Origin of the sequence: Halorubrum tebenquichense DSM 14210 (assembly GCF_000337415.1) — an archaeon.
Taxonomy (GTDB): domain Archaea; phylum Halobacteriota; class Halobacteria; order Halobacteriales; family Haloferacaceae; genus Halorubrum; species Halorubrum tebenquichense.
In genome coordinates, this window is the sequence record NZ_AOJD01000024.1 from 56011 (window position 1) to 111711 (window position 55701).

The following is a 55701-nucleotide window of genomic DNA, read 5'->3' on the forward strand; positions in this document are numbered from 1 at the left end:
CCGAGGCTCGCGTACGCGGCACCCGGACAGATGCCGGAGAGCCCCCAGCCGACGCCGAAGACGGCACCCCCGACGAGGACATTCCGGTCGAACGGCTTCAGCCGCCGCTCGTAGGGGGTGCCGGTGAGCGGCGCGGCGTCCCGAATCCGGGGGAGCAGCGCGAACGCCACACCGGAGACGATTGCGGCACCGAACATCACGAACGGCAGGCCGAGGTCGTCGAACTGAAGGAAGTTCAACACGACCTCCGGGCGAGCCATGTGGCTGAACCCGAGCCCGAACCCGAATATCAGCCCGCCGACGAAGATCAGCGGCTTGAACAGCGGATGCCGGTCCGCCACTACGGGCTCACCCCCAGCGCGGCGACGACCTGTGCCGTCCCGATCGCCACCGTCAGGAACGTCAGCACGCCGACGATCGAGGTCTTCGACGCGGAGCCGACCCCGCAGACGCCGTGACCGGACGTACACCCCTTGCCGATCCGGGTGCCGATCCCGACGAGGATCCCGCCGGAGAACAGCCGCCACGGCTGGACGTCGGTGGTCCAGAGCGTGACGCCGGCGACCTCGTATAGCTGTCCGGTGGATCCGGGTTCGTATAGGGAGGTCGTCACCGCGCCGGACTGGACCGTGGCCGCGAACGCGAGCGCGCCCAGGACGATGCCGGCCGTGAACACGAGCCGCCAGTCCCGCGAGCCGACGTACCGCTGAAACCGGGACTGGCCGGAGACGTACGACAGCGTCGACTCGAGGAACGTGCTCGCCCCGGCGGGGATACCGGTCCCGACGTAGATGACGACGGTCCCGAGGCCGACGAGGAGCCCGCCGACGGCGTACCGGCTGACCCCGTTGGGGAACAGCTCGGCGACAGCCTGAAGCAGTACTGGGTCAGCGACCATTTGCGTCGTCAGTCACCCGCGAGCGACTCCTGGCTCGCCGCGCAGTTGTTGGGGCCGAGTTCGAGGGTGAACGCCTCCTCGTCGTCGACGGCGTTCTGTCCGAGGTTCGTCGCGATGATCTCCTCGTAGTTGGCCGGCCGCGGCGGCATGTCCGAGAGGATCAGGTCGACGAAGTCGTCCTCGGCCATCGTGAGCGCGTCCATCTCCTCGACCAGCGCTCCGATGGGCGCGGTGTAGGTGCCGTCGGCGGCGGGCTCCGCGGCGTCGCTGAAGTGCGCGCCGCCGATCAGGGTGTCGTCAGGCAGCGTGAGGATGCGCTCCCGTAGGGACTCGTAGAGCATGCGCGCGGCGTCCGGCGCGCCGTCGTCGCCCTCCTCCAAGTCGGGGCGGGCGACGCTCTCGACGAACAGCCCGTCGCCGGTCGCGAGGAGGCTCTCGTCGACGAGGTACGAGGTCATCCCGGTCGTGTGGCCGGGCGTGTGGACGGCCTCGATCGTCGCGTCGCCGACCTCGAAGGCGTCGCCGTCCGCGGCCGTGGTCAGCTGGTCGGCGTAGGTGACGCCGCGGTCGACGGCGGCCTCGGGGATGACGCCCTCGACGCCTTCCGCGTCGAGGTCGCGAACGCCCGAGATGTGGTCGGCGTGGACGTGGGTGTCCAGCGCGTACCGAAGGTCGACACCGAGGTCGTCAGCGTCCGCGAGGTAACGGTCGGTGAACGCCCGCAGCGGGTCGATGATCGCGGCCTCGCCGTCGTCGCAGAGGAGGTAGCCGAGACAGCCCGAGGAGGGGCGCTGGTACTGGAGGAGCGTGCCCGCGCCGTCGTAGTCGGTGACTTCGACGGTCTCGTAGATGCTCGCCCAGCCGTTCATGCCGTCCTCGAGGTGGTCGACCTCGTACCCGCGTTCCGCGAGCGTGCCCGCGACGTACTCGCTGGCTCCGCCCTTCGCACACAGGACGGTCACCTCGCGGTCGTCGGGAATCCGGGCGAGGACGTCCTCGTCGATGTCGTCCTCGAGGAACTCGAAGTACGGCACGTTGATCGACGTGACGTTCTCGCCGTCGATGCGCCACTCCTCGTAGTCCGACGACATGCGTGCGTCGAGGAGGGTGACATCCTCGCCGGCGTCGATACGGTCCTTCAGCGTTTCCGGCTCGACCGACGCGACTTCGACGTCAGGAGTCGGGAAGTCATCAGCGTCCATGTTGTGCAACCACTTCTACCGGCCGGATGTACAAAAGGATTCCCATAGTATTCCCCTAGACGAACAATACTGCTAGATAGGGAATGTACCAGAGACGCCATTTTATGCCGTTTTAATGGTGTCAGGAGCGTTGTACGGGACATCTATCCCACATAGGAGTTTGTAGTAAGCACAAGAACCGACAATCTTTTACTCGGTTGGTGGGTATTGTGCGACAGCTCCAATACAGACGGAGCAGACAACCAATGAGTGCTGAATACGACATCGCGGAGACGCTCGACGTGAAGGGTGCATCGTGTCCCATGCCTGTGGTGAAGACGAAAGGCGCGATCGACGACCTCGCCGCCGGTGAGATCCTCGAGGTGCTGGCGACGGACTCCGGCAGTATGAGCGACATCGACGGCTGGGCGGCCGGCACTGCGGGCGTCGAGCTCGTCGAGCAGGAGGAAGGCGACGACGTGTACAAACACTACGTGCGCAAGACGGAGTAACGATGAGCACGGACACGCCCGACGCGCCGACCGACGACGCTCCCTCGCGTGCGGAGCTGGCCGCCCGCGTCGACGAGCTGGAGGACGCGCTCGCGGAGGCCACCGGTGACGACGGCAAGAAGATGAGCATCATCGCGACGAAGGGGACGCTGGACATGGCGTATCCCCCGCTCATCCTCGCCAGCACCGCCGCCGCGTTCGGTTACGAAGTGACCGTCTTCCACACGTTCTGGGGGCTCGACATCCTCCACGAGGAGCGCTCGAAGCGCCTCAAGCTCAGCTCCGTCGGTAACCCCAACATGCCCCTGCCGAACGCCGTCGCGGCGCTCCCGGGCATGGACCGCGTGACGACGAGGATGATGGAGAAGAGGATCGCGGACAACGACACCGCCTCTATCGAGGAGCTGCTGGAGACGAGCCTCGACATGGGCGTGGAGTTCCAGGCCTGTCAGATGACCATCGACCTGATGGACTACGACGAGGACGACTTCTACGACGGCGTCACCACGGGCGTCGGCGCGGCGACGGCCCTCCAAGACATGGCCGACGCCGACATCCAGCTCCTGGTCTGACCTCCGTTGAACGGACTCAAGAATCAGATTTTCCCGGGTCGTCGAGGCCGTCCCAGAGGCGGGGGAGGTCGAGCCGGTCACGCTCGATCCGCGCTGGTCGAGGTCGCCGACCCGAATACGGTAGAACCGTCGGTCGAGGGTTCGACGGCGTCTGACCCCGAGACTCGAATCGAGTGTCGCGGTCGCGACGCCCTCGTCGACGACAACAGTCGCGTACAGTCCGACTGAAGCAGACGAAACGTCCCTCCGGTAGCGGTACCTCAGACGGACCCTCCAGCAGCGGCTTTCGGTTTCAACGAGTAGGCCGGAGAGACTGTCGTAGGGGGAATCAGCGGGGAACGGTGATTGCGTCAGTTCCACTCCGAGTCGAGTGCGTCCAGCAGCCGCTCGGTCTCTGCGCGAGTGTTGACGGCGTGGACCGACGCGCGGACGGCGTTCGGCGTCGGCAGGGCCCGAACGACGATCCCCTCCGACGCGAGTCGGTCGACCGTCTCTCCGGGGTCGTCCACGTCGACTGTCACGAGTCCGGACTCGGGGGCCGCCGGGCTGAGAAGCCGGTCGTCGGGAATTCCGTCGGCCACCCGGCCGGCCAATTCCTGACTCCGGGCGGCGATGCGGTCGACTCCGACTTCATCTATCGCCTCGATGGCTTCCGCTAGGGCGACGTGCGGGGCCGGGTTGGCCGAGCCGACCTCGAATCGTCGGGCACCGGCCGCAAACTCGTAGGGATCCGCGGTCGGCGTCTCGACGCTTCGGTACCCGACCGTCGCGGGTCGCAGGGAGTCAGCAGCTGTCCGGTCGACGTAGAGAAAGCCGCCGCCCCACAGCCCCAGCAGCCACTTGTGCCCGGCCGCCGCGACGGCGTCCGCCCCCCACTCGCCGACATCGAGGGGAAGCTGTCCCGGCACCTGTACGGCGTCGACGAGCGCGAACGCGCCGGCTTCATGCGCGATGTCCACGAGATCGGCGACGGGCAGCCGGGTGCCGTGCGTCCAGGTCACGGCGCTGAAACAGGCCAGGCGCGCGTCGGCGACCGCCTCGGCGAAGGCGTCTCGGTCGACGCGGCCGTCCTCCGTCTCGACGACGCGAACCTCGACGCCCTCCTGTTCTAGGCGTTGCCACGGGAGCGTCCCGGCCGGGTGTTCGAGATCGGTGCGTACAACCGTATCGCCGGGCTCCCAGTCGACGGCGGTCGCGACGGCGTTGACGCCCGCGGTGGTGCTCTCCGTGAGCGCAATCTCGTCGGCGTCCGCACCGACGAAGGCGGCGACGCGCTCTCGAACGCGGTCATAGGTGTCGAACGCCAGCTCGTACGGGTCGTTTCGCGTACTCGTTTCGTACTCGTGTGACCGTACGAATTCGTCGGCAGCCTCGACGACGTACCGCGGGCTCGGCCCGTGGGCACCGAAGTTCAGGTAGACGTCCTCGTGTAAGGCGGGCGTGTCGGCGCGAAGTTCTCTCGGGGTCATTTCGTTGTCGGTGAGTTAGTCCCGATACCGGGCGAACAGTTCGCGAAGGGCCCGTTCGTTCTGGCCGCCTCGGAGCTGTTTCTCCGGTTGCCCGTCGACGGACTGGACGGACGTGGGCGCGCTCTGGGCACCGAACTCGACGGCGATTTCGAGATTCGATTCGATGTCGATCGTCAGGACCGTCGCGTCGGCGTCTTCGACGACCGTTTCGAGATCGGCGTCATCCAGCGAAATCGCGCGGCCCATCTCCGCTGTTCGTGTTGCCATTATCGGATCCTGCGTCCCTGATAGTTAATAGTCTTGGGTTTTCTACACAATACAGTTGAGGGGCGAGTTGACTCCCGTGGGTATCGAGTGGGAGGGCGTGAAACGGACAGCGGCCGCTAACGCGACTCCGCGCCGGAGTGCTCGCGGCCGATGGCGCTCGCGAGCGCCAACAGGTAGCCCAGTCCGTACTGGACGTCTGAATCCCGTAATCCGCGGAGCAGACCGACCGCACCGACCTGCTCGGGGGCGTTCCGCTCCGCCTCCCCGACGCCCTCTAGGAGCGTCTCGATGCCGTCGCGAGTGTCGTCGTCCGCGGCCGTCTGCGCGACTTCGCCGACGGCGGCACCGGTGCCGGCCAGCGACGCGACCATCTCGTCGTCGAGCGCCGCCGTTGCCAGCGATCCGATCCCCGCGAGTTCGGCAAGTTCGTCGAGTGCGCCGCTCCGCTGGAGCGTGACCAGCGTGTCGAGGGCCTCGCGCAGTTCGTCGCCGTTCTCCCCGACCGTCTCGGCCAGTGCCACGGTCTCGTCCGTCGCGAGGCCGTCGGCGGACTCGGCGAGCGTCGACCCCGTGGCCGAGAGCTCGCGGACCATCTCGTCGTCGAGCGCGCTCTCGCCCAGCGAGATCACGTCCAGTAGCTCGTTGACTGCGCCGAGGTGTTCAACGAACTCGGCGACAGCTTCGGGGTTCTCTTCGATTGCTACCTCCAGCTCGGACTGGTCGGGATTCTGCGGTTCGGACATGATCAGAGCAGACCTCGTGCGGTCAGCCAGTACGACTCGTTGTACGCCAGCTTCGACCAGTGGAGTTTCTCCGAGGGCGGTGCCGGCGACGGCGGATTCTCGTAGTCGAACTCCACGAACGACGCCGCGTCCATCCCCGTCTCGATGAAGCACAGCGTCTTCCCGTCGTAGGTCGCCGTCGCCGGGCGGCCGCGAATCTCGCTGGCGAGGCGCTGGCCGACGACGCCGGCCTGGTAGTGCGCGACGCTGCCCGCGTTCGGGACGCCGGTGTCGGCGGTGTCGCCGAGCGCGTAGACGTTCTCGGCGGCCTCGGCCTCCAGCGTGCGCCTGTCGACGTCGACCCAGCCGTCGTCGCCGAGCCCCGCCTCCTCGATGAGGTCGACGCCGGCGTGCGGCGGGATCGCCACGAGGAGATCGTACTCGAGCTCGGTCCCCTCCATCGACGTGATGGTCTCCGCCTCGGGGTCGATCGCCTCGGCGTTGAAGAACGTCTCCGTTCGGATGTCCCGTTCCTCCATGAGGGGGCGAGCCCACTCGGCGATGTGGGGGTTGCCGTGGACACGCTGGATCGGATACGTGTACGTGATATCGACGTCTTCCCGGAGGCCGCGCTCGCGGAGCCAATCGTCGGCCATGAAGACGAATTCAAGCGGGGCGGCCGGACACATGTGGGGCGTCCCGATGACGCTCAACACGAGGTCGCCGTCGGTGAACGCCAGCAGCTCGTCGCGCAGGTCGGTCGCGCCCGACTCGCTGTAGTAGTCGTGACCGGCCTCCGCGAGGCCCGGAATTCGGTCGGGCTCCAGCGTCGACCCGGTCGCCAGCACGAGGTGGTCGTAGCCGACTGGCGGCGAGTTCCCGCGGAACCGGAGCCGCCGGGCCTCGGTGTCGATGTCGGATACGCGGTCGATCCGGAGGTCGATCGCGTCGTCGACGAGGTCGTCGAGCGCGCGACGACCGTCGCCGAGCTCGCGCTGGCCGAACGGCACGTACAGCCAGACAGGCTTGTAAACGTGGTCGGGGTCGTCGTTGACCAGCGTGACGCGGACGTCGCCGGCGTCCAGTTCGGGTTCGAGTCGGTCGGCGAGGTCGTTCGCGAGGACGGTCCCCCCGGTCCCGCCGCCGACGATAACGACGTGCTCGGTCATGCTTTCTCCACGTAGAACGCGTTGTGGTCGTCGAGCTCTTCGACCGCGAGCAGTTCGTTACCGGCCTCCTCGGCCCACTCGGGAACGTCGGTGAGCGACTGGTCGGTGTCGCTCAGCAGTCGGATCACGTCCCCCGACTCGGCGCTTCGAATCCTTCCGATGAGGTCCATGAGCGGGCCGGGACACGCTGCGCCTCTGGCGTCGACGGTGTCGTCGGGCTCGATATCAGTCATAGGGGGCTCACGGGAGGCAGTTGGAACGGCCCGGTATTAGTATTGTGCCAAGATTCCAAGATTCAGAAATTCTACGAGGGCCGAGTGGCCGGCCGAGAGACGGTCTCGAAATCGGAGAGGAGGAGCGGTCACCGATCGAATACGAGCCCGTAATGGTACGGCGGCAACTCGACCAGCCGGTCGAGCGTGAACGGTGCGGCCGAAAGCACAACGTCCTCGGTTTCGCCCGGCGGCGTCCGAAGGGCCGTCGGGGGCCCCCGAGGTTCGGTTCCGACAGTCGTCGTTTCACGTGGGCGGTCGTGCCAGTTGACGATGATCAGGCTGCCGCCGGGTTCGATCGCCCGGAACGCCTGTTCGACCAATCCCGACTGGTCTCCCACCCCGTGGAAGGTGTTTGCCACAACGAGCGTGCTGACTGAGTCGGGGAGGACGTCGGTCAGATTCCGGGCGTCACCGTGGACCGGAACGACGTTGTCGATACCCTGCCGGTCGGCACGACCGTCGAGTTCATCGAGTAATGACGCATCCACGTCGACAGCGTACACGGACTCGGATTCCGCAATCCGAGCGGCCGGAAGCGCAAAGTAGCCGCTTCCACAGCCGACTTCAGCGACGGACTCGCCTGACTCAACACCGAGTTTCCGGAGCGTCGCGCCGGGCGTCGGCCAGAGTCTGCTCCACCAGTCCCAGTCAGGTTGACCGGTGTTCTGAAAGCGTGCCATTCCGACTAGGATCCCGACGTGTCCACTCCCAACAGGCGATACAGGAGACAGACTCGAACGAGCCCAGTCCCGACGAGAACGAGACCCAGCAGCGTCAGCACCGCGCCGACCGTCGTCCCGAGGCCGAGGAGGCCACCGAGTGTCGCCAGTCCGACCGCCGCCGAACCTAGCCCGAGACCGATCCGAATTCGTCTGTCTGCCGCACCAATATTGTTTTTCATACCCACAAGTATACTATACTACTACCTAAGTCTTTCCCGACGACTTCTCCCGTCGCACAGGCAGTCCGGCACGATCGCCCGCTTGGAGGCGTTACTGCTCAAGCTGGGACTGCCACCGCGTTGGTAGCTGAGCGTAAACGACGGCGTTGTCGACGAGTACGTCCACCGGAACGTACTCATCCGGGGCGTGGACTGTGTCGGTTCCGAGTGCGAACTCGACGGTCGGGATCCCCGCGTTCCGGAACTTCTTGGCGTCGCCACCGCCCGTAGCGCTCCGTCTGAAGACGCGATTTCCCGTGACCTCTTCCGCGGTCGACGCGACGGCTTCGACGAGCGGGCTGGTGGGAACTTCGGCCGTCCCAACGCTCCAAGAGATGTCGGCGACTGTGATACCGTCGCAGTCGGCAACGCACTCGCGAATTTCAGCGAGCACATCGGGCGTGTGGACGCCTGCGGTCAGTCGCACGTCAACTTCGGCGTGCGCGGACTGCGGGACGGTGTTTATCGCGTCCCCACCCTCGAGGACACCGAGATTGATCGAGGGGTACCGGAACAGCTCTCGAGCGGTGGCCTCACCCATCGAGGGGGCGTAGTACTCGACCGATTCCTCGACGATCGGTGCCACGTCAGCGTCGATTTCGAGCCGCCGGGTGCCGAACCGTTCGCGCACCGTCTCGACGGCGTCGTAGAGCCGGTCGATGGCGTTGACGCCGAGTACCGGCCGGGAGCCGTGGGCCCCCTCACCGCCCGCTTCGAGCGTCAGCCAGATGCTGCCCCGGTCCGCGATCGTGACGGAGTGACGGCCTTCCTCGCAGGTCGGCTCGCCTATCACGCACGCGTCAGCGTCGAGCTTTCCAGCGTCCAGTACCGCTGGCAGGCCGGCGTCACCACCGACTTCCTCGTCGCTCACGAACGCGAATCGGAGGTCGACGGGTGGCTCCGTGTCGGTGGCTACGAAGGCCCGAACCGCGAACAGCATCGACGCAACGGCACCCTTCATGTCGGTTGCGCCGCGGCCGTAGACGCGCTCGTTGACGCGCTCGCCGAGCGGAGCGCGGGACCACGCCTCGGCGTCGAAGGGCACCGTGTCGAGGTGGCCGTTATACAGCAGCGTGTGATCAGAGCCACCCGGGAGTCGAACGAGCAGATTCGGCTTCGTTGGGTCGGCCGCGAACCGCTCCACTTCGACCGGGAGCGGGTCGAGGAACTGTTCGATTTCGGCGACGATGTCACGCGTGTCGCCGGGCGGATTCGACGTGTCAACCGCGAGGAGATCGAGGGCGAAATCGACCAGATCCTCACGGTGCGCTCGCGCGTACTCGGCCGGCGTCGCGTCGCTCATCGGTCCGCTGACTCCCTCCTCGCGGGGCGGAAAGCGGAACGAGACACGAGCGAACGCTCACGGTCCCCCCGCTCCGCGAGGTCGACGGTGAACCCCTCCTCTGCCGGCTGTGGCAGCTGGACGGCCGTGTGATCCCCCACGAGAATACGCTCGGGCGGTCGAGACGCCCCGTCGCGCCCCGGGTCTTCACCTACTGGTGTGGCCACCATGGGCGAAGATAGGGTGGCAGGGCGATTAAAGTTGTTCCCACATTCCACAATACTCTATCGGAAGCGGCTGGCCGAGAAGGTAATATCCCGTACAGACACGTCTTATGAAAGACCGCTAAGAGAGGTCTGTGTTAAAACTCCAACATAGCACATGAGTGGGGCTCCCGATTGACCCGATACGGATCGGCCCGGACGACGTCGGCGAAGGGCGACCCTCAGAATGGGCCACGAGGACGCAGCCGAACGCGTCCGAGCGTGTTCGCGGACGCCGGCTTCGGCGTCCCGGTCGGGTTCTCGGTCTCCGGGCTGCTCAGCGAAACGGTCGGCGCTGGTCGCGATCCACCGGTTCAGCGACGTGCGATCGCGCGCACCCCTGACGCCCTGTTTATATGCGACGTACCGGAGTCTCGCGAATGCGATCCGTTCGAAGAACGAATGGGCGCTACAGGATTTGAACCTCGGTCGGGGCGAAGCCCCTCCCTGCTTCAAATCCTTCGGCCCAGTTTCGACTCCTCACTTCGTTCGTCGTCAGAGACATGGGCGCTACAGGATTTGAACCCGTGGCAACTTGGTCCGAAGCCAAGCACTCTGTCCAAACTGAGCTAAGCGCCCGTGTCTGAGGTTACTTCGGAGACCGTGTTAAGTCCCGCGATTCGAAATCGGGGCCGCGCAGTCGGCCCGGGAACGCTCCCGTCTCACCGGGCGGTAAATTAGCGGATGTGACACGTCGGGGCCCGCCGGCGGCGTTCGGTCTCGCTCTCACGACCGGATCCGACGGTTCAACGGTTTCGGGGACGCACGCAGGCGCGATTCGGGCTTACGCGTGGCGATCAAAAAGAATATTATTCGGAGCGGGCATGTTTCGGTAGTAGATGTGTCCTGGTCGCACGGCCTCACAGCCGAACGAGCGGCTCGCGCCGACGTCGTCGCCCCCGAGGTGCGTCCATGTATGAGCTGACGCCGCATTTCGACGCCGAGGTCGAACCCGGGACCAACATCCTGTTGACCGGTCCGCCGCTGAGCGGGAAGCGGTCCATCATGATGGACATCCTCGCCGCGGGCACCGACCGCGACGAGGGGGCCATCGTGGTCACCACGAAAGACGGTGCCGACCGGGTGCTCCGCGACTACGAGAAGCGGACGCCCTACGAGGGCAAGCCCGTCGCGGTCGTCGACTGCGTCACGCGCCAGCAGGGCGGCGAGATCGTCGAGTCCGACCGGATCAAGTACGCCTCCTCGCCGGTGGACATGACCGGCATCGGTATCAAGCTCTCCGAGTTCCTCCAGGCGTTCGGCGACCGGGGCATCGAGCGGAACCGCGTGATGGTCCACTCGCTGTCGACGCTTTTGATGTACTCGGACCTCCAGACCGTGTTCCGGTTCCTCCACGTGTTCACGGGACGCGTCCAGAGCGTCGACGGGCTGGGCCTGTACAGCATCGACTCGACGGCCCACGACGATCAGGCGATGAACACGCTCAAACAGCTGTTCGACGGGATCATCACCGTCACCGAGGACGGCGAGCCGGAGATACGGCTCGCCTGACCGGCCGGCGGCCGCCGAGGTTCTCGCCGCGGAGGGTCTCGCCGCCGGGGATGCGTTTAATCGGGGCGCGCCCGAAACGGTGCGTATGCTCATCACCGACGACGAGGGGCTCGACCGACTGCTCGACGCGGAGACGATCGCCGTCGTCGGCTGCTCGACGACGCCCGGGAAGGCCGCTCACGACGTGCCCGAATACCTCCAAGACCGCGGCTACCGCGTGATCCCGGTGAACCCGTACGCTGACGAAATACTCGGCGAGCCGGCGTACGACTCCCTCGGCGAGGTCGAGGAGGCGATCGACCTCGTCGACGTGTTCCGCCCGAGCGAGGAGGTGCCGGAGATACTCGACGCCGTCCGCGAGCGACACGGGTCACGCGGCGACGCGGGCGCGGCGTGGCTCCAACTCGGGATCAGTCACGACGAGGCGGCCGCGGACGCGGCGGCCGACGGAATCGACGTGGTCCAGGACCGGTGTATCAAGGTCGAACACGGGCGACTGCGGGGGTAACCGGCCGCAGACGACGCCGCGCCGACGCGTTCCCGCCCTTCCCTCCCGCTCTCCGTCACCCCTCCCACTCCTCGAAGCTCCGGTAGACGCCCTTCGAGAGGTAGCGCTCGGAGGAGTCACAGAACACGGTGACGACGGCGTCGTGCGGGGCGTCGATCTCGCCGTCGCGGATGTCGCGAGCGACGCGCTTGGCGGCGAGCGAGTTCGCGGCCGCCGAGGAGGCGACGAGCTGCCCCTCCTCGGCCGCGAGCCGTCCCATCTCCTCGTGGACCTCCCGGTCGTCGATCGCCTGGACCTCGTCGACGAGGTCGGGCTCGAACAGCTCGTTCGTGTCGATGTCGTGGGTGCCGATCCCCTCGGTCTTGTACTCCTCGTGTTCGACGTCCTCGCCGAAGAACTCGCGGTACGCCGAGCCGGCCGGCTCGACCGCGGTGACGTGGGTGTCCGCGTCCGCCTCCCGGAAGTACCGGGCCATCCCCATCAGCGTCCCGGCGGTGCCGCAGCCGGCGACGACCGCGCCCACCTCGCCGTCGAGGGCCTCGTCGATTTCGGGGGCGGTCGTCTCGTAGTGCGCCTCGGCGTTGAGCGGGTTCGAGAACTGCTGGGGGACGACGGCGTCGTCGAGCTCCTCCGCGATCTCGTGGGCGCGCTCGATGGCGAGCTCCATCCCCTCCTTGCTCGGGGTGTTCACGACCTCCGCGCCGAGCGCGCGCATGAGCTGCTGTTTCTCCACGGAGAAGCGCTCGGGGACGACGAAGATCGCGTTCAGGCCGAGCTGTCCCGCCGCGACGGCGATCCCGATGCCGGTGTTGCCGGCGGTCGGCTCGATCACGGTGCCGCCCTCGCCGACGTCGCCGCGCTCCAGCATCCGTTCGAGCATGTACTTCCCGATGCGGTCCTTGATGCTCGCGCCGGGGTTGAACGTCTCCAGTTTGGCGTACACCGGCACCTCGTCCGGCGAATCGTGGACGCGGGCGAGCGGCGTCTCGCCGACGGTCTCCAACACCGACGAGAGGGGCTCGGCGTGCGTGGTCATAGTCCGGCAAAGGTTGCCGCGGGATTTGTGTGTTGCCATCGCTCCGTCCGGATCCGCGGATCCGGAGCGGCGGCGTGACTTGCCGGGAGTCGGTCGAAGAGTGCGCCACGGGGCGGCCGCAGAGCCGGTACGGCGGACGCCTCGCGGGGCGGCCGCAAAGCGACCACGACGGACGCCCAGGGATCGGTCGCGCGTGCGAACGCGCGCCGCGGATCGAACACACTTATGGCGGTCGTCCGGCTCCGACACTGTATGAGCGAGACCGATGCGGAGGCCGAGGTGACGGTCGTCCTGCCGGACGGATCAGAGCTGACCGTTCCGGCGGGCTCGACAGTCGAGGACGTCGCCTTCGAGATCGGCCCCGGGCTCGGTCGCGACACCGTCGCGGGGAAGATCGACGGCGAACTCGTCGAGAAGTACGCCGCGGTCCACGACGGCGCGCGGATCGAGATCGTCACCGACCAGTCCGACGAGTACCTCACGGTGTTGCGCCACTCCGCGGCCCACGTGTTCGCGCAGGCGCTCCAGCGGCTCCACCCCGAGGCGACGCTGACGATCGGCCCCGCGACCGACGAGGGGTTCTACTACGACGTCACCGACGTCGACCTCGACGAGGACGATCTGGCCGCCATCGAAGAGGAGATGGACGAGATCATCGCGGCCGACTACGACATCGAGCGCGAGGTCCGGTCGCGCGAGGCGGCGCGGGAGACCTACGCCGACAACGAGTACAAACGGCAGATCTTAGACGAGGAGGCCGACGGCGAGGAGGTCACCTTCTACGTTCAGGACGGCTGGGAGGACCTCTGTCAGGGCCCGCACGTCGAGTCGACCGGCGAGGTCGGCGCGGCGACGCTGCTCGAAGTGTCGGCCGCCTACTGGCGCGGCGACGAGGAGAACGACTCGCTGACGCGGGTGTACGGCACCGCCTTCGCGAGCGAGTCGGACTTAGAGGAGTACCTCGAACTGCGCGAGCAGGCCCAGGAGCGCGACCACCGGAAGATCGGTCAGGAGATGAACCTCTTCTCGATCCCGACGGTGACCGGACCGGGGCTCCCGCTGTACCACCCGCCGGGCAAGACCGTGCTCCGAGAGCTCTCGGACTTCGCGAACGAGCTCAACCGCGACCACGGCTACGAGGAGGTCGAGACGCCCCACGTGTTCCGGACGGAGCTGTGGAAGCAGTCGGGCCACTACGAGAACTACAAGGACGACATGTTCCTCCTCGACGTCAACGACGAGGAGTACGGCCTGAAGCCGATGAACTGCCCGGGCCACGCGACGATCTTCGACCAGCAGTCGTGGTCGTACCGCGACCTCCCGCAGCGCTACTTCGAGAACGGGAAGGTGTACCGGAAAGAGCAGCGCGGCGAGCTCTCGGGGCTCTCTCGCGTCTGGTCGTTCACCATCGACGACGGCCACCTGTTCGTCCGGCCGGACCAGATCCGCCAGGAGATCGAGTCGGTGATCGAGATGATCTTCGAGGTCGTCGAGACGCTCGACCTGGAGGTCGAGGTCGCGCTGGCGACCCGCCCCGACAAGTCCGTCGGCGGCGACGAGATCTGGGAGTCCGCCGAGGAGCAGCTCCGGGACGTGTTGGAGTCCGGCGGCTACGACTACGACGTCGAGCCGGGCGACGGCGCGTTCTACGGCCCGAAGATCGACTTCGGCTTCGAGGACGCGCTCGGTCGCGTCTGGGACGGGCCGACGGTCCAGCTCGACTTCAACATGCCCGAGCGGTTCGATCTCACCTACACGGGCGAGGACAACGAGGACCACCAGCCCGTGATGATCCACCGGGCGCTGTACGGCAGCTACGAGCGCTTCTTCATGGTCCTGATCGAGCACTTCGACGGGAACTTCCCGCTGTGGCTCGCGCCGGAGCAGGTCCGTATCCTCCCGGTCTCCGACGAGACGCTCGGCTACGCGCACCGCGTGAAGAACGCCCTCGAAGACGAGGGGTTCCGCGTCGAGGTCGAGGACCGCGACTGGACGGTCGGCCGCAAGATCCGCGCCGGCCACGACGACCGGCTCCCCTACATGGTCATCGTCGGCGAGGACGAACAGGAGGCCGGCACCGTCTCCGTCCGCGACCGCTTCGAGAACCAGCGCGGCGACGTCGACCTCGGCGACTTCGTCGACCACCTCGTCGAGGAGCGCGCGGAGAAGCGGACGGAGCCGGACTTCGTCGACGGCGAGTGAATCGCCCGCGACTCGGCCGCCGCCGGTTCAGGCCGGGTCGACGCCGGTAATTTCGAACCGCGCGCCGCCCTCCGCGGACTCGACCGCTCGGACCGACCAGCCGTGCGCGTCGACGATCTCGGCGACGATGTTCAGGCCGAACCCGGTCCCGTCGCTGGTCGTCGTGTAGCCGGTCTCGAACACCTCCTCCCGCTCCGACTCCGGGATCCCCTCGCCGTCGTCGGCCACGTAGAAGCCGTCGCCGCTCGCCGTCGCGCCGACCGTGATCGTGACGCCCTCGCCGCCGTGTTCCACGCCGTCGGCGGACTCCGTCCCGCTGCCCGTGGAACCGTGTTCCACGCTGTTGCGGAACAGGTTCTCCAACAGCTGCCGGAGCCGCGCCTCGTCGGCCAGGATCTCGAACTCGTCGACGGTCACGCTGAGCGTGCCGTCCCCGTCGTCGGTGGTCTCCCAGGCGTCGCGGGCGAGGGCGGCGAGGTCGACCGGCTTCGGGTCGTCGACGTCGTTCCCCTCTCTGGCCAGCGTGAGCAGGTCCTCGATGAGCGTCTCCATCCGCGAGAGGGAGCGCTCGATCGGCTCGACGTGCTCGCTGTCGGTTTCGTCGGCGAGGAGGTCCAACCGGCCGCGCGCGGCCGTGAGCGGGTTCCGGAGGTCGTGGCTCACGACGCTCGCGAACTGTTCGAGCCGGTCGCGCTCGCGTTCGAGCCGCGCCGCCGCGCGCTGTCGCTCCAGTTCGTAGCTCACCCACCGCGTCAGCAGTTCGACGAACGTCCGCTGCGTGTCGGTGAACGGCTCGCCGCGGGGCGTCGTGGCGGCGAAACAGAGCGTGCCGTACCGCTCGCCGTCCACCTCGACTTTCCCGCCGATGTACGTCTCCAGTCCGAACGTCTCGTAGGCCGGGTCGCCGGTCCATCCCTCCTCGGACGCGTTGACGACGGTCAACAGGTCGTCTCGCTCGATCGTTCGCTTACAGTACGCCTCGTCGAGCGGACAGGACTTTCCGGGCTGTAAGAGTGGGTGCTCGGCGTGGGAGACCTCGACGTGTTGGGTCCCGTCCGCGATCCGCGTGAGGAACCCGTTCGGCACGTCGAGGTACTCGCAGCCGAGCGTCAGTATGGCTTCGACCTTCTCTTCGAAGGAGCGCTCGTGGTCCGACGAGACCGCGTAGAGCCGCTGGATCGCGCGGAGGCTCTCCCGCTGTCGCCGCTCCAGTTCGCGCTGCTCGGTGACGTCGCGAAGGTACACGGAGAGGCCGCTCTCGGAGGGAAAGACGCGCGCCTCGAACCAGGTGTCGAGCGGCTCGTAGTAGGAGTCGAACGAGACCGGCTCCTGCGTCTCCATGGCGCGGTGGTACTGCTCGTGGAACTCCGTCTCGGTCGATCCGGGTATCGAGTCCCACAGGTTACGCCCCTCGACCGACTCTCCCGGACCGACAGCGCCGTCGCTCATCGCGGACCGCAGGATCCGGCGGCCCTGCTCGTTCGCGTAGGCGACCGTCCAGTCCGCGTCGAGGGCGAAGAACCCGTCCGCCATCCGGTCAAGGACGGCTTGGAGGTCCTGATCTGACGCCGATGCGCGCGGGTGGCCGGACATGCGTGCTAGTACGTGACGATCCGGTTTAGTTGACCCGGATCGGCGTTTCGCCGGCTCGGACCGGCGTTCGGTCGTCCGGATCGGCGCTCGCGACTCCGGTGGCGCGGGCGGTTCCGTCGGGTTTTTTGCCGACGGTCGCCGGAACCGGACGCATGTCAAATCGGCACGCCGAGCCCGACGCCGCGGAGCGACCGCCCGACGTCGGGGAGCTGACGCCGCCGGATCGCACGCTGATGGGCCCCGGCCCGAGCGACGTTCACCCGCGCGTCCTCAAGGCGATGAGCACCCCCCTCGTCGGCCACCTCGACCCCTCGTTCGTCGAGATCATGGACGAGGTCCAGGAGCTGTTGCGGTACACGTTCCGGACGGACAACCGGTGGACGATCCCCGTCTCGGGGACCGGTTCGGCGTCGATGGAGGCCGCGATCGGCAACCTCGTCGAGCCGGGCGACACGATGTTGGTCCCGACGAACGGCTACTTCGGGGGGCGGATGAAGTCGATGGCCGAGCGCGCGGGCGGCGACGTGGTCGAGGTGGACGCGCCGTGGGGCGAACCGCTCGACCCGGTCGACGTGGAGCGCGCGTTCGACGAACACCAGCCGGACGTGTTCGGGTTCGTCCACGCGGAGACCTCCACGGGCGTCCGCCAGCCGGACGTCCCCGAACTGACCGAGGTCGCGCACGCCCACGACGCGTTCGTGATCGCCGACTGCGTCACGTCGCTGGGCGGCGTCGAACTGCGCGTCGACGACTGGGGGGTCGACGTCGCCTACTCCGGGCCGCAGAAGTGCCTCTCGTGTCCGCCCGGCGCGAGTCCGCTCACGCTCAACGACCGCGCGATGGACAAGATCCTCGACCGCGACGAGGAGCCACGGTCGTGGTACCTCGACCTCTCGCTTTTGGAGGGGTACTGGGGCGACGACCGCTCGTACCACCACACCGCGCCGATCACGAACGTCTACGCGCTGCGCGAGGCGCTCCGCCTCGTCGCCGAAGAGGGAATCGAAGCGCGGTGGGCGCGCCACCGCGAGGTCGCCGGCGAGCTGAAGGCCGGCCTCCAAGAGCTGGGCCTCGAAATGAACGCGGCCGACGAGTACTGGCTCCCGAGCCTGAACGCTGTCCGCGTCCCCGACGGGATCGACGACGGGGCCGTCATCGACCACCTCCTCGCGGAGTACGACCTGGAGATCGCGTCCGGACTGGGCGATCTGGAGGGCGATATCTGGCGGATCGGCTGTATGGGCCACTCCGCCCGCCCCAAGAACGTCGAGTACGTCCTCGCTGCGCTGGAGGACGCGCTCGCCGCGCAGGGACACGGGGCCTGATCGGTCGCGGGTCGGTACCGTCCCTCACGTCGGTTTTTGTCGACGGGCGGAGTGCGGCCCGACGTGACCGACGCATTCGGACGCGCCGTCCGCGATCACCACCGCGGGGACCGGACCGACCACCTCTACCACTGCGACGGCGAGGAGCGGCGAGAACACCCGATCGAGGCGTTCTACTTCGCGGAGTTCGACCCGGAGAGCGACGCCGGATCGTGGCTGGCGTCGCGGCTTCGGGGACCGCTCGTCGACCTCGGCGCGGGGGCGGGTCGCCACGCGCTGCGGTTTCAAGAGCGGTTCGAGACGGTCGCGGTCGAACCGAGTCGGGCGCTCGTCGAGACGATGCGCGAGCGGGGGGTCGAAGACGCCCGCGAGGGCGACATGTTCGACCTCCGCGGGGCCTTCGACCGCGATCGGTTCGCCTCGGCGCTCGCGATCGGCACGCAGATCGGACTGGCGGGCTCGATGCGGGGGCTCTCCGAGTTCCTCGGCGACCTCGCGTTCGTGACGACGCCCGACGCGACCGCCGTGGTCGACTGCTACGATCCGGACCATTCGGAAACCGCGGACCTCCTCGGACACCGTGAGGACCCGACCCCGGGACTCGGACACCGAGTCATGCGGTTCGAGTACGCGGGCGAGACGGACCGGACGCTCCGGTTCGGGCTGTTCTCGCCGGACCGACTCCGCGAGGCGGCGATCGGAACCGGCTGGGCGGTCGAGGCGGTCGACCGCGAGGGGACCGGCGAGGGGCCGCACTACCGGGCCGCGCTCGCGAAGCGGTGAGGGTACCTCGGTTTCGAGGGGAGCCGCGCTACCACGCCGTCAGCGCCGCGCGGCCGTGGTCGTGGACGAGGATCGCGAGGAACGCGAGCACGCCGGTGACCGCGAACGCGCCGCCGACGTAGAAGACGGACGCCATGCTGACCTCGACCATCAGCCAGCCGGCGATCAGCGGGCCCGCGACGGAGCCGGGCCGCCAGACCAGTTCGCGGATGCCGAAACTGGAGGCGACGCCGCCGTCGTCGGTCCCCTCGTCGGCGAACAGCGCCATGCTGGCCGGCTCGCGGAAGGAGTCGGCGACGCCGAGCAGCCCGGAGAAGGCGACGAGCGGGAGGTACGCCGGCGGGAGGTCGCCGAGGAACGGGAGCGTCACCCCGGCTCCGAGCGCGGTCCCGATCGCCTCAGAGAATGGGATCCCCATCGCGATCAGCCCGTACGCGCCCCCGCCGGCGAAGACGAACAGCGACCGGCCGTACGCGTCGGAGAGCCGTCCCGTGAACAGCTGTCCGACCATGTTGGTCGCCTTCTCGGCGGTGACGGTGACGCCGATGGCGACCCCGGTGATGCCGAGTCCGCCCGTGGCCATCTCCGTGCTGGCGTAGATCGGGACCCACGTCCGCACCATCGTCACGGCGAAGGCGTACTGGGCGCGGAAGCTGGTCATCGTGAGGATCCGTCGGTTCACGGCGAGATCGGAGAACGGGAACCCCTCGATCCGGGTGTCGTCGTCGTCGAGGAACAGCCACGTGACGACCCACGCGGCGACCATCAGCAGCGCGATGATCGTGAAGATGGGATCGAAACCGACCGCGTCGTATATCCCTGTCTCTTATACACATCTCNGCCTCCCTCGCGCCATCAGAGATGTGTATAAGAGACAGCGTCGGCGATCTGGCCGACCAGCGACAGCGTCATCAGCCCCGCGCCGGTGACGACGAGCCCCTGGAGCGCGCGGACGAGGATGAACGAGCCGGAGGAGTCGACGAGCGGGAACAGCGCGTAGACGCCCGCCCCGACCGCGAGGACGCCCAACAGGACGGTCCGCTTGTCGAACCGGTCGCCGGCCCACGCCAGCGGGACCACGGCGACGGTCTGTGCGAGGGTGAATCCCGTGGTGTACATCCCGATGATGAACCCGGCCGAGACGGTGACGCCGAGCACGGTCGTCGCCTGCGGGTCGAGCGTGTTGATGTACGTCCCGAGCAGCGTGATCAGCGTGATGAAGCCGAACCCCTCGGCGAAGCGCGTGAGATAGAGGGCCCAGAACTGCGTGCGGCGGTCGGCGTTGCTCACACCCGCATGCGGTCGGACGATTCAAAAGGGGTTACGGTTCGGGGGACGACCCGCGCCGCCCGAAGCTATTTGCGTCCGCCCGGTCCCGAGCGATCCGGAGGAGACGACGCCTGTGACCGGGAGTTCTGTCCGGAGTGCGACCTCGCGGTCGCGCGCACCGACGAGGAGTGCCCCGAGTGCGGCGCGCCGATAGAGCCCGGGGCGACGCAGCGGGACCGGTGACGTCCCGGCCCCGGGGCGCTCGTCGGGGAGCGGGTCCGCGGCTCACTCCGTGAGCGGGAGCACGATCCCGAACACGAACGGGGCAAGCAGCATCACGAGGACGCCGAACAGCTCGGCGTCGACGAACAGCGCCCGTTCCCACTCGGGGATCGGCCCGCCCGTCGATCGGAGGTAGAGGTCGCCGAGCAGTCCGAACGCGAAAAGTACCGCCCCGACCGCGAACGTCCGTTTCGTCGCGCGCGAGTAGTCGATGTCGCCGTAGCGTCCCGTCATACCGGACGGCTTGATCGTCGCGAACACAAATACCCCTCGGACGTGACAAGCGGATCGGACGGGCGACCGCTCGGCGGTCGGCGGACTCTCTCTCGATTCCCGCCCTGCCGGAACCCCTCCGTTTTCAGGCGCGAGCCGCGACCGTCAGAACGTGACTGCGAACGCGTCGTTCGACTTCGACCTGCTGGCGCGCCTGACCGACGCTCCCGGCCCCGTCGGCCACGAGGACCGCGTGCGCGACGTCGTGCGCGACGAATTCCCCGCCGTCGACGCCGTGCGGACGGACGCGATGGGGAACGTCGTCGCCACCGTCGAGGGGAGCGCGAACCCCGACTACGAGGTGCTCGTCGCCGCGCACATGGACGAGATCGGACTGATCGTGAGCGACGTCGACGACGACGGCTTCTGCTCCGTGGAGCCGCTCGGCGGTTGGAACCCGGACGCGCTCCGCGGACACCCGGTCACCGTCCACGCCCGCGAGGGCGACTACGACGGGGTGGTGGGAATCAACGCCGCGCACACGGCCGCCGAGGAGGCCCCCGAGGACTGGACGCTGGACGACGCCCACGTGTTCACCGGGCTCGACCCCGAGGAGGCCACCGAGGCGTTCGGCGTCGGCGACGTCGTGACCTTCGACAGCGACCTCCGCGAGCTGGGCGAGTGCGTCTCCGGCTCCGCGCTGGACGACCGGGCGGGCGTGTACGTCCTCCTGGAGGCCGCGCGGCTCGCCGACCCGGACGTGACCGTCCACTACGCCGCGACGGTACAGGAGGAGGTCGGACTGCGTGGCGCGGCCGCCCTCGGGGTCGACGTCGACCCCGACCTCGTCGTCGCGCTCGACGGGACGCTCGAACAGTCGTACCCGGGCGTCGACCCGTCGAACGCGATCTCGACGCTCGGGGACGGCGTCGGGATCAAGCGGAAGGACGCGAGCGTCGTCGCGACGCCCGCGGTCGTGGACCGCCTCGAATCGGTCGCGGAAAACCGCGACGTTCCGTTCCAGCGCGAGGTGTCGTGGAACATCGGAACCGACACCGCGGCGCTCCAGAACGCCGGCGGCGCGCGACCCGTCGGCGCGCTCTCGATCCCGGTCCGGTACCATCACTCCGCCGTCGAGACGGCCGACGCGCGCGACATCGAGGCCGCCGTCGACCTGCTCACGGCGTTCCTCGACAGCGAGGAGGGAACGGACTACGGGCCGGAGTGACAGGGAAGTCGGTCGAAACGTTCGCGGGCGCGACTACGGAGTGAACCCGAGTCGTGAGACGCGAGCCGAGTACAATTGTGAACTACGAGAAGGTGGTCGCTCTCTTTGCTCGCGCTGCGACTTCTCTAGTTCAAATCGCTTCCGTCCGGTTCGCTCACCGCATCGCTGCCGCTCCGCGGTTCAGGGTACGGGCCGGGCGCGATTTGAACACGCGACCGACGGATTAAGAGTCCGTCGCTCTCCCTAACTGAGCTACCGGCCCTCACGAGTTCGTATCGGGGTCACGGTAAAAGGCCTTTTCATTCGACACCGACGGACAACGCCCGGACGAATCGCGGGGACGCACCGCGACAAGGGGGGTGGTCGGCCCCCGCCGAGCGTTGGGGGAACGGTTATGAACACCCGGGGAGTATATCTGCCGTATGTCAGACAACCGAATCAGCGATCGGATCGACCGGCGGACGCTCCTCCGCGGGGCGGCGGCGGCGGGAATCGTCGGCGTCGCGGGCTGCTCAGGCAACGGCGGCGACGGCGGCGACGGCGGCGACGGCGGCGACGCGGACATCGTCCGCTGGCACGCCGGCGGCACGGGCGGGACGTACTTCCCGCTGTCCGGCGAGTTCGAGGGGATCATCGAGGACACCACCGACTTCCCGGTCGAGGTCTCCTCGACGGGTGCGTCCGTCGAGAACGTCGGCAGCCTCGGCAACGGCGACGCCGACTTCGCGCTGATCCAGAACGACATCGCCTACTTCGCCCGCAACGGCGAGGGGCTCGACGCCTTCGAGGGCGAGCCGGTCGAGAACCTCCGCGGCGTCGCGACGCTGTACCCGGAGACCATTCACGTCCTGATCAACCCGGACGCGGACGTCAGTTCACTGTCCGACCTCGAGGGGATGCGCGTCAACACGGGCGACCTCGGCAGCGGGACGCAGGTGAACGCGCTCCAGATCCTCGAGTCGGCCGCGGGGCTCACCCCCGACGACTTCGACGAGCAGAACACCGACTTCACGCAGGCGTCGAATCAGCTCCGCGACGGCGACGTGGACGCGGCGTTCGTCGTCGGCGGCTGGCCCGTCGGCGCGGTCGAGGAGCTGGCGACGACGACGGACGTCCAGATCCTCAACCTGTCCGACGAGGAGCGGCAGGCCGCCCGCGACGACGCCTCGTGGTTCGCGGACGACACCATCCCCGGCGGCACCTACGAGGGGATCGACGAGGACGTCGACACCGTCTCCGTGCAGGCGATGATCGCGACTCGGTCGGAGTTCTCCGCCGACACCGTCGAGGCGGTCACCGAGGCCATCTTCGAGAACCTCGACCAGCTGTCGATCAAGACGGACTTCATCAGCGCCGACTCGGCGCAGGACGGCATGTCGGTCGATCTACACGAGGGCGCGGCCCGCTACTTCGAGTAGCGTGGCGTTCGGATCGCGGGTCCCGGTTGAGGGGAGGACGGTCGCGGTCGCGGCCGTCGCGGTCGGCTCCGTCCTCGCCGTCCTCGCGATCTCGGCCGGCGTCGGTCTCGGCGGGGCGGTGGACGCCGTCGCCGGGGAGCCGACGCTCGTCGTGACCGACGAGAACGGCACGGAGCTGCTGACCGAGCCCGTCGGCGACGAGACGGAGATCGCGATCGAGTACACCCACAGCGTCGAGAAAACGCCGGTGTACGACGTGTACGTCGCCGACGACGGGGCGCTCGTCATGACCCGGATGGAGTTCAGCTCGTTCGGAGCGGGGCTCCCGTCGCAGGCCGACGTGACGGAGCGGGACGGCCGGTACGTGTTCGATCCCCCGGCCACCAGGCACGAGACGCTCCGGCTGAAGACGGGATCGGTCGCCGACCACGACCTCGTCGTGGGCGACGAGCGGTACGACGTCGCGGCGATGAGCGGCTACGGCGCGGTCGAACTGACGGTCGAACGCCGGTAACGGTCGAACGCCGGTAACGGTCAAACGGCAGTAACGCTCGTCCGGGGCGCACGGGGCGTTTCGCCCGGACACGGAGAAATTTCACCCGCGTGCGAGGGTGTTTCGCCCGAGTCGTGTGGGTTGCTGTCATCCGCCACGGCCGGACTCGCTCGGAAGCGTCGATCCGAACATCCTTGGTTCGCGGCGGACCTGCGACAACCCGGAGGACACCACAACCGTGACCACGAACACATCGAACTCGGTCGAACCGGACCCCGATGGGAGCGAGGCGGCAGACGAGGTCTTCGAAGAGATCGACGACCGCCGGTCGCTGACCGGGGCCTCGCTCGTCGCGGTCGCGGTCGTGGGGATCCTCTTCTCGGCGTTCCAACTGTGGCTCGGCGCGCGCGGGTTCGTGTTCGAGTTCACGGTCCCCGCCTTCGGGACGGTGCGGCTCGCGTCGCTCGCGTCGCTACAGATTCGCGCGATTCACGTCAACTTCGCGCTCGTGATGGCGTTCCTCCTGTTCCCCGGCGCGACCGGGACCGGGGCGATCACCCGCCGGATCGGGTCGCTCCCCGCGGTGGCCCGGAACCGGTTCGGCGACTCGCCGGTCACGCGGGTCGCGGAGGCGGTTCGCAACGCGGTCTGGTGGGCCTTCGTCGACGAGGAGTCGACGCGGATCACGCCCTCCGACCTCGCGCTGGTACTCCTCTCGACGTTCCCGACCGCCTACTACGTCACGCAGTTCGACGAGATCACCGACGTCATCCGGGTGCGCGGACTCGGCGGTGCCGGGACGCTCGGCGAGGTCGTCCCGCCGCTCGCGCCCCTCGAACTCGGCTTCCTCGCCGACTACAGCCTCGCGTACCTGATGGGCGTGCTCGCGATCCTGCTGGTGTTGGAGGCGACCCGTCGGGCGCTCGGGCTCCTCCTGACGCTGCTCGTGAGCCTCTTCCTCTTGTACGCCAAGTACGGCTACCTCCTGCCGCGCGACCTGCCGGTGGCGCAGACGTTCGCCACCTCGCAGTTGCGATGGAACCAGATCGTCCAGAACCTCTGGTACACCGTCGAGGGGATCCTCGGCGTGCCGGTCGGCGTCTCCGTCCGGTTCATCTACATCTTCATCCTCTTCGGGGCGTTCCTGGAGATGTCCGGGGCCGGCAAGTGGTTCATCGACCTGGCGTACTCGATCACGGGGACGCGGAAGGGCGGCCCGGCGAAGGCGAGCGTCGTCGCCTCCGGGTTCATGGGTATGCTCTCCGGCTCGTCGGTCGCGAACACCGTGACGACGGGCGCGCTGACGATCCCGCTGATGAAACGCTCCGGCTACTCGCCGGAGTTCTCCGGTGCCGTCGAGTCGTCGGTCTCGTCGGGCGGCCAGATCCTGCCGCCGGTGATGGGCGCGGCCGCGTTCCTCATCGTCGAGTACACCGGGACGCCGTTCCGCGACGTGGTCATCGCGGCGACGCTCCCGGCGGTCGCCTTCTTCTTCGGGATGTGGGTGATGGTCCACTTCGAGGCGGCCAAACGCGGGATCGGCGGGCTGAGACGGTCCGATCTGCTCGATCTGGGGCCGCACATGCGGCGCGGCTGGTTCTACCTCGTTCCGCTCGGACTCCTCCTGTACTACCTCGTGATCGCCCGGCTCTCCGTGGGCCGCGCCGGGTGGCTCACGATCGTCGCGACCGTCGCGCTCATCGCGATGGTCGCCGCCTACAACGAGCGGACCGGTCCCGCCCTCGTCGGCGGCATCCTCGCCGGCTACGCGCTGTTCGCCGTTTCGTTGTTCTACGCGGGTGGCACGCCGATAGACCTGCTGTACGGGGCCGAGACCGCCGAGTACGGCCTGACCGGCGCGCTCCGCGCGGCGGCACCGTCGCTCCCGACCGTGGTCGCGGCGATCAGCTTCGCGTTCCTGCTCGCGGACCCGCGCGGGGACGCGCCGCTGCTCGACCTCGACGACGACGTGACCGACGCGGGGGCCTGGTTCGACGAGCGCGTCGGCGTCGACGTCGCGGGGTCGCGGGCGGGCCAGTTCGGCTCGTTCATCCTGAAGTCGATGGACTCCGGCGCGAAGACGGCGACAATCGTGGTCGTGGCGGTCGCCGCCGCGGGCGTCATCCCCGGCGTCATCGGCATCACCGGGCTCGGGGGGAGCCTCCGCGCGCTCATCATCAGCGTGAGCGGCGGGTCGCTCGTGCTCCTGTTGATCCTCGCCGGCCTCGCGGCCGTGATCGTCGGGATGGGAATGCCGACGACGGTGATGTACATCATCATCGTCGTGCTGCTCGGCCCCGTCCTGCCGGAGTTCGGGATCGCGATCCTGGCGGTCCACCTGTTCGTCCTCTACCTCGGGCTGATGGCCGACGTGACGCCGCCCGTGATGGTCGCCGCGTACGCCGCGGCGGGGATCGCGAAGTCCGACCCCTTCGAGACCGGCAAGCAGGCGTTCCTGCTGTCGCTGAACAAGATCCTCGTGCCGTTCGCGTTCGTGTTCTCGCCGGGGATCCTCCTGCTTCGCACGACCGACGGGGAGGGCTCGATACTGACCGGGGCCGACGTCGCGGACCTCGGCTTCTTCCTGCCGGAGGTCGTCGCGCCGATACTCGCGGTGTTCGCCGGGGTGTACGCGCTCGGCGTCGCGATCATCGGGTTCTACCACGCCGACGTGCGGTACGGGGCGCGGCTCTCGCTCGTCGCCGCCGCGGTGCTGCTGTCCGTCCCCGGCATGGTGCTGCTCCCGGCCAGCGCCGCGCTCGGGCTCGTCGGCGTCGACGCGGGGCTCTACTCGGTCACGAACGAACTCGTCGCCCGCGGCGTGGGGGCGGCCATCCTCGTGGTCGGACTGATCCGGAACCGGCGACGGGCGGGCGGGGAAGCCGGCGACCGGCCGACCGCCGGCGACTCGCCCGACGCCGTGTCGCAGTAACCGGGTCGGTCTCCCCACCGGCTCGGTCGATCCCCCTACCAGCTCGGTCGGTCACCCCACCGGCCCGCTCGGTTTTCTCACCGCCCCGGCTCACGGAGAGCGCACTCGTTAAGTGTCGTGCCGCGGAAATCCCTTCAATGAGTAGTGGGGCATCCGGATCCGCGCGGACCCGGTACGCCATCCTCGGCTGTGGGAGCGTCGGTCACGCCGTCGCGGAGGAACTGACCGAGCGCGGGAAGGACGTCCTCATCCTCGACCGCGACGAGAGCCGGGTCGAAGCGCTCCGCGATCAGGACCTCAACGCGCGCGTCCAAGACATCGCCGACGCGGACGTCGTCGACGAGATCGGCGACCGCGACATCGTGTTGATCCTCGCGAGCGACGTGGAGGCGAACAAGGCGGCCGTCTCGGCGGTCCGCGAGACCGGCGGCGACCACTACGTCGTCGTCCGCGCGTCCGACCCCGTCAGCGAGGACGAACTCCGCGAGCGCGGCGCGGACGTCGTCATCAACCCCTCGACCGTGATCGCCGACAGCGCGCTCCAGTCGCTGGAGACGGGGGAGCTGGAGTACATGGCCCGACAGCTCGCGGAGATCATCGAGACCGGCGGCGACCGGATGGCGATCCTCACGCACGACAACCCCGAACCCGACTCGATCGCCTCCGCCACCGCGCTTCAGGCGATCGCCGAGGCGTTCGGCGTCGAGGCCGACATCGTCTACTCCGGCGACGTCGGCCACCAGGAGAACCGGGCGTTCGTCAACCTGCTCGGAATCGATCTGCTGGCCCGCTCGGAGGCCCCGGACCTGTCGGAGTACGGGACGGTCGCCGCGGTCGACCTCGCGAAGTCGGCCGACGAGGGCTTCGACTTCGACGTCGAGATCGACGTCTACCTCGACCACCTGGAGGCGGAGGTGCCGTTCGACGCCCGGTTCGTCGACGTGCGGACCAACGTCTCCTCGACGTCGACGATCCTCACGAAGTACCTCCAGGAGTTCGACCAGTCGCCCTCCGAGGCGGTCGCGACCGCGCTGCTGTACGGGATCCGCGCCGAGACGCTCGACTTCAAGCGGGACACGACGCCGGCGGACCTGACCGCGGCCGCGTACCTCCACCCGTTCGCGAACCACGACACGCTCGAACAGGTGGAGTCGCCGTCGATGAGCCCGGAGACGCTGGACGTACTCGCCGAGGCGATCCAGAACCGCGAGGTCCAGGGGAGCCACCTCTTCTCGACGGCGGGGTTCATCCGCGACCGCGAGGCGCTCGCGCAGGCCGCCCAACACCTCCTCAACTTAGAGGGGATCACGACGACCGCGGTGCTGGGGATCGCCGACGAGAAGATCTTCCTCGCGGCCCGCTCGAAGGACATCCGGCTGAACATCGGCAACGTCTTGGACGAGGCGTTCTCCGAGATGGGCGACGCCGCCGGCCACTCGACGCAGGGGTCGCTTTCGATTCCGCTCGGCATCTTCACCGGCATCGAGGCGAGCGGCGAGAACCGCGACACCCTCCTCCACCTCACCGAGGAGGCGGTCCGCCGGAAGCTGTTCGACGCCCTCGGCGTCGAGGGCGGGAGCGGTGACGGCTCGAACGGCTCCTGAAGGCCGTCGGCCGCCGCGTCTCGGCGGGGTCGTTTTCCGCCTCGGGAGCGTAGTGACGCCCGCGACGCCCCATGTACGTCCCCGACGACCCGCCGGCGACCTGTCCCGCCTGCGGCGACCCGTACGACTCCGTCTCGCGCCACGCGGACGGGTTCGTGGCGAACCTCCTGGATAACGAGCGCTACCAGCGGGTGTGTTTCGCGCCCGTGAGCGACGCGGGCGACCCCGCCTTGGACTGTTACCACCACACTCACGAGCAGGCGGGCACCGACTGAGCGGAGGGCTCGCAGTCCGCGGAGCCGCCCCGCTCAGAACTCGTCGCCCTCGGTGATCGAGGTGTGCGACCCGATCAGCGCGCCCGAGAGGTCGACGCCCTCCAGCGTCGCGCCCGTGTCGATCACGGAGTTCCGGACCTCCGAGTCGGTGATCGTCGCGTCCTCGAAGACGACGGTGCGGTCGAGCGTCGAGTCGGTCACCGTCGCGCCGCTCATCACGTGGACCACGTCGCCGAGGTCGCTGCCGTCGACGGTCGCGTCGTCGGCGACGAGCGTCCCGCCGTCCAAGGCGTACTCGACCGCGTCGAGGTAGCTCTCCGCGGTGCCGATGTCGAACCACGCGCCGTCGAAGGTGTAGGCGTGGACGGCCCCCCGCTGCTGGAGCCACTGGAGGAACCAGCCCGGCTCGTCCGGGTTGTTGTCGTTTTCGAGGTACGTCGTGAGCTTCGGGAGCGTCTCGGCCGGGAAGGCGTAGCAGGCGATGGAGACGAGCGTCGACTGCGGGTCGGCCGGCTTCTCCTGGAAGTCGATCACCTCGTCGCCGTCGAGTTGGACGAGGCCGTACGACTTCGCGCGCTCGCGGTCGCCCACGTCGTAGGCGGCCAGCGTCGGCGTCCCCTTGTCCTCGAAGAAGTCGGCGAAGTCGCCGAGATCGAAGCTGATCATGTTGTCGCCGGCGACGACGATCAGGTCGTCGTCGACCCCCTCGCGCTCGACGAGCTGTTCGAGCGCGCCCACGACGCCGAACTTCTCGTCCTCCTCGACGGTCTCCTCGACCGAGAGCGTCGGCTTCTCGAAGGGACTGTCGGCGAGGTACGCCGCGAACGTGTCGGCGAAGCGCTCGTTCGTCGAGACGAACACCTCGTCGACGCGGTCGTCGGCCTCCAAGTCCTCGAATATCTCGTCGATGACGGTGTTTTCCCCCACCGGGAGGAACATCTTCGGCCGGTGTTCGGTGATCGGCCAGAGCCTGGTCGCGTAACCACCCGCGAGTACGACTGCCTTCATACCGTGGCAGTCTCCCCCCGGTGACATACCTCTTGTGCCGCGCCGTCTCGCTGTCCGGTCGCGGGGCGGTCGAGTCGAAGGGCTCGGGTCCCGGCGGCCGGGTCGACGGGCCCCGATTCCCACGGTCGGATCGCGGCGACCCCGGACGGTTTTAGCCGCCGCGCCGCGAACGACTCCCCTATGGAGACGACTCGCCAACGGATCGCGGACGCGCTCCGGGAGGAGCCGCGGACCGCGAGCGACCTCGCGGCGACGCTGTCGCTGCCGACGCCGACGATATACGAACACCTCGAACACGTCTCGCAGTCGGTCGCGGACGGGGGAGGGGCCGACGGCGACGGGGCCGGGAGCGGCGACGAGGAGTTCCTCGTCGCGCCGCCGACCTGTCGCGAGTGCGGGTTCGACGGCTTCGACGACCCGGTCAACGAGCCGTCGCGGTGTCCCGAGTGTAAGTGCGAGCGGATCGAAGAGCCGGCCTTCGTGATCCGCTAACGCGGGCCGGGGGCTGGTCGCTCGCTTACAGTTCGTCGAGCAGCGTCGCGGCCGCGTCGGCCGACGAGCCCGGACCGCGCGCGGTGATCAGGTCGCCGTCGACCGTGACGCTCGTGTCGGCGTCGAGTTCGGCGTCGAACTCCGCGCCGGCGAGGACGACCTCGTCTTCCACCCAGTACGGGAGCTTCCGGCCGTCGGGCATCACGTCGTGATCGTCGACGATGTCCGCCTCCCACTCGTTCGGGAAGCCGGTGATCGAGCGCCCCTCGACGAGGGGGGTCCCGTCGGCCTCGCGGGTGAACGCGAGGATGCCGACCGCGTGACAGACGACGAGCGCGACGCTCTCCTCGCCCGCGACGGCGTCGAGCAGCAGCTGACGGGCGTGTCGGTCCTGGTTCACGTCCCAGGCGGTGCCGTGGCCGCCGGGGAAGACGACGGCGTCGTAGCCCTCGGCGTCGACCGTCGCGATCGGTTCCGGATCGTTGAGTCCGGGGTGCGTCTCGTCGACCTCGCGGAGCTCCGCGACCCGTTCTTCGCCGCCCGCGGCCTCCGGGTCGAGCGAGCGCTCGTCGACGACCGGCGGCGACCCGGACGGCGTCGCGACGGTCACGTCGACGCCCTCGGATTCGAGGGTCGTCAGCGGCTCGATACACTCCTCGGCCCAGTAGCCTTCCTCGCTCACGACGAACAGCGCGCTTGTCATGTGTGCCCCGCAGTTCGCGACCCGGTCGGAAAAGACGCCCGTGGCCGGCAGCGACGCGGGGGGACGTGTGGTTTATAAGTGGAGCTGCGGTGCGGTGGCGTCGCCGGCGGCAGCGCCGCCGGCTGTAAGAGGCGGGTTGCGCCTCTCTGCGCGCCTCCGAGCGCCCGACAGGGCGCGAGGAGCGTCGCGCGAGGGAGTCGACCGGTCGGAGCGAAGCGGAGACCGGTCGACGAGGCTGGGGAGGCGTGAGGTGCTGTGCGGCTGCGGGGCGGGACTCGAAGGGGCAGTCGCGAAGCGGTCAGAGGCGACGTAAGCACCGCAGGAACGAGCGAAGCGAGTGACGAGGAGCACAGCGAGCGTCTGACCGCTTCGCGACTGGGGCTTCGGCGGCCTCGGTCACAATATCAATTTCATCGCAGCGAGCGACCGAGACTTCAGTACTCACCGAAAAACTACACTCCGACCCGACAGTATCGACTTACTCGTCGCCCTGCGCGTCGACGATCACGACCTCGCCGTCCTCGACGGTGACGTTGATCAGCGTCTTCACGTTGTAGTCGGTGTCGTCGAGTTCGTTGGGGCCGGCCTTCTTGATCACGGCGACGACGTCGACGACCTCCGCGCCGACCTCGTCGGTGAGCGCGTCGAGGATGGCCTTCATCGTGCCGCCCGTCGAGAGCACGTCGTCTAAGACGAGGACGCGGTCGCCCTCCTCGACGTCGTTGATGTACATCTCCGACTCGGAGTAGCCGGTCTCCTGGAACAGCGGGACCTCCCCGTCGAGGCCGTACTGGCGCTTGCGGATGACGACCAGCGGGATGTCGGTCATCAAAGAGAGCGCGGTGGAGATGTGGATCCCCATCGCGGCGGGCGTGACGATCTTGTCGACGTTCTCCAGCTCCGCCTTCCGGATGATCCGGATGACGATCTCCCGGAGCAGCTCCGGTTCGAGCATGGGAACGCCGTCGCTGATCGGGTGGACGAAGTACTGGTACTCGCCTTTCTCGATGATCGGCGCGTCGAGGAGCGACTGCCGCAACTGGTCCATGTCGCGGGTACTCGGGCGGATTAATAAAGCGTGGCGGTTGCCGGATCGCGATGTGAGTCGATGCCACGACGAACGCGTGCGAACGGCGTGCGACCGAGACGCGACAGCGACCCTCCGCGAAGCGCCGACTGCGAGGCGATACGGAGCCGCTCTCGTCACAACAGGGGCCGCCGAAGCCCCGGCGGCGAGGATTCGATGCGCTCGCTGCGGTCCTCAGTCGCTCGCTTCGCTCGCCCCCTGCGGTCCTTACGTCGCGCGTCTTCGTCCTCGCGGCCGCCCCTTCGAGTCCCGCCCCGCACAGCAACCGCACCTCACACCTCCCCAGCCGCGCGGTTCACTCGGGGCTCCCTCCGGTCGCCCTCTCGTTCACCGCGTCCCTCGCGCGTGCCCCTCGCGGCCGCCTTCGGCGGCACGCTCGGCGGCACGCGCCACCGCGGATCGGTTTATAAGCAATCTCGGTCCGGCTTCCGGGGTGCCGGTCCTCACTCGAACTCCGGCTCGCGCTTCTCTACGAACGCCTCCATCCCCTCGCGCTGGTCGTGCGTCCCGAACAGACCGGCCCACGCCCGTCGTTCGAGGGCGAGTCCGGTCGCCGCCGAGCCGTCGCCGGCCGCGTTGAGCGCCTCCTTCGCGGCCCGCATCGCGGTCGCCGGCTTCGCGGCCAGCTCGCCCGCCAGCTCGTCGATCCGGTCGTCGAAGGCGTCGTCGGCGACGACCTCGCCGACGAAGCCGACCTCGGCCGCCTCCGCGGCGTCGATCCGCTCGCCGAGGAAGATCAGCCGCCGCGCGACCTCGTCGCCGACGAGCGCCGGGAGGCGCTGCGTGCCGCCCCAGCCGGGGATGATGCCCAGATCGATCTCGGTCTGTCCGAGCACCGCGCTCTCGGCGGCGACCCGGAGGTCGCAGGCGAGCGCGAGCTCGCAGCCGCCGCCGAAGGCGTACCCGTCGACCGCGGCGATCGTCGGCGCGGGGAACGTCTCGATCGCGTCCGCGACGCGGTGGCCGAGTTCGGCGTACGCCTGCGCCTCCGGCGTCGAGAGGTCGACCATGTGGGAGATGTCCGCGCCGGCGACGAACGCGTCGTCGCCCGCGCCGGCGACCACGAGGGCCCGCGCGTCGCGGTCGGCCGCCTCGTCGAGCGCGTCCTCGATCGCTTCGAGCGTCTCGGCGGTGAGCGCGTTGAGCTGTTCGGGTCGGTCGACGGTGATCGTCGCGACGCCGCGGTCGTCGACGTCGAACGCGATGGGCTCGCTGCTCATACGCGTCCCGTCGGAGGGTAGGATGAAAACGGTTCGGCAGGCGGAACCGCTTCCGCGGTCGGGGCCCCGGCTCGGCCGTCAGACCTCTTCGCGGCTGTCGATCCCGGTGTAGATGAACCACGCCGTCGTGTACACGCCGACGAAAAGCAGGTAGCCGACGACGAGACCGCCGAGCTGTCGGCTCGCGAGGCCGCCGGGAAGCGTCCGCGAGAGGATTCCGAGCGCGATGACGAAGACGAGCAGCGAGAACAGCCCGGACAGGGCGTACACGCCGAGATCGGAGGTGAGACGATCGCGCACGCCTCCAGCAACGGTGTCCCGTTACATACTTCCATCGGTTGCGGGCCGAGCGAGGGGCGAGCGAACGCGACGACCCCCGGTTCCATCGGCGCGCGAACGGGCGGATCGCTTAACTCTCCGAGAATCCCGTTGGATACCATGGGACACACCCGACGCGAACTCCTCGTGGCGGGCGGGATCGCGGGGGCCGCCGCCGCGTCCGGCTGCCTCGGGCGGGCCGGCGGGACGAACGGTGAGGGCGGGACCGACGCGTCGACTCCGGCGGCCGACACGCCCGTCGACGACCCGGCGAACGCGGGCTACGCGGAGGTGTACGACGCGGTCGCGCCGTCCGTCGCGCGGGTCCAGACCTACGTCAAGAGCCGCGAGACGGTCTTCGGTCCCGCGGAGGGCGGGGAGGCCGGACAGGGATCCGGCTTCCGCTACGACGACCGCCACCTCGTCACGAACGACCACGTCATCGGCGACCCGGACACGGTCAGGGTACAGGGCGCGGACGACGGCTGGCTGGACGCGAGCGTCGTCGGACGCGACCCGTACAGCGACCTCGCGGTCCTCGAACTCGACGGCGACCTCCCCGGCGACCCCCTCCCGGTGGCGACGGACCTCCCCGAGATCGGCACGGAGGTGCTCGTCGTCGGCGCGCCCCTGGGACTGGAGGGGTCGGCGACGCGGGGGATCGTCAGCGGACGGAACCGGACGATCCCCGCCTCGTCGACCGCGCGGGGGCGCTTCTCGATCGCGGACGCGATCCAGACGGACGCCGCCCTGAACCCCGGCAACAGCGGCGGCCCGATCGTCACCCTCGACGGGACCGTCGTCGGCGTCGCAACCGCGACCCGGGGCGAGAATCTCGGATTCGGCGTCTCCGCCCGACTGGTGAATGAGGTCGTGCCGGAGCTGATCGCCTCCGGGAGCTACGAGCACTCCTACCTCGGCGTGGGCGTCCGGGAGGTCGACCCCCTGCTGGCGGCGGGCAACGACCTCCCCGAGGCGCGCGGCGTGTACGTCACGGAGGTCGTCGACGGCGGCCCCGCCGACGGCGTCCTCCGCGGCGCGAGCGGCGAGACGACCGTCGAGGGCGCGACCGTTCCGACCGGCGGCGACACCATCGTCTCGCTCGACGAGACGGAGGTGGCCGAGAACGCCGACCTCTCGCAGTACCTCGCCTTACAGACCCGTCCGGGCGACACGGTCTCGGTCGGGATCGTCCGCGACGGGAGCGAGGAGACGGTGGACGTGACGCTCGGCGAGCGACCGGAGCCGTGAGCGGCGGGTGACGGCGGCGGCCGGAACAGCGATCGGGAGCGGCGACGCGTCCGGGTCCGCGGCCGGTGCGGTTGCGCGGATTGCAACCCATATATGCCCCCGGCCACACGTGACGGTATGAACGGGAACCGGTTCGGCCGACTCTTCCAGCTGACGACCTACGGCGAGAGCCACGGCGACGCGATGGGCGTCACCGTCTCCGGCGTGCCCGCCGGCGTCGAACTCGACGAGGAGGCCATTCAGGCGCAGCTCGACCGGCGCAAGCCGGGCCAGTCGATGATCACCACCTCCCGGGGCGAGCCCGACGAGGTCGTCGTCAACTCCGGCGTCCAGGACGGCTACACCACCGGCACGCCGATCGGCATGGTGATCCAGAACAAGGACGCGCGCTCGGGGAAGTACGAGCCGTACGTCACCGCGCCGCGCCCCTCGCACGGCGACTACACCTACTCCGCGAAGTTCGGCACGCGCAACTGGGGCGGCGGCGGGCGCTCCTCGGCGCGCGAGACGGTGAACTGGGTCGCGGCGGGCGCGGTCGCCGAGCAGGTCCTCGACGCCTCCGACCACGACGTCGAGATCAAAGCGCACGTCAACCGGATCGGCGACGTGGAGGCCGACGACGTGCCGTTCGAGCAGATCCTCGACCGCTCGGAGGAGAACGACGTGCGCTGTGCCGACCCCGACGCGGCCGCCGAGATGCAGGAGCTGATCGAGGAGTACCAGGAGCGGGGCGACTCCATCGGCGGCTCTATCTACTTCGAGTGCCGCGGCGTCCCGCGAGGACTCGGTTCGCCGCGGTTCGACAGCTTCCCCGCCCGGCTCGGGCAGGCGATGTTCTCCATCCCGGCGACGACGGGCGTCGAGTACGGATTGGGGAGGGACGCGACCGACGTGGCCGGCAGCGAGCGCAACGAAAACTGGACGTTCGACGACGGCGAGTCGTTCGATCACGTCGAGAGCGACGAGGGCGACCCGGTCCCCGTCGGCAACGACCACGGCGGGCTACAGGGCGGAATCACCACCGGCGAGCCGATCTACGGCGAGGCGACGTGGCACGCGCCGACCTCGATCCCGAAGAAGCAGCGGTCGGCCGACTGGGAGACGGGCGAGGAGAAGGAGGTACAGGTCGTCGGCCGCCACGACCCCGTCCTCCCGCCGCGGGCCGTGCCCGTCGTCGAGGCGATGCTGTACTGTACGGTCCTCGATTTCATGCTCCTGGCCGGCCGAATCAACCCGGACCGGGTCGACGGGAACCCGGGGCAGTACGACACCGACTACCACCCGAGCAGCCCGGACAACGAGTAGGCTCCGGAGCGGGTGAGTCGCCGCCGTCAGGCCCGGCCGGTCACTCCTCCGGCGACCACTCGCAGGCGTTTCCGGCGGGCAGACCGCGCTCGTCGACGTACGCGGAGAGGCACGCGTAGTTACAGAAGTACGCCGGCGACCCGCAGTCGTCGTCGCAGTCGCGGACGCAGATCGGGTCGTGGGCGAAGATCGGCGACTCGCAGTAGGCGCACGTCTCGTCGGCGTCGGGAGTGGAACCGGTCGTAGACATGCCCGGGCCGACGGACCGCTCCATCGAAAGCGTTTCGCGGACGCGTGTGGGCTGCGTCTCGGCGTATCGCCGCTCTCATACCGTCACGACGGCGTCGACGACGACGAGCAGCACGAACCCGACGAGGAACGCCGCGGTCGCGGCGTCCGCGTGGCCGTGGCCGTGCGAGGAGGGGATCAGTTCGCGGAACACGACCGCGAGCATCGCGCCCGCCGCGAAGCCGGAGGCGACGGGGAACAACCCGGTCGAGAGGCCGACGAGCCAGAACCCGAACGCGGACGCGACGACCTGCGGGACGAACCCGGAGAGCGCGGTGTACCAGAGCACGCGGCCGCTCGACATCCCCGTCTCGGCCATCGGCACCGCGAACGCGAACCCGTCAGGGACGTTCTGGAGTCCGATCACGATCGCGAGCACCAGCGCGACCTCGTCCAGCCCGGACGCGAACGCGACGCCGATCGCCAACCCCTCGGGCGCGTTGTGGAGGGTGATCGCCCCGCCGATCAGCAGCGCCTTCCGGAGCGTCGACTCGCGCTCGGCGTCCCCGGTCGTCTCGGCCGCCTCGGCGACGGCGGCCGTCCCCTCCGCGTCCCCGGTCGTCGCGGCCGCGCTCGCCGCCGCGCCGTCGGTCGCGTCCGCGACCGGATCGGCCGCGGGGAAGTCCATCGCCACAGCGTCCTCCCCGGTGGCACCCCCTTCGGGGATCCACTCCCGGTACTGCGCGTGGAGGTGCGGAATGAGGTAGTTGCCGCCGAGCAGGGCGAACCCGCCGACGAACAGTCCGCTCATCACCGCCGTTAGGGACCCCGACTCCAGTCCGGGTATCACGAGGCCGAACACGCTGGCGGCGATCATCAGCCCGGCGGCGAGTCCGAGCGCGGCGTCGTAGGTGCGGTGCGTCACTCGCGCCCGGAAGAAGACGGGGACCGCACCGAGGGCGGTGACGAGGCCGGCGGCGCTCGTCACGGCCAGCATCGTCGTGAACGTCGTCATGGGATCCGCATCCCCGTACGGGGGGATAAAAGGGCCGACCCGGACCGGTCACGCCGCGACGATCCGCCGGAGGTCGGCACCGTACGCGACGAGCCCGACCGCGAGCGTCGCGAGCGCGCCGACGGGGAGGACCGCCAGCCAGCCGGCGGTCGCGCCGACGCCGAAGCGCACGCCGAGCCCCGCGGCGACCCAGAGGGTCGCGGCCGCCGCGAGCGCCAGCAGCCCGCCCGTCACCCGCCGGTCCTCGCGCCCGAACGCGACCCCGGCCGTGGCGCTGGCGGCCGCGATCAGGTGGAAGCCGACCGCGAGCGGCCACGCCCGGATCGACGGCGGCAGCGTCGCGAACGGCCGCGGCTGGTCGAGGAAGTACGCCCACACCGGATAGCCGGTGACCCCGGCCGCTCCGTCGCCGCCGAGCGTCACGAACCCCCAGAGGCTCACCAGCGTCGCGTCGCCTTCGCCCGGAACGACGGCCATCGGAACCGCGAGCAGCCCGGCGACGAGGAGCCACTCGACGCGACTGCTGGTCGGTCCGGAACGCGAGTCGGCGGACGACTCCGCGGTCGCCGCCCCGATGTCGTTCGGTCTCTCCATACGACCGGTTCGACGCCCGAGGGTAAGTATGGTCGGAGCCCGGAGTCGAACGCGTCGCAGTCTTCCCCGCCCCCGTTAGGTGTAACCCGTCGCCGCCCGTACCGCGCGTGTGAACACCGACGACGGCGGTCACTACGACGCGGCGGTCGACGCGCTGGCGGTCCGGGAGTACGAGCGCGCGGGGAACCGCTACACCCGCGGCGGCCGGCGCGTCCTCGCCGACCCGCGGCCGGAGGTCGACCCCTTCGAACCCGACGAGAAGGGGTGGATCGGACAGGGGCTCCAGCAGCTGCTCGCGGCCGCGGTCGCGTACCGGGTCGCGGGCGCGGACGGCCGGGCGACCCAGCGCGCGGTCGAGGGGATCGCCGCGAGCCGCGACTTCGAGACGGTCCTCCGGAGACCGGGACAGGCGGCCTGTCTCGCCGAGTTCGTCGCCGACTTCCGGGTCGCGGGCAACCTCGACGGGGCCGCGGCGGCGTACGACGCGGCCGCCGAGCGCTACGCGGCCGCGGGCGAGGCGACCGACTCGCCGCAGGCGCTCGCGACGACGCCGCTGTTCGAGTCGGCGGCCGCGACGATCAAGCAGGTCGCTCGCGGGCAGGCGGACGGCGAGATCGCGATCAAGTGGGAAGATCTCCACGGGTCGGACCCGAGCCGCCCGGGCGAGTTCCTCGCGCACCGCGCTCGGGTCAAGAAGCAGCGGTTCGCGGGGCTCGTGGAGCGCGCCGTCGACGACGGCCACCTCGCCGCGCCCCGCGGGACGACGGAGTACAACAACGAGGGACACGAGTGTCCGAACTGCGGGTCGAACCACGTGAACTGGGCGGGCACCGGAATCCTCTGTCTGCGGTGTTCGACGCCGACCGAGACGCGCTGACTCGCGAAAGCCGTCTACGAGATGAGGCTCTCGCCGTCGAACTCGGCGTCGACGTCGACGTCCATGAGATCGAGGACCGTCGGCGTCACGTCGAAGAGGTTGGCGTCGGTCAGGTCGAGGTCGGGTTCGGTCGAGTACAGCAGCGAGTTCTCGAACTTGTGCATCCCGTTTCGGGGGCCCTCGGTGAACACCGCCTCCTTGCCGCCGAAGCCGGACTTGAGGTCGAACCCGTCGGCGGGGATGACGACCAGGTCGGGCGCGATCCCGTCGTGGTCGCCGTCGAAGACGGTCTCGCCTTTCACGATCCGCCGGCACACCTGCCGGCCGTCGGGGCCGGTGAGCGATTCGAGATCCTCGATGAGCTCCTCGCGCGTCTCCTCGTACTCGTCCTCGGGGACGATGCCGTTCGGCTCGCGGCCCTCTAGGTTGAGATAGAACCGTCCGGGGATGAGCGAGTACGCGCGGGTCTCGTCGTCGATGTCGGTCAGCGAGTCGTGGTCGTCGTCCGCGTAGGAGAGCCAGCCCTCGTCGGCGAGGAACTCGTTACAGTTCACCTCGTGGGTCAGCTCCGTGAACCCGTGGTCGGAGGCGACGATCAGGGTGGTGTCGTCGTCGAGCGCGTCGCGGATCTCGCCGAGGTAGCCGTCGAGGGTGCGGTAGAACTCGAGGAACTCCTCTTTGTACTCGCCGTCGTTGGCGTAGTCGCCGAACAGGAAGTGGTTCACGCGGTCGGTGCTCATGAAGACGCCGAAGAAGAGGTCCCAGTCGTCCTCGGCGAGGTAATGGGAGAACGCGTCGTAGCGGGCGTCCAGCGTCGCGTGGGCGTTCTCGATGAACTCCGTCTTGTCGTCGTGGCCGAGTTTGGCGTTGACGTCGATCCGGTAGTCGAAGCCGTCGAGCGTCTCCCGGACCGACTCGTCGCTCGCGGCCGCGTCGAGGTCGGGCGAGAGGAATCCGGAGGCCATCCGCTGGACCCGCGTCGACGGCGGGAACGTGACGGGGACGTTGAGGACCGTCGCGTCGCGGCCGGCGTCGGTGACGCGGTCCCACAGGCGGGTCGCCTTCACGTGGCGACCCAGCGGGACGTACGTCTCGTAGGAGTCGACCTCGCGGTCCTGAAACCCGTACACGCCCGTCTCGCCGGGGTTCACGCCGGTCGTGAGGCTCGGCCAGCACGCGCTCGACTCGGGCGGCACGATGCTCTCCAACCGCCCGCCGGTGCCGGTCTCGGCGATGTCGGTCAGGTTCTCGAAGACGTCGGGGTGGTCCTCGACGAGGTCGAGCGGTACGCCGTCGATCCCGAGGAAGACGACGCGGCCGGCGTCGTCGCCGCGGAGCCGATCGAACAGACCCATGGGCGGCCGTTCTCTGGCGGCGGTCATATCCCTTGTGTTCCGGCGAATTCCGCCGTCTGCTCGGTGTGCCGGCGAGCGGGGCGGATTCAGAAGGCCTATTGGCCCTGACGGCGACAGTTCCGCCGTATGAGCGACGACTTCCCGGCGAGCGTCGACGTCGATTACACCGACGGGGAAGGGGAGGCCCCCGACGACTACCCGTCGATCCAGCACAAAATCGAGAAGGCGGTCGAAGTCACCCGCCGCGGTCTCGAACAGTACGACAACCCCGCGGTGATGTGGACGGGCGGGAAGGACTCCACGCTGACGCTGTACTTCATCAACCAGGTCGCCGAGGAGTACGGCTACGAGAAGCCGACCGCGGTGTTCATCGACCACTTCCAGCACTTCGACTCGATCACCGACTTCGTCGAGCACTGGGCCGACGAGTGGGACATCGAGCTGGTGTACGCCCGCAACGACGACGTGGGCGCGTACGTCGAGGAACACGGGCTCGAACCCGGCGACGACATCCCCGTCGACGCGCTGTCTGAACACAACCAGCACCACATCCGGGAGATCCTCGAATACGAGGAGGACTCGTTCCCGTTCCTGCTCGACACCTACGTCGGGAACCACCTGCTGAAGACGGTCGCCTTGAACGACGCCCTCGAAGAGTACGACATCGACGGCGTCATCTCGGGCGTCCGCTGGGACGAACAGGAGGCCCGCGCCGACGAGACGTTCTTCTCGCCGCGCCACGACCCGGACCTGTTCCCGCCGCACGACCGCATCCAGCCCATCCTCCAGTTCGCCGAGGCCGACGTCTGGGACGCGTTCTGGAACTTCGTCGTGCCGGACACGGTCGACGCGTTCCCCGACGAGGGACACATCCCGCAGGCCGACGACGACCTCCCCGAGGGCGTCACCCAAGAGGACGTCCCCATCTCGCCGAAGTACTTCGCCGGCTTCCGCTCGCTCGGCAGCGAGGTCAGCACGGAGAAGACGACCGAGGAGCCCGCGTGGCTCCAGAACCTCGAGGACACGACCGAACGCGCCGGCCGCGCCCAGGACAAAGAGGACCTGATGGAGCGCCTGCGCGACCTCGGCTACATGTGATCGCCGCCGGGAACTGATCTACTCCAATCGTTCTTTTCGCGACTCGTCCCGATCTACTGCCGACCAGCGACCGGCGATCAGCGACCGCTCTCAGTTGTATCGCCCGCCGACGGCTCGCCCACCGACGCGGTGAACCCGACCTCGCGGAGTCGCTCCGCGAGCGGGAGCCCGATCCCCGACGCCGGCGTCAACACGCCGCCGTCGAACGGAGAGTCGACCTCGTCGCGCGCCAGACACACAGCGGACTCGCCGAGCATCCGCGCGGTCGCGCCGTAGCCGGGGTCGCGGTCGGCACCGAACTCGGCCTCGACCGTGAACGGACCCTCCGTGGCCGTCCCGCGCCCGAGGAGGCGGATGCGAAAGTGGCCCGCTTCGGCCTCTTCCCGCGTGGGTCCCTCCCCCGGGTCGGGGAAGACGTGTCGACGGAGCGCCGAGCGGACGGGACCGATCGACATCGCGGCGGAGAACGCGCCGAGACCGCCGGCGACGAGCCCCGCCGTCGTCGCGCCCCGCAGCCCCTCGCCGGTCGGAACGACCTCTGAACACCGGAACTCGCGGCCCCACGGGTAGCCGAGGAGGGCGTTGCTCCGCCGGATCACCCGCTCGTTCACCGACGCCATCGGCGACGGGGCGGTCCACGCTCCGCGGAGCGGATCCCGCCGCGGCCGCCGCTGCTCGCCCGGGTCGACGCCGCTCCGCTCGCCCGCGGGGGCCAGCGAGTAAGGGTTCCGGAGCGTCTCCCGCGCGAGGGGGTCGGTCGCGGCTGCCTCGAACAGTTCGCCGAAGCTCGCGAGCGTGCCGCCGCTGACGCTCCCGCTGCCGCCTTCGAGGTAGATTCGGACCGTCTCACAGGGCGCGTCGAACGTCTCTGCCGCGAACGACTGGACGAGCAGCGTCCCGAGATCGGCCGGCACGGAGTCGAAACCGCAGCTGTGAACGATCCGGGCGCTGGAGTCGACTGCGGCCTCGTGGAACCGGTCGACCGTCTCGCGCACCCAGTTCACCTCGCCGGTGAGGTCGCAGTAGTCGGTGCCGGCCTCGACGCAGGCCTCGACGAGCGGCGTCCCGAGTCGGGTGTACGGGCCGACCGTCGTACAGACGACGCGCGTCTCCCGAGCGATCGCCCGCAGGCTCTCCGCGTCGGTCGCGTCGCCAACGACGACCGGCACGTCGTCCCACGCGTCGCTGCGGCCGGCGAGGTCGGCGGCGACCGCGTCGAGCTTTCCGCGGTCCCGCCCGCCGATCGCCAGCGCGAGGTCGTCCGGCCCGTAGCGCTCGGTGAGGTACTCGGCGGTGAACCGCCCCGCGACTCCGGTCGCTCCCCACACCACGACGTCGTACGTCGGATCGGCGTCGGTCATTCACCGACCCTACGCGGCGACCGCGCTAAACTCCCGGGGTCGCGGGCCTCCCGCCCTGCCCGCGCGCGTCGTGAACGCGCCGACTCGATTCGGCGGCGAGCGCGGCGTCGCCGACGGCTCGCGGCGCGCTACCTCTTTACATGACCGGCCGTAAGGGGTACGCATGGCCGTTGGCACCCGGTTATCACTACAGCTCGCCGACTTCGGCACCCGCTCGCTCGTCACGCACAGCCTCATGGCGCTGGGGTTCGTCGGGGCCGTCGTCACGGGACTGTTCGTCGAGGGACAGGTAGGCACCATCTCGATGGCGGCGTTCATCAACTTCACCGCCGGGCTGTGGATCTCGCAGTCGATCCACTCGCTCGGCAACGCCGCCACCGAAGACGAGTATCAGGGCGTCCTCAAAGAGTTGTTAGACCGTGTCTAGCGACGTCGAACCCGGCATCGACGCCGGCCGGTTCGGGCGGATCCTCCTGCTCGTCGGCTTCGTCACGACCGTCTTCCTGTTCCTCACCGCGAACCGACTGACCGGCGACGCCTTCCGCATCGGCGCTGTCGCCATCGGCATGGTCGGACTGATCACCGCGATCATCGGCTTCCTCGTCGCCGCCGGCAGCGCGGTCGACGCCTCCTGACCCCGCCCCGGACGCGTTCCGCCGATCGCGTCGCCGGTGCGGTTCGGGGACGAGTTCGACCCCTCCTCGACGTCGGTCGCCGCCTCTCAGCCGGTCGGCGGGTGGTCCGGGGCGCTTCAGGCACCCGCGCTCGCGGGCCGGTCACGGACCGAGCGCGGCGATGTCCGCGCCGACGGCGGCGCGGGCGTCGGCCGGGTTCGGGTCGCTGTCGGCCAGGTGCGTCCACTCGCAGGCGGGGAGCGCCGCGAGGCGCTCGCGGATCCCCGGCCTGTACGGCGCGGCCGCGGCGAACTCCTCCGCGTCGCCCCAGACGTCGTCGATGACGGTCCGCGAGTCGATCCGGACCTCGACGGCCGCCGGCTCCCACCGCGCCGCCAGCGCTTCGAGGCCGAGGTGGAGCGCCGCGTACTCCGCGGTGTTGTTCTCCGAGCGCGCCCCCACCGGTCGACCGAGTCTCACAGTCGGCCCGTCGGCCGCTCGGAGCACCGCGCCCGCGCCGGCCGGTCCGGGGTTCCCGCGGGAGCTTCCGTCGACGTAGAGGACGACCTCGTCGCCGGTCGCCCCGGGGCGGTCGTCCGCCGCCGCGTGGGGGTCGGCGGCGAGCACCTCCTCGGCGGCGCGTCGGATCTCCCCGTCCGCGGTCTCCGGGTCGAACAGCCCGCCGTACCCGGAGACGGCACCGTCGATGGCGTCTATCGCGGGGCCGATCTCGTAGCCGTACCGGGCGAGCACCTCGTCGACCCGGGCGGCGAGCGGCGAGAGCGTCCCGGTGGGGAGTCGGTCCACGCTACGCCCCGCCCGAGCGTCGCCTTTCGCGTCTGTCCATCGTTCTCATCACGGTTAGCAGGCACAAAAAGCCGATGACGACGACGCCGCGGGCACCGTTCACGCAGACGACGCCGCAACCGCCGGTGGCGGCGTCGTCGTGATCACGCCCAAATCGTGACATCGCCGTCGTTCGTCCGCGCCGTCAGGACGGCTTCGCCGTCGTTGACGCCCGCCCGTAATCGGGTCTCCGTTCGCTCGTGGATCCGGAACGACGAGTCGGCGTCCGTCACGCTGACCTCGCCGTCGCGCGTGCGAGCGGTGAGCGCCGCGCTCAGCTCGTCGCCGAGACGAAGCGAGAGGTCGCCGTCCGACGACTCGACGACCGCGTCCGAGACCGCGGCAGGCACGTCGGCGAACACGTCGCCGTCTCGCGTCCGGAGCGTCTCGACGCGAGCGGGGTCTCCGACGCGGATCGTCCCGTCGTTCGTCGTCGCGGACACGGGTCCGCCGGTGCCGTCGACGCTGACGTCACCGTCCCGTGACTCGACGGCCACCGCGCCGCGCGCGTCGGTGACGGCGACGTCACCGTCCGACGTGACGAGCGTCGCTCCGTCCGGGACCGAGGTCGCGTGAACGTCTCCGTCGGTCGTATGAAGCCGGTCCACGGCCACGTTCGGCGGGGCGTGGACCTCGACGTCGACTCGCCCTCCGCCGAAACCGAAGATCCGCGGCTCGTTCGTAGTCACCTCCAGCCGGTCGTCGTCGACTCGCACCGTCGCGTCGAGTTCGTCGAGCGAGACGCCGCCGAGCGCGCGTTTCCGAGCGACGACCTCGATATCGTCGCGAGGCTCGCTGCGGAACGCGACGTCACCGGTGGCGTCCGAGACCGTGAGCGTCGACACCGTTGACGGGTCGACGGTCCGCCGCTCAGCCGTCGTTCTGCGCTCGGCGTCGACGACTGCTCCGCAGCCGGCGAGGACGCCGCTCAGCGCGACGCCGCCCGCGGCGAGCAGTCGGCGACGCGTCGTCGCGTTCGCTGTCGGCTCGTCAGTCATCGGCGGCCCCCGCGGAGTTCACCGTGCCGCCGAGGAGGGCCCCGGTGAGGAACCCGCCGAACCGTGCGACGCCGTTGAGCACGTGGAGCGATGCGAGGAGGACGAAGAGCCCGAGGCCGGCACCGGCGACCGCCTCCCGCAGCGTGTCCACCACGTACGGACCGATCGTGTAGGTCACGCCGGCGGCGTCGTAGAACGCCGGCAGCGAGAGCAGCGAGACCGCCACGGCGAAGGCGGTGACGAGGGCGGTGAACGCGACGATGCCGTAGACGAACTTGAGGCCCACCAGCAGGAGGCCGGTCCAAGTCGTCGGCGCGGTCAGGACGCGCTTCGCAGTTCCGAGCGCCTCATCGACCGAACCGAAGGCGAGTTCCACCTCGGACGGCGCGCCGTCGATGTCGACGTCGAGGAGCCACTCGGCGAGTCGACGCTCGAACGAACCGATGCCGAGCGTCACGAGGAGCGTCGCGAGGACGATCGGGACGCCGGCGAGCGTCACGAGCAGCCCGAGGCCGGTCGAGAGCCCGGTCGTGACGAGCGTGAAGTAGGCGATCCCCAGCGGGAACGCCAACAGCAGGTACGCGAGGTTGCGGTACGTCTGTCCGTCGAACGGCACACCGACGAAGCGCGCGAGCGCCTCGCCCGGTGAGCGTGGGGACCAACTGTGGTCGCTCATGCCGTACTCTCGGCTTGACACCGAGTTCACGTATAAAGAACTGAGCGCTACAGGACGGGCAAGAGCACCAAAAATATAAGTAGGAGTTTGTCAGCTGCCACCCGATCGGAAGGTGTAACCGGCGAGGCGGAGCGCCCGACCCCCGCGGCGGGGCGGCCGGGCGCGCTCGGGATGAGCGCGACGACACCGCGGACGCGCCGCGGACGACCGCGTCGACGACGCGACGACAGCGGCTAGGACGCGTCCGTGGCGTCGACCGTCGAGGTCCCCGTCCAGCCCAGCGTGAGCTCCGCCCAGCGCGCGCAGACCCAGCCGACGGCGTTCAGCGCGTTCAGCCCGACGACGAGCGCCGCGACGCCGACGAGCGACATCGCGAGCGCGCCCGGCAGCGTGGACACTTCCCACGACGTGAGCCGAAGGATGAACGAGACGCCGACCTCGAACTGCTCCCACGGGACGACGAGAGACAGCTCTCGCCGGATCGGTTCCGGGAGAATGAGCCCGACGGAGGTCCCCGGCGCGTCGTAGTACAGCGGGGTCGCCGCCAGCGACCCGCCGACGCTGAGGACGACCGTGATGAGGGTGAACCCGACGACCCCGACGAGCAGCTTCGAGAGGACGAAGGCCAGAGCGCCCCACACGGCGAGGTCGGTCACCACGGCGACCGCGCCGTCGAGCGGGCCGGACGCCTCGGAGACCTTCCAGGACGGGGGCTCGATCTCGGCACCGAGGAGCGTTCGGGCGAGTGCGCGCTCGGCGATCGACACCAGCACCACCCCGCCCACGGTCGCGGCGAGTATCGGGACGCCGATCAGGAGCACGGACAGCCCGAGACCGAGCGAGAGCCCGACCACCGTACAGACGAAGTACGCGATCCCGAGCGGAAACGCGAGTGCGAGGTAGAGCGCGGCGGCGTACGTGCGCGCCCTGAACGGTGCCGAGAGCACCGTGGTGGTGATGCGGTCGTTCGCGGGTCCGGCGGGGAACGCGTCCGAGAGGGCCATCAACGGTCCAGGAGCGTCTAGCGGTAGTAATAAACTTCGGCTCCCCGGGCGCGGCTCTCATCGCGTGCGAGCGTGCCGTTAAGATCCGAGAGACGGGTGGCAAGCGCGTTCGTTCCGTGGGCGGCGGGCTACCGACGGCGCTCACGCCGAGGAAACTAAGTTGCTCCGAGGAGACCCTTCGTCGGATGGGTTCGGAGCCGTCGGTGGACCCGCGGGAAGTGTACTCGCTGCTCGACGACGAGCACGCCCGACGGATCCTCATCGAGACCTACGACGAGACGCGCTCGGCGCGGGCGCTGAGCGAGGCGTGCGACGCCTCCGAGGCGACGGTGTACCGCCGCCTCGAACGCCTCCGCGAGCAGGATCTCGTCGAGACCGTTCAGGAGGTCGACCCCGACCGCGGGCCGCAACAGGTGTACGCCGCCCGGCTCAACCGGGTCTCGGTCGACCTGACCGCGACCGGCTTCGAAGTGAGCGTCGACTACGTCGAAGAGACGGCCGCGGATCGACTGACGCGGCTCTACGAGGAGTTATCGGGATGAAGTGGGCACACGCGGCGGCGACGACACCCGATGCCGTTGCGGCGCTCGACGCCTTCCCGGCGCTCAGACGGGCGGCGGTGCCGACGCAGGTCGAAGCGGTCGGCGGCGGCGTCCCGCTCGCCGCCGTGACGGTGGCAGCGTTCTTCGTCTCGGTCCTGCTCGCGGTGTTCGTCACGTACCGCTTCGCGCGCGGGTACCTCCGGACCCGCCGCCGGCCGCTGTTGTATCTCACGCTCGGGCTCCTCCTTCTGGCCCCGCTACCGATGTTCCTCCGGCTGGCGCTCGGTAACGTCGGGGAAGTGAGCGCCACCGAGCGGACGGTGGCCGTCACCGCGAGCAAACTCTGCGGACTCCTGGTCGTCCTCGGGGTGGTCCACCGGTGACGCTCTCGCTCGTCGCGACCGCCGGCGGCGTCGCGACCGCCTGCCTCGGGACGTACGTGGCGTACCTGGCCTACGACGGTCACCGCCGGAACGAGAGTCGGACGATGCTGCTGTTGGCCGTCGGCGTCGCGTGTATCGCGGTCCTCCCGTACGTCATCGCGTACGGCGTGACGCCCCTGTTCGCGCTCTCCGACGCCGCGACCGTCTTCGGCGTCACGGTGGCACACCTGATCGGACTCGGGGCGCTGGCGCGGTCGGTGACGGGCTGACGCCGGGGGGACTCCCGCCGACCCGACCGATCGAAACCGGATCGCGGGCCGGCACGTCGCGCCGTGCGCCTGACTCCCCTCGATGACCGGAACCGTCGGAGAGCTCCGCGCGTCGTCGGTGCCGGACCAGAACGCGAGCCCGAGGACGGCGACGTGGCCGAGGTCGACGGCGGCGGCGAGGAACCGCGCGGGTCCTTCGGACCGACCGCCAGCGACCGTCACCGCGGTGTCGGGGCACACCGATCCGCCCGGCCTCGCGGCCGAGGATGACCGAACGCCGTGCGGCTACTCGTCGCTGCGGTACGGCTCGCAGACGAGTTCAACGCCCGCCTCGAAGCTGATCTCGGGCTCCCAGCCGGTGGCCTCGTGGAACGTCGAGTAGTCGGCCATCGTGTCGTGGACGTAGCCGTCGAACGGACACTCGATGTACTCGGGGTCGATGTCGGTGTCGAGCGCGTCGTTGATCATGGCGACCATCTCGTTGAACGAGTAGGCCTCTTGGGTGCCGACGTTGTACACGCCCGTCAGCTCGCGGTCGGCGGCGAGCTCGCAGGCGCGCGCCACGTCCGCGACGTGCGTGAAGTCGCGGGTCTGGGTGCCGTCGCCGAACAGCTCGGGGGCCTCCCCGTTGGCGATCTTGTCGGCGAACTGCGCGACCGTGTTCGCGTACTCGCCCTTGTGTTCCTCGTTGCCGCCGAACCCCTGATACACCGAGAAGAAGCGGAGTCCCGCCATGTTCATGTCGTGGTGGTTGGCGTAGTACTCGGCGTAGCGCTCGCGGGCGAGCTTCGACGCCTCGTAGGCGGTTCGGGCCTCTACCTCCATGTCGACCGGCGAGGGTTCGGTGCGACTGCCGTAGATGGAGGAGGTCGAAGCGTAGACGACGGTGTCACAGCCCTCCTTCCGGGCGCGCTCGACGGTGTTGACGAACCCCTCGACGTTGACGCGGCAGCCGCGCTGGGGGTCGGACTCGTGCATGTTCCGCGAGGAGAGCGCGGCGAGGTGGAAGACGACGTCGACGTCGACGGGGAACTCGCCGTCGACGACGGAGGCCTCGACGAACTCGACCGCGTCGTCGAGGTTCTCGGGCGTGCCGAGGTAGGTGTCGTCGACCGCGATCACGTCGTTGTCGGCCGCGAGGCGGTTCGCGAGGGTCGAGCCGATGAAGCCCGCGCCGCCAGTGACGAGGACGCGTTTGTCCTGCATGGCCGAGGCTCGTTCCGGCGGGCGCATTACCGTATCGGTTTCGACGGGTCGCGGTCGCGCGGGTCCACGTCGCTTCAATCGGATCGGTCCGGACGCTCGTCCGCGGCCGCGGTCGACTTCGGCCGTTCGCCCGCGGCCGCGACCGATCCGGGCCGGTCGACCCCGAGGAACTCGAACCGCGCGCCGCCGTCGTCGCCCTCCGTGACCTCGACCTCCCAGCCGTGCGCCTCGGCGATGCGCTGGACGATCGCGAGCCCGAATCCCGTCCCCGTCTCGGAGGTCGTGTAGCCGCTCTCGAACACCGTCTCGCGCTCGTCCGGATCGATTCCCGGGCCGTCGTCCGCGACGTAGAAGCCGTCGGGGAGGTCCCCGACGACGACGCGCTCGCCGCCGTGTTCGTCGGCGTTCCGGAACAGGTTGCCGAGGAGCTGGCGGATCCGCCCGGGGTCGGCGAGGATCTCGCCGTCGGTCTCGACCGCGACTTCGACCGGCGTCTCCTCCGCGTCGCCCGCGTCCTCCGCCGTCCCGAACGGGTCGTCGTCGCCCGCCGACTCGAACGCCTCGTCGCTGTACGCGGCGGTCAGCTCCCCGAGGTGGACGCGCTCGAACGACCCGACCGTCTCGCCCTGCTTGGCGAGCGCGAGCACGTCGTCGATCAGCCGTTCCATCTCGTCGAGCGCGCGTTCACAGCGGTCGAAGTACGAGTCGGTCCCCGTCTCGCGGGCGAGTCTGAGGTATCCGGAGAGGACGTTGAGCGGGTTCCGCAGGTCGTGCGAGACGATCGAGGCGAACTCGTCGAGCCGCTCGTTCTCCCGTTCGATGCGCCGCTCGTACGCCTTGCGCTCGGAGATGTCGCGGCTGCTCGCCAGGAACCGGTCCTCCCCTTGGACGTCGATGCGCCGCACGTGGACCTCCGCCGGGAACGTCGAGCCGTCGGCGCGCGCGAACGACGTCTCCAGCCGGACCGTCTCGTCCATCTCCAGCCCGTTCCAGAGCCGCTTTCCCTCCTCCGGGTCGAGTTCGTCGTCGACCTCCCACACGTCCATGCCGACGACCTCGTCGCGGTCGTACCCGAGCGCCGTCGTCATCGCCCGGTTGGCGTCGACGATCTCCCCCGCCTCGTCGTGGATGTCGATCATGTCCGGCGAGCGCTCGAACAGCGCCTCCAACCGGGCTGACGTCTGTTCGAGCCGTCGCTGCCGGCGGCGCTGCTCGGTCACGTCTCGGGAGACGGCGAGGACTCCGTCGAACTCGCCGTCGATGACGAGCCGCGTCAGCGCGTAGTCGACGATCATGCCCGGGTTGCTCGGCACGTCGAGCTCCGCGGTTCCCGACAGCGACTCCCGCTCCCCCTCGACGAGCGCGGCGAACGGGTCGCCGTCGCTCGTCTCCCTGATCCGGTCGACCAGCGTGCTCCGCTGCCCGACGAGCCGACCCGGAGTGGTCTCGTACACCTCCGCGAGCCGGTCGTTGGCGAGCGTGAACCGACCGTCAGCGTCGTACAGGCAGACGGCCTCGGGGAGCTCGTCGACGATCCGGCGATACCGTTCGAGCTCGCGCTCGCGCGCCTTCTCCTCGGTGACGTCGATGTGGATGCCGACGGCGCGGACCGGCTCGCCGTCCTCGGTCCGCTCGACGACCCGACCCCGGTCGCGGATCCACCTCCATTCGCCCGATTTCGCCCGCATCCGGAAGTCGCACTGGTAGAGGTCGGTCTCGCCCGCGAAGTGCCGCTCGATGGCGTCCCACGCCGCGTCGATGTCGTCCGGGTGGACGCGCTCCTCCCACGACGCGAGCTCGAACGCGATCTCATCGGGGTCGTGGCCGAGCATCGCCGCCCACCGCTCGTCGAACCGGACCTCGTCGGTCTGGACGTTCCAGTCCCAGACGCCGACGTCGGCCCCCTCGACGGCCAGTTGGAGGCGCTCGGAGAGCTCGCGGAGCTCGCGCTCGCGCTCGCGCCGCTCCGTCACGTCCCGGACGTACAGCGCCATCCCGTCGTCGGTCGGGTAGGCGTTCACGACGAGGTGGGCGTCGAGCCGGTCGACGCGCTGTTCGAACTGGACGGGCTCGTCGCTCTCGGCGGCCTCGCGGAGCGCCGCCTCGCCGTCGGAGCCGACGGTTCCGGGGAAGACGTTCCAGAGCGATTCCCCGGTCACGCCGTCCGCGTCGAGGTCGATCAGCTCCGCCGCGCGCTCGTTGAGGTGCGTCACCCGCCAGTCGCCGTCGACCACGCAGAACCCGTCGTCGATCCGCTCGAACCGGTCGGCGGTCCGGCGGTCGCCCCGCGTCGAAGGGACCACCTCGTCGACGGCGGCCGCGAGCCGCTCGTACTCGTCTTCCGTCGCCGCCCTGCGGAGGTACTCGTCGACTCCGGCCGAGATCGCCCGGCTGGCGACCGCCTCCGACCCCTCGCCGGCGAACAGCACGAACGGGACGTCGCCGTGTCGGTCGCGGACGGCCTCCAGCAGTTCGACCCCGTCGGCCCCGGACGTCTCGTAGGCCGAGACGACGCAGTCGAACGGCGTCGTCGACAGCGCGTCCAGCGCCGCGTCCGCGTCGCCGACCGCCGTTACGTCGATCCGATCGCCGCGGCGCTCCAGCGTCGCGGTCGCCGCCTCCGCGAACCCCGGTTCGCCGTCGACGAGGAGGACGCGAACGGCCGGCGCAGCGCCGGCCGACGGCCCGCTCGATTCACTCATCTACGTTGGTGTTTTAAATCCGACATGATAATCGTTACGCTCGACGCGACACGGACCGAGGGATGTCGACGCCAGATCCGATCGATCGGTTCGACGCCGTGACCCGTCGATTTCGTTGCGTTCATTCAACACAAAATACATGAAACGACTGCCTGAACGCTTGTCAGGATCCCGAGACCGATTCCGTCGAGACCGCGAGACGCGCCGTATCTCCGGCGGGATCGTCGCGGTGTCCGTCTCTCCGCGTCGTTTCCCGCGACCGCCTCACTCCACCTTCGTCGACACCGCGATCCCGGATCCGACCGGGAGTATCGCGGTCTCGACGGCGTCGTCCGAGCGAACGGTGCCGACGTACTCGCCGATGCCGCGCGTCTCCTCGTCGACCGCGGCGTCCGGGAGCGGTTCGCCCGCCTCGAAGTGCGCGACGAGGTCGCCGAAGTCGATCGGCCCCCGGGCGATGTTGTCGGCGACGACCACGCCCCCGGTCCGGACCTTGGGGAGGACCGTCCGGTAGGCGTCGGCGTACCGGCCCTTCTGGTGGTCGATCAGGACGACGTCGAAGAGGCCGTCGTAGCGGTCGACCGTCTCCATCGCGTCGCCGACCTCGAAGGTGACGCCGTCGGCGTAGCCGTGGTCGGCGGCGAACGCCGCGCCGCGCTCGGCCTCCTCGGCGTCGAACTCGGTACAGACCACGCTCCCAGCACCGCCGCGGAGGAACCAGGTGGCGGAGTAGCCGAACCCGGAGCCGAACTCGAACACGCGCTCCGCGCCCGTCAGCCGCGCCAACAGCCGGAGGACCGCGCCCGCCTCGGGACCGATGATCGGGAACCCCCACTCCTCGGCGAGGTCGGCCATTTCCGCCTGAACCGGCGTGTGCTCCGGGGCCGTCGCGGTCAGGAACCGGCGCGCGGGATCTGTGAGCACGTCCATGCGGACGGGTCGGACGCCCGACACTTAAATCGGACCGGCGGGTCGGGGTCGATTAGCCGCCGCCGAGGATCGGACCGACGGCCGAGCGTCCGCCCGGGTCCGCCCGGGTCCGCGGACCGGCCCCGCCTGAAAACTGTTAAGTCCCGCTCGGCCGACCGATTCGATAATGTACGACCCTGAGGAACTCGAGGCGATCCGCGACGCCAAGTCGTCGTGGGAGGAGGGCACCTACGGGGAGACCGTCGACCGGTTCGGGGAGCGCGAGGAGACGTTCACCACCGACACCGGCGGGCAGGAGGTCGACCCCCTCTACACCCCGGCGGACGCGGAGACCGACTACCGCGAGGACCTCGGCTACCCCGGCGAGGAGCCGTACACCCGCGGCGTCTACTCGACGATGCACCGGGGGCGGCTGTGGACGATGCGCCAGTACGCCGGGATGGGCACCGCCGCGGAGACGAACGAGCGCTTCCAGTACCTCATCGATGAGGGCTCGTCGGGGCTGTCGATGGCGTTCGACCTGCCGACGCAGATGGGGTACGACTCCGACGCCGCGATGGCCGAGGGGGAGGTCGGCCGGTCGGGGGTCGCCATCGACACGCTCGACGACTTCGAGACGGTCTTCGACGGCATCCCGCTGGACGAGGTGTCCACGTCGATGACGATCAACGCCCCCGCGGGAGTGCTGCTCGCGATGTACGTCGCGATGGGGGACAAGCAGGGCGTCCCGCGCGAGGAGCTCCGGGGGACGATCCAGAACGACATCATGAAAGAGTACATCGCGCGGAACCTCTACATCTACCCGCCGAAGCAGTCGATGCGGCTGATCACGGACATCTTCGAGTTCTGCGCGGCCGAGACCCCGAGCTTCAACACCATCTCCATCTCGGGGTACCACATCCGCGAGGCGGGGTCGACGGCGGCCCAGGAGATCGCCTTCACCCTCGGCGACGGCATCGAGTACGTCGAGGCCGCGCTCGACGCCGGGCTGGACGTCGACGAGTTCGCGCCGCAGCTCTCCTTCTTCTTCAACGCCCACAACAACATCTTCGAGGAGGCAGCGAAGTTCCGCGCCGCCCGCCGGATGTGGGCGAAGATCATGGACGAGCGGTTCGACGCGGACAACCCCAAGTCGAAGCAGCTGAAGTTCCACACCCAGACCGGCGGCTCGACGCTCACCGCCCAGCAGATCGAGAACAACGTCGTCCGCGTCTCGTATCAGGCGCTCGCGGCCGTCCTCGGCGGCACGCAGAGCCTCCACACGAACGGGAAAGACGAGGCGCTCGCGCTGCCGACTGAAAAGTCCGTCCGCACCGCGCTCCGAACCCAGCAGATCCTCGCCCACGAGTCCGGGGCCGCGGACACGATCGACCCGCTCGCCGGCTCCTACTACGTTGAGGATCTCACCGACGGGATCGAGGAGGAGGCGTTCGAAATCTTAGCGGAGGTCGACCGCCGCGGCGGCATGCTGGAGGCCGTCGAGAGCGGCTGGGTCCAGCGGCAGATCCAGGACGTCGCCTTCGAGCGGCAACAGGAGATCGAGGAGGGCGAGCGGATCATCGTCGGGGTCAACGAGTTCGAGGTCGACGAGGAGCCGGAGATGGACTTGGAGGAGGTCGACCCCGAACAGGAGCAGAACCAGCGCGAGCGCCTGGCGGACGTGAAGGCCGACCGCGACGACGACGCGGTCGACGCGGCGCTCGCGGGGCTCCGCGAGGCCGCGCAGGGGACCGAGAACGTGATGCCGCACATCGTCGACGCGGTGAAGGCGTACGCGACGGTTCAGGAGATATCAGACGTGCTTCGCGACGAGTTCGGGGAGTACAAGCCCGGGCGGTAGCCCCGCGGGCGACCGTTCCGAACTCCGGACGCCGCGCGGGTCGTTTTATGTCCTTCGCGCCGCGACGTGTCGCCATGCGCTTCGACCACGTCGGCGTCGCGACGCGAGACGCCACCGATCTGGCCGACCTGTTCGGCGGCCTGCTCGACGCGCCGGTCGCCCACGAGGAGACGTTCGACGACATGCGGATCGTCTTCCTCGAACTCGACGGCGGCGGGTACTTCGAACTGCTCGAACCGGACGCGGGCGGGACGATCGCGGAGTACCTCGACCGCGAGGGTCCCGGCGTTCACCACGTCGCGCTCGCGGTCGACGACCTCCCGTCCGCGCTCGATCACGCCCGCGACCTCGGTATCGACCTCGTCGACGAGGAGCCCCGCCCCGGCGCGTGGGGCCACGACGTGGCCTTCTGTCACCCGCGGTCGACGGGCGGCGTCCTCGTCGAGTTCGTCGAACACTGAGGCCGCGGGGGCTTCCCGACCGATCCTATCGCCGCAGTCTGGCCCGAAAACGTCGGACTTTCCCGAACGGACCGCCGAGATCGGCGTAATGCCCGGGTGCTCCCGAGGGGTCACGTCGGTCGTCTCGACGGTCCTCCTCGTCGCAATCGTGGTGATCCTCTCGGCGACCCTCTCGGTGTTCGCCCTGGGTGTCTCGGACGACCTCCAGAACCCGGGCCCGTACGTCTCACAGTCCAGCGGACAGCTCGCGGTACAAGACAGCTACGACGGCGGGATCGTGCGCATCACGCACGTCTCTGGCGACCCGATCCCGGTCGAGGAGATGGAGATAGCCATCGACGCGTCCGACGCCTGTGGAGAGCGCGAACGGCTAATACGACTCCCGGAGGGAGGGGGCTCGTCGGGAAGTTTCGCCGATTCCAACGTCGCGTCCGGATCGATCGACGACAGCATCGTCTCCGGCGGGAACCGAGTTGATCTCGGCGTGTTGGACTCCAGAACGACGAACCGCTTCACCGCGGGCTCGTTCCTCCAGTTTCGACTCACCGCGGAGAGCTGTTCGTTGACCGATGGCGACCGGGTCGTCGTCAGCGTCGTCCACGTCCCGTCGGGCTCGGTCGCGATCAGACAGGTGCTCGTCGTCTGACCGCCCGACTCCTCGGCGGGATCGGCCTCTGACCGCCCTACTCCTCGGCAGACTGCGTCGCGTCCGCGACTGCCGGGTCGTGCGTCTCGTACCAGTCGAGGATCTTCTCTAACCGGTGGATCGCGCGGTCGGGGTCGCCGATGTTGTGGTGTTCGTCCGGGTAGACGACGAGTTCCGCGTCGGTCCCCTGCTTCCGGGCGGCGACGTACAGCTGCTCCGACTGCGAGGAGGGACACCGCCAGTCCTCGCCGCCGGCCATCACGAGCAGCGGCGTCTCGATGTTTCCGGCGTCTAACACCGCCGTCGACGCGTCGTACGCCTCCGGGTTCTCCCACGGCAGGCCGAACTCCGCCTCCAGCCAGACGTGGGTGTCGTCCGTGCCGAACGCGGAGCGCAGGTCGTAGATGCCGTGCTCCGGAGCCGCCGCCGTGAACAGGTCCGGCTCCTGC

Annotated in this window: 58 protein-coding genes, 2 tRNA genes and 1 pseudogene (2 of these 61 cut by a window edge); 26 read left to right on the top strand and 35 right to left on the bottom strand. The window is 69.2% G+C overall.

The annotated features are described in order from the left end of the window. The 3 genes in view from C472_RS03090 to C472_RS03100 are tightly spaced (at most 8 nt apart) and all read right to left on the bottom strand, a layout consistent with a single transcriptional unit that may run on beyond the window. Positions 1–341, bottom strand: partial view of a YeeE/YedE family protein gene (locus tag C472_RS03090; RefSeq protein WP_006628332.1) — the 5' portion only. Its footprint begins 118 nt before the window's first position; 341 of the gene's 459 nt are visible here — the first part of the coding sequence; its start codon is at positions 339–341; its stop codon lies off the left edge, out of view. Further along, positions 341–898, bottom strand: a complete 558-nt coding sequence (locus tag C472_RS03095) for a YeeE/YedE family protein (RefSeq protein WP_006628333.1) — start codon at positions 896–898, stop codon at positions 341–343. Before C472_RS03095 ends, C472_RS03090 begins: the two co-directional genes overlap by 1 nt. A gap of 8 nt (positions 899–906) precedes the next feature. Continuing rightward, a complete protein-coding gene (locus tag C472_RS03100) occupies positions 907–2100 on the bottom strand; it encodes an MBL fold metallo-hydrolase (protein WP_006628334.1) in 1194 nt (397 codons plus the stop codon). A 245-nt stretch (positions 2101–2345) separates the two neighbouring features. On the opposite strand from C472_RS03100, the gene C472_RS03105 reads away from it, so the two are divergent. Together C472_RS03105 and C472_RS03110 are read left to right on the top strand one after the other, a co-directional pair. Further along, positions 2346–2591 (top strand): sulfurtransferase TusA family protein, encoded by a 246-nt coding sequence (locus C472_RS03105; protein ID WP_006628335.1) that lies wholly within the window; start codon positions 2346–2348, stop codon positions 2589–2591. Positions 2592–2593: 2 nt separating this feature from the next. Then, complete coding sequence (locus tag C472_RS03110; protein ID WP_006628336.1) at positions 2594–3163, top strand: DsrE/DsrF/DrsH-like family protein; 570 nt, start codon at positions 2594–2596, stop codon at positions 3161–3163. A 350-nt stretch (positions 3164–3513) separates the two neighbouring features. On the opposite strand, the gene C472_RS03115 is transcribed toward C472_RS03110, so the two are convergent. The 9 genes from C472_RS03115 to C472_RS03155 form a co-directional block, all read right to left on the bottom strand. Next, positions 3514–4632, bottom strand: coding sequence for an aminotransferase class V-fold PLP-dependent enzyme (locus C472_RS03115; protein ID WP_006628337.1), 1119 nt, complete (start codon positions 4630–4632; stop codon positions 3514–3516). 15 nt (positions 4633–4647) lie between these two features. Continuing rightward, the gene (locus tag C472_RS03120) at positions 4648–4899 is read right to left on the bottom strand and encodes a thioredoxin (RefSeq protein WP_193788337.1); all 252 of its coding nucleotides are present in this window, start codon (positions 4897–4899) and stop codon (positions 4648–4650) included. Between the two features lie 116 nt (positions 4900–5015). Beyond that, positions 5016–5642: a DUF1641 domain-containing protein gene (locus C472_RS03125; RefSeq protein WP_006628339.1), complete on the bottom strand. Its 627-nt coding sequence runs from the start codon at positions 5640–5642 to the stop codon at positions 5016–5018. Between the two features lie 2 nt (positions 5643–5644). Next, on the bottom strand, positions 5645–6790 hold the full coding sequence (locus C472_RS03130) for an NAD(P)/FAD-dependent oxidoreductase (RefSeq protein WP_006628340.1): 1146 nt from the start codon (positions 6788–6790) through the stop codon (positions 5645–5647). After that, the gene (locus C472_RS03135; protein WP_006628341.1) at positions 6787–7023 is read right to left on the bottom strand and encodes a sulfurtransferase TusA family protein; all 237 of its coding nucleotides are present in this window, start codon (positions 7021–7023) and stop codon (positions 6787–6789) included. The genes C472_RS03130 and C472_RS03135 overlap by 4 nt, the downstream gene beginning before the upstream one ends. Before the next feature lie 128 nt (positions 7024–7151). Continuing rightward, positions 7152–7745, bottom strand: coding sequence for a class I SAM-dependent methyltransferase (locus tag C472_RS03140; RefSeq protein WP_049906243.1), 594 nt, complete (start codon positions 7743–7745; stop codon positions 7152–7154). Positions 7746–7750: 5 nt separating this feature from the next. Continuing rightward, complete coding sequence (locus C472_RS16155; RefSeq protein ID WP_006628343.1) at positions 7751–7972, bottom strand: YgaP-like transmembrane domain; 222 nt, start codon at positions 7970–7972, stop codon at positions 7751–7753. A gap of 85 nt (positions 7973–8057) precedes the next feature. Continuing rightward, positions 8058–9308 carry a M20 family metallopeptidase gene (locus C472_RS03145; RefSeq protein ID WP_006628344.1) on the bottom strand — a complete coding sequence of 417 codons (1251 nt, stop codon included), beginning with the start codon at positions 9306–9308 and terminating at the stop codon, positions 8058–8060. 746 nt (positions 9309–10054) lie between these two features. Continuing rightward, a tRNA-Arg gene (locus tag C472_RS03155) sits at positions 10055–10129 on the bottom strand. A 333-nt stretch (positions 10130–10462) separates the two neighbouring features. Between C472_RS03155 and C472_RS03160 the strand changes: the two genes are divergently transcribed. Further along, positions 10463–11062: an RAD55 family ATPase gene (locus C472_RS03160; protein WP_006628345.1), complete on the top strand. Its 600-nt coding sequence runs from the start codon at positions 10463–10465 to the stop codon at positions 11060–11062. A gap of 85 nt (positions 11063–11147) precedes the next feature. Further along, a complete protein-coding gene (locus tag C472_RS03165; RefSeq protein ID WP_006628346.1) occupies positions 11148–11570 on the top strand; it encodes a CoA-binding protein in 423 nt (140 codons plus the stop codon). Between the two features lie 55 nt (positions 11571–11625). Here the strand turns inward: C472_RS03165 and C472_RS03170 are convergent, their stop codons facing one another. Continuing rightward, positions 11626–12606, bottom strand: a complete 981-nt coding sequence (locus tag C472_RS03170) for a PLP-dependent cysteine synthase family protein (protein ID WP_006628347.1) — start codon at positions 12604–12606, stop codon at positions 11626–11628. 225 nt (positions 12607–12831) lie between these two features. Here C472_RS03170 and thrS point away from each other — a divergent pair, with 225 nt between their 5' ends. Next, positions 12832–14808 (top strand): threonine--tRNA ligase, encoded by a 1977-nt coding sequence (gene thrS, locus C472_RS03175; RefSeq protein ID WP_006628348.1) that lies wholly within the window; start codon positions 12832–12834, stop codon positions 14806–14808. A gap of 27 nt (positions 14809–14835) precedes the next feature. Here thrS and C472_RS03180 read toward each other — a convergent pair whose 3' ends face one another. Beyond that, a complete protein-coding gene (locus tag C472_RS03180) occupies positions 14836–16401 on the bottom strand; it encodes a PAS domain-containing sensor histidine kinase (protein WP_049906248.1) in 1566 nt (521 codons plus the stop codon). Between the two features lie 152 nt (positions 16402–16553). Here C472_RS03180 and C472_RS03185 point away from each other — a divergent pair, with 152 nt between their 5' ends. Together C472_RS03185 and C472_RS03190 are read left to right on the top strand one after the other, a co-directional pair. Then, positions 16554–17726 (top strand): pyridoxal-phosphate-dependent aminotransferase family protein, encoded by a 1173-nt coding sequence (locus tag C472_RS03185; RefSeq protein WP_006628350.1) that lies wholly within the window; start codon positions 16554–16556, stop codon positions 17724–17726. Positions 17727–17789: 63 nt separating this feature from the next. After that, positions 17790–18509, top strand: a complete 720-nt coding sequence (locus tag C472_RS03190) for a class I SAM-dependent methyltransferase (protein ID WP_049906250.1) — start codon at positions 17790–17792, stop codon at positions 18507–18509. Between the two features lie 28 nt (positions 18510–18537). On the opposite strand, the pseudogene C472_RS03195 reads toward C472_RS03190, so the two are convergent. Further along, positions 18538–19799: pseudogene (locus C472_RS03195) on the bottom strand (MFS transporter). A 264-nt stretch (positions 19800–20063) separates the two neighbouring features. After that, positions 20064–20294, bottom strand: a complete 231-nt coding sequence (locus C472_RS03200) for a DUF7860 family protein (protein WP_049906252.1) — start codon at positions 20292–20294, stop codon at positions 20064–20066. A gap of 151 nt (positions 20295–20445) precedes the next feature. On the opposite strand from C472_RS03200, the gene C472_RS03205 reads away from it, so the two are divergent. Beyond that, the gene (locus C472_RS03205; protein WP_006628354.1) at positions 20446–21501 is read left to right on the top strand and encodes a M42 family metallopeptidase; all 1056 of its coding nucleotides are present in this window, start codon (positions 20446–20448) and stop codon (positions 21499–21501) included. A 188-nt stretch (positions 21502–21689) separates the two neighbouring features. On the opposite strand, the gene C472_RS03210 is transcribed toward C472_RS03205, so the two are convergent. Next, positions 21690–21763 (bottom strand) — tRNA-Lys (locus tag C472_RS03210). A 160-nt stretch (positions 21764–21923) separates the two neighbouring features. Between C472_RS03210 and C472_RS03215 the strand changes: the two genes are divergently transcribed. The 5 genes from C472_RS03215 to C472_RS03235 all read left to right on the top strand — a co-directional run bounded on the left by C472_RS03215 (position 21924) and on the right by C472_RS03235 (position 28223). Then, positions 21924–22919 carry a TAXI family TRAP transporter solute-binding subunit gene (locus tag C472_RS03215; RefSeq protein WP_006628355.1) on the top strand — a complete coding sequence of 332 codons (996 nt, stop codon included), beginning with the start codon at positions 21924–21926 and terminating at the stop codon, positions 22917–22919. 1 nt (position 22920) lies between these two features. Next, a complete protein-coding gene (locus C472_RS03220; RefSeq protein WP_006628356.1) occupies positions 22921–23433 on the top strand; it encodes a DUF1850 domain-containing protein in 513 nt (170 codons plus the stop codon). Positions 23434–23650: 217 nt separating this feature from the next. After that, positions 23651–26344, top strand: coding sequence for a TRAP transporter permease (locus C472_RS03225; RefSeq protein ID WP_006628357.1), 2694 nt, complete (start codon positions 23651–23653; stop codon positions 26342–26344). Between the two features lie 137 nt (positions 26345–26481). Continuing rightward, a complete protein-coding gene (locus tag C472_RS03230; RefSeq protein ID WP_006628358.1) occupies positions 26482–27948 on the top strand; it encodes a DHH family phosphoesterase in 1467 nt (488 codons plus the stop codon). Positions 27949–28019: 71 nt separating this feature from the next. After that, on the top strand, positions 28020–28223 hold the full coding sequence (locus tag C472_RS03235) for a hypothetical protein (RefSeq protein ID WP_006628359.1): 204 nt from the start codon (positions 28020–28022) through the stop codon (positions 28221–28223). Positions 28224–28256: 33 nt separating this feature from the next. Here the strand turns inward: C472_RS03235 and C472_RS03240 are convergent, their stop codons facing one another. Beyond that, complete coding sequence (locus tag C472_RS03240) at positions 28257–29231, bottom strand: sugar phosphate nucleotidyltransferase (protein WP_006628360.1); 975 nt, start codon at positions 29229–29231, stop codon at positions 28257–28259. A gap of 180 nt (positions 29232–29411) precedes the next feature. On the opposite strand from C472_RS03240, the gene C472_RS03245 reads away from it, so the two are divergent. Further along, positions 29412–29723: a transcriptional regulator gene (locus C472_RS03245; protein WP_006628361.1), complete on the top strand. Its 312-nt coding sequence runs from the start codon at positions 29412–29414 to the stop codon at positions 29721–29723. Between the two features lie 25 nt (positions 29724–29748). Here the strand turns inward: C472_RS03245 and C472_RS03250 are convergent, their stop codons facing one another. From C472_RS03250 to C472_RS03265, 4 genes are all read right to left on the bottom strand, one after another. After that, positions 29749–30426 carry a type 1 glutamine amidotransferase domain-containing protein gene (locus tag C472_RS03250; protein WP_006628362.1) on the bottom strand — a complete coding sequence of 226 codons (678 nt, stop codon included), beginning with the start codon at positions 30424–30426 and terminating at the stop codon, positions 29749–29751. A 478-nt stretch (positions 30427–30904) separates the two neighbouring features. Then, the gene (hpt, locus tag C472_RS03255; RefSeq protein ID WP_006628363.1) at positions 30905–31474 is read right to left on the bottom strand and encodes a hypoxanthine/guanine phosphoribosyltransferase; all 570 of its coding nucleotides are present in this window, start codon (positions 31472–31474) and stop codon (positions 30905–30907) included. Between the two features lie 482 nt (positions 31475–31956). Then, positions 31957–32733, bottom strand: coding sequence for an enoyl-CoA hydratase/isomerase family protein (locus C472_RS03260; protein ID WP_006628364.1), 777 nt, complete (start codon positions 32731–32733; stop codon positions 31957–31959). Between the two features lie 78 nt (positions 32734–32811). Further along, the gene (locus C472_RS03265) at positions 32812–33033 is read right to left on the bottom strand and encodes a hypothetical protein (RefSeq protein ID WP_006628365.1); all 222 of its coding nucleotides are present in this window, start codon (positions 33031–33033) and stop codon (positions 32812–32814) included. A 138-nt stretch (positions 33034–33171) separates the two neighbouring features. Here C472_RS03265 and C472_RS03270 point away from each other — a divergent pair, with 138 nt between their 5' ends. Both C472_RS03270 and aroC read left to right on the top strand, forming a co-directional pair. After that, positions 33172–34302, top strand: coding sequence for a S1C family serine protease (locus C472_RS03270; protein WP_006628366.1), 1131 nt, complete (start codon positions 33172–33174; stop codon positions 34300–34302). A 117-nt stretch (positions 34303–34419) separates the two neighbouring features. Then, positions 34420–35607: a chorismate synthase gene (gene aroC / locus C472_RS03275; RefSeq protein WP_006628367.1), complete on the top strand. Its 1188-nt coding sequence runs from the start codon at positions 34420–34422 to the stop codon at positions 35605–35607. A 40-nt stretch (positions 35608–35647) separates the two neighbouring features. On the opposite strand, the gene C472_RS03280 is transcribed toward aroC, so the two are convergent. The 3 genes from C472_RS03280 to C472_RS03290 form a co-directional block, all read right to left on the bottom strand. Beyond that, positions 35648–35857: a hypothetical protein gene (locus tag C472_RS03280; RefSeq protein WP_049906256.1), complete on the bottom strand. Its 210-nt coding sequence runs from the start codon at positions 35855–35857 to the stop codon at positions 35648–35650. 75 nt (positions 35858–35932) lie between these two features. Beyond that, complete coding sequence (locus tag C472_RS03285; RefSeq protein WP_006628369.1) at positions 35933–36850, bottom strand: ZIP family metal transporter; 918 nt, start codon at positions 36848–36850, stop codon at positions 35933–35935. Positions 36851–36898: 48 nt separating this feature from the next. Beyond that, a complete protein-coding gene (locus C472_RS03290; protein WP_006628370.1) occupies positions 36899–37444 on the bottom strand; it encodes a TIGR04206 family protein in 546 nt (181 codons plus the stop codon). Between the two features lie 109 nt (positions 37445–37553). On the opposite strand from C472_RS03290, the gene C472_RS03295 reads away from it, so the two are divergent. After that, positions 37554–38321, top strand: a complete 768-nt coding sequence (locus C472_RS03295) for a hypothetical protein (RefSeq protein ID WP_006628371.1) — start codon at positions 37554–37556, stop codon at positions 38319–38321. Positions 38322–38335: 14 nt separating this feature from the next. Here C472_RS03295 and C472_RS03300 read toward each other — a convergent pair whose 3' ends face one another. Next, positions 38336–39676 carry an alkaline phosphatase family protein gene (locus C472_RS03300; RefSeq protein ID WP_006628372.1) on the bottom strand — a complete coding sequence of 447 codons (1341 nt, stop codon included), beginning with the start codon at positions 39674–39676 and terminating at the stop codon, positions 38336–38338. A 126-nt stretch (positions 39677–39802) separates the two neighbouring features. Between C472_RS03300 and C472_RS03305 the strand changes: the two genes are divergently transcribed. Further along, the gene (locus C472_RS03305) at positions 39803–40774 is read left to right on the top strand and encodes a phosphoadenosine phosphosulfate reductase family protein (protein ID WP_006628373.1); all 972 of its coding nucleotides are present in this window, start codon (positions 39803–39805) and stop codon (positions 40772–40774) included. A 77-nt stretch (positions 40775–40851) separates the two neighbouring features. On the opposite strand, the gene C472_RS03310 is transcribed toward C472_RS03305, so the two are convergent. Continuing rightward, complete coding sequence (locus tag C472_RS03310; RefSeq protein ID WP_006628374.1) at positions 40852–42135, bottom strand: saccharopine dehydrogenase family protein; 1284 nt, start codon at positions 42133–42135, stop codon at positions 40852–40854. Between the two features lie 163 nt (positions 42136–42298). Between C472_RS03310 and C472_RS03315 the strand changes: the two genes are divergently transcribed. Both C472_RS03315 and C472_RS03320 read left to right on the top strand, forming a co-directional pair. Next, complete coding sequence (locus C472_RS03315) at positions 42299–42562, top strand: hypothetical protein (RefSeq protein ID WP_049906258.1); 264 nt, start codon at positions 42299–42301, stop codon at positions 42560–42562. Further along, on the top strand, positions 42555–42770 hold the full coding sequence (locus tag C472_RS03320; protein WP_049906260.1) for a hypothetical protein: 216 nt from the start codon (positions 42555–42557) through the stop codon (positions 42768–42770). Before C472_RS03315 ends, C472_RS03320 begins: the two co-directional genes overlap by 8 nt. 141 nt (positions 42771–42911) lie before the next feature. On the opposite strand, the gene C472_RS03325 is transcribed toward C472_RS03320, so the two are convergent. The 4 genes from C472_RS03325 to C472_RS03340 form a co-directional block, all read right to left on the bottom strand. Beyond that, complete coding sequence (locus tag C472_RS03325) at positions 42912–43556, bottom strand: ribonuclease HI family protein (RefSeq protein WP_006628375.1); 645 nt, start codon at positions 43554–43556, stop codon at positions 42912–42914. A 143-nt stretch (positions 43557–43699) separates the two neighbouring features. Next, a complete protein-coding gene (locus tag C472_RS03330; protein WP_006628376.1) occupies positions 43700–44593 on the bottom strand; it encodes a DUF4097 family beta strand repeat-containing protein in 894 nt (297 codons plus the stop codon). Beyond that, entirely contained in the window at positions 44586–45269 is a 684-nt protein-coding gene (locus tag C472_RS03335) for a sensor domain-containing protein (RefSeq protein ID WP_241432945.1), read from the bottom strand. The genes C472_RS03330 and C472_RS03335 overlap by 8 nt, the downstream gene beginning before the upstream one ends. A 233-nt stretch (positions 45270–45502) precedes the next feature. Continuing rightward, complete coding sequence (locus tag C472_RS03340; RefSeq protein WP_006628378.1) at positions 45503–46273, bottom strand: sensor domain-containing protein; 771 nt, start codon at positions 46271–46273, stop codon at positions 45503–45505. Between the two features lie 185 nt (positions 46274–46458). Between C472_RS03340 and C472_RS03345 the strand changes: the two genes are divergently transcribed. Genes C472_RS03345 through C472_RS03355 form a run of 3 tightly spaced genes read left to right on the top strand, consistent with a single transcriptional unit; the run spans position 46459 to position 47467 of the window. Further along, positions 46459–46815, top strand: a complete 357-nt coding sequence (locus C472_RS03345) for an ArsR/SmtB family transcription factor (protein WP_006628379.1) — start codon at positions 46459–46461, stop codon at positions 46813–46815. Then, positions 46812–47198, top strand: a complete 387-nt coding sequence (locus tag C472_RS03350; RefSeq protein ID WP_006628380.1) for a hypothetical protein — start codon at positions 46812–46814, stop codon at positions 47196–47198. Before C472_RS03345 ends, C472_RS03350 begins: the two co-directional genes overlap by 4 nt. Next, the gene (locus tag C472_RS03355) at positions 47195–47467 is read left to right on the top strand and encodes a DUF7521 family protein (protein WP_006628381.1); all 273 of its coding nucleotides are present in this window, start codon (positions 47195–47197) and stop codon (positions 47465–47467) included. Before C472_RS03350 ends, C472_RS03355 begins: the two co-directional genes overlap by 4 nt. Positions 47468–47752: 285 nt before the next feature. On the opposite strand, the gene C472_RS03360 is transcribed toward C472_RS03355, so the two are convergent. The 3 genes from C472_RS03360 to C472_RS03370 all read right to left on the bottom strand — a co-directional run bounded on the left by C472_RS03360 (position 47753) and on the right by C472_RS03370 (position 52305). Next, a complete protein-coding gene (locus tag C472_RS03360) occupies positions 47753–48673 on the bottom strand; it encodes an NAD-dependent epimerase/dehydratase family protein (protein ID WP_006628382.1) in 921 nt (306 codons plus the stop codon). Between the two features lie 74 nt (positions 48674–48747). Continuing rightward, the gene (locus C472_RS03365) at positions 48748–51375 is read right to left on the bottom strand and encodes a PAS domain S-box protein (RefSeq protein ID WP_006628383.1); all 2628 of its coding nucleotides are present in this window, start codon (positions 51373–51375) and stop codon (positions 48748–48750) included. 264 nt (positions 51376–51639) lie between these two features. Then, a complete protein-coding gene (locus C472_RS03370) occupies positions 51640–52305 on the bottom strand; it encodes an O-methyltransferase (protein WP_006628384.1) in 666 nt (221 codons plus the stop codon). A 166-nt stretch (positions 52306–52471) separates the two neighbouring features. Between C472_RS03370 and C472_RS03375 the strand changes: the two genes are divergently transcribed. The 3 genes from C472_RS03375 (at position 52472) to C472_RS03385 (ending at position 55252) form a co-directional block, all read left to right on the top strand. Beyond that, the gene (locus C472_RS03375; protein WP_006628385.1) at positions 52472–54145 is read left to right on the top strand and encodes an acyl-CoA mutase large subunit family protein; all 1674 of its coding nucleotides are present in this window, start codon (positions 52472–52474) and stop codon (positions 54143–54145) included. Positions 54146–54219: 74 nt separating this feature from the next. Beyond that, on the top strand, positions 54220–54606 hold the full coding sequence (mce, locus tag C472_RS03380) for a methylmalonyl-CoA epimerase (RefSeq protein ID WP_006628386.1): 387 nt from the start codon (positions 54220–54222) through the stop codon (positions 54604–54606). Between the two features lie 88 nt (positions 54607–54694). Beyond that, positions 54695–55252, top strand: coding sequence for a type IV pilin (locus C472_RS03385; RefSeq protein WP_006628387.1), 558 nt, complete (start codon positions 54695–54697; stop codon positions 55250–55252). A 37-nt stretch (positions 55253–55289) separates the two neighbouring features. Here the strand turns inward: C472_RS03385 and C472_RS03390 are convergent, their stop codons facing one another. Next, positions 55290–55701, bottom strand: partial view of a S9 family peptidase gene (locus C472_RS03390; RefSeq protein ID WP_006628388.1) — the final stretch only. The gene runs 1760 nt beyond the window's last position; only the last 412 of its 2172 coding nucleotides appear in the window; the start codon falls outside the window, past its right edge — the gene reads right to left on this strand; it ends in the stop codon at positions 55290–55292.

Coding starts and splice junctions, on each gene's coding strand:
- C472_RS03365 (WP_006628383.1), bottom strand. CDS start 51,375: ATGAGTGAATCGAGCGGGCCGTCGGCCGGCGCTGCGCCGGCCGTTCGC.
- C472_RS03120 (WP_193788337.1), bottom strand. CDS start 4,899: ATGGCAACACGAACAGCGGAGATGGGCCGCGCGATTTCGCTGGATGAC.
- C472_RS03240 (WP_006628360.1), bottom strand. CDS start 29,231: ATGAAGGCAGTCGTACTCGCGGGTGGTTACGCGACCAGGCTCTGGCCG.
- thrS (WP_006628348.1), top strand. CDS start 12,832: ATGGCGGTCGTCCGGCTCCGACACTGTATGAGCGAGACCGATGCGGAG.
- mce (WP_006628386.1), top strand. CDS start 54,220: ATGCGCTTCGACCACGTCGGCGTCGCGACGCGAGACGCCACCGATCTG.
- C472_RS03230 (WP_006628358.1), top strand. CDS start 26,482: ATGAGTAGTGGGGCATCCGGATCCGCGCGGACCCGGTACGCCATCCTC.
- C472_RS03165 (WP_006628346.1), top strand. CDS start 11,148: ATGCTCATCACCGACGACGAGGGGCTCGACCGACTGCTCGACGCGGAG.
- aroC (WP_006628367.1), top strand. CDS start 34,420: ATGAACGGGAACCGGTTCGGCCGACTCTTCCAGCTGACGACCTACGGC.
- C472_RS03130 (WP_006628340.1), bottom strand. CDS start 6,790: ATGACCGAGCACGTCGTTATCGTCGGCGGCGGGACCGGGGGGACCGTC.
- C472_RS03270 (WP_006628366.1), top strand. CDS start 33,172: ATGGGACACACCCGACGCGAACTCCTCGTGGCGGGCGGGATCGCGGGG.
- C472_RS03215 (WP_006628355.1), top strand. CDS start 21,924: ATGTCAGACAACCGAATCAGCGATCGGATCGACCGGCGGACGCTCCTC.
- C472_RS03385 (WP_006628387.1), top strand. CDS start 54,695: ATGCCCGGGTGCTCCCGAGGGGTCACGTCGGTCGTCTCGACGGTCCTC.
- C472_RS03100 (WP_006628334.1), bottom strand. CDS start 2,100: ATGGACGCTGATGACTTCCCGACTCCTGACGTCGAAGTCGCGTCGGTC.
- C472_RS03200 (WP_049906252.1), bottom strand. CDS start 20,294: ATGACGGGACGCTACGGCGACATCGACTACTCGCGCGCGACGAAACGG.
- C472_RS03335 (WP_241432945.1), bottom strand. CDS start 45,269: ATGAGCGACCACAGTTGGTCCCCACGCTCACCGGGCGAGGCGCTCGCG.
- C472_RS03345 (WP_006628379.1), top strand. CDS start 46,459: ATGGGTTCGGAGCCGTCGGTGGACCCGCGGGAAGTGTACTCGCTGCTC.
- C472_RS03110 (WP_006628336.1), top strand. CDS start 2,594: ATGAGCACGGACACGCCCGACGCGCCGACCGACGACGCTCCCTCGCGT.
- C472_RS03310 (WP_006628374.1), bottom strand. CDS start 42,135: ATGACCGACGCCGATCCGACGTACGACGTCGTGGTGTGGGGAGCGACC.
- C472_RS03280 (WP_049906256.1), bottom strand. CDS start 35,857: ATGTCTACGACCGGTTCCACTCCCGACGCCGACGAGACGTGCGCCTAC.
- C472_RS03135 (WP_006628341.1), bottom strand. CDS start 7,023: ATGACTGATATCGAGCCCGACGACACCGTCGACGCCAGAGGCGCAGCG.
- C472_RS03160 (WP_006628345.1), top strand. CDS start 10,463: ATGTATGAGCTGACGCCGCATTTCGACGCCGAGGTCGAACCCGGGACC.
- C472_RS03260 (WP_006628364.1), bottom strand. CDS start 32,733: ATGAGCAGCGAGCCCATCGCGTTCGACGTCGACGACCGCGGCGTCGCG.
- C472_RS03250 (WP_006628362.1), bottom strand. CDS start 30,426: ATGACAAGCGCGCTGTTCGTCGTGAGCGAGGAAGGCTACTGGGCCGAG.
- C472_RS03170 (WP_006628347.1), bottom strand. CDS start 12,606: ATGACCACGCACGCCGAGCCCCTCTCGTCGGTGTTGGAGACCGTCGGC.
- C472_RS03350 (WP_006628380.1), top strand. CDS start 46,812: ATGAAGTGGGCACACGCGGCGGCGACGACACCCGATGCCGTTGCGGCG.
- C472_RS03140 (WP_049906243.1), bottom strand. CDS start 7,745: ATGGCACGCTTTCAGAACACCGGTCAACCTGACTGGGACTGGTGGAGC.
- C472_RS03105 (WP_006628335.1), top strand. CDS start 2,346: ATGAGTGCTGAATACGACATCGCGGAGACGCTCGACGTGAAGGGTGCA.
- C472_RS03185 (WP_006628350.1), top strand. CDS start 16,554: ATGTCAAATCGGCACGCCGAGCCCGACGCCGCGGAGCGACCGCCCGAC.
- C472_RS03360 (WP_006628382.1), bottom strand. CDS start 48,673: ATGCAGGACAAACGCGTCCTCGTCACTGGCGGCGCGGGCTTCATCGGC.
- C472_RS03375 (WP_006628385.1), top strand. CDS start 52,472: ATGTACGACCCTGAGGAACTCGAGGCGATCCGCGACGCCAAGTCGTCG.
- C472_RS03145 (WP_006628344.1), bottom strand. CDS start 9,308: ATGAGCGACGCGACGCCGGCCGAGTACGCGCGAGCGCACCGTGAGGAT.
- C472_RS03330 (WP_006628376.1), bottom strand. CDS start 44,593: ATGACTGACGAGCCGACAGCGAACGCGACGACGCGTCGCCGACTGCTC.
- hpt (WP_006628363.1), bottom strand. CDS start 31,474: ATGGACCAGTTGCGGCAGTCGCTCCTCGACGCGCCGATCATCGAGAAA.
- C472_RS03290 (WP_006628370.1), bottom strand. CDS start 37,444: ATGGAGAGACCGAACGACATCGGGGCGGCGACCGCGGAGTCGTCCGCC.
- C472_RS03370 (WP_006628384.1), bottom strand. CDS start 52,305: ATGGACGTGCTCACAGATCCCGCGCGCCGGTTCCTGACCGCGACGGCC.
- C472_RS03235 (WP_006628359.1), top strand. CDS start 28,020: ATGTACGTCCCCGACGACCCGCCGGCGACCTGTCCCGCCTGCGGCGAC.
- C472_RS03285 (WP_006628369.1), bottom strand. CDS start 36,850: ATGACGACGTTCACGACGATGCTGGCCGTGACGAGCGCCGCCGGCCTC.
- C472_RS03095 (WP_006628333.1), bottom strand. CDS start 898: ATGGTCGCTGACCCAGTACTGCTTCAGGCTGTCGCCGAGCTGTTCCCC.
- C472_RS03305 (WP_006628373.1), top strand. CDS start 39,803: ATGAGCGACGACTTCCCGGCGAGCGTCGACGTCGATTACACCGACGGG.
- C472_RS03245 (WP_006628361.1), top strand. CDS start 29,412: ATGGAGACGACTCGCCAACGGATCGCGGACGCGCTCCGGGAGGAGCCG.
- C472_RS03180 (WP_049906248.1), bottom strand. CDS start 16,401: ATGTCCGGCCACCCGCGCGCATCGGCGTCAGATCAGGACCTCCAAGCC.
- C472_RS03300 (WP_006628372.1), bottom strand. CDS start 39,676: ATGGGTCTGTTCGATCGGCTCCGCGGCGACGACGCCGGCCGCGTCGTC.
- C472_RS03315 (WP_049906258.1), top strand. CDS start 42,299: ATGGCCGTTGGCACCCGGTTATCACTACAGCTCGCCGACTTCGGCACC.
- C472_RS03115 (WP_006628337.1), bottom strand. CDS start 4,632: ATGACCCCGAGAGAACTTCGCGCCGACACGCCCGCCTTACACGAGGAC.
- C472_RS03125 (WP_006628339.1), bottom strand. CDS start 5,642: ATGTCCGAACCGCAGAATCCCGACCAGTCCGAGCTGGAGGTAGCAATC.
- C472_RS03340 (WP_006628378.1), bottom strand. CDS start 46,273: ATGGCCCTCTCGGACGCGTTCCCCGCCGGACCCGCGAACGACCGCATC.